Consider the following 57671-nt stretch of genomic DNA (forward strand, 5'->3'; position numbering starts at 1 on the left):
TCGGGCGTCGGCCTCGGCCAGCCGGGTGTCGAGTTCGGTGACCAGGTCGGTCAGGCCAGCAAGGCTGTCACTCGCCACGTGTCGTGTCCTCCTCCGTCGTCGGTGCCGTCTCTCGGGGGTCAGTGAGAGCCCGGGCACTAATTTCTATATGCGGATAATAACTTCTGCGATTCGGAAGAACAAGGGTGCCGAGGACCCTGCGGATCCGAACGCGAAGCTTCCGCACGCAACAGAGAGCGAAAACCTCCTTTCGTATTGCAGAATGAAGGGCGAGACCGCAGCGGCCCTCAGCATGGGAGCACGACCCTTGTCAGCCTCACAGATCCCCCGAACGGACCAGCCACGCCCTCCAGAGGAGACGGCCCGGCGCTCCGGTGGCGTGCAGTCACTCGACCGCGCCTTCGCCCTGCTGGAGATCATGGCCGAGGCGGGCGGCGAGGCCTCCCTGAGTCAGCTCGCCGACTCCTCGGGCCTGCCCCTGCCCACCATCCACCGCATCATCCGCACCCTGGTCGGCAACGGCTACGTGCGCCAACTCCCGTCCCGCCGGTACGCCCTGGGCCCCCGTCTGATCGGGCTCGGTGACAAGGCGGCCCGCATGCTCGGCACCTGGGCCCGCCCCCACCTCGCCCAACTCGTGGAGGACCTCGGCGAGACCGCGAACCTCGCGATGCTCGACGGCGACAAGGTCATCTACGTCGCCCAGGTCCCCTCACCCCACGCCATGCGCATGTTCACCGAGGTCGGCCGCCGCGTCCTGCCCCACTCCGCCGGGGTCGGCAAGGCCCTGCTGTCCCAGCTCAGCGACGAGGAGGCCCTGGCCGCCGTCCGCCGCACCGGGATGCCCGCCGCCACCGAACGCACCATCACCGACCCCGACGCCTTCCTCGCCGAACTGCGGCGCATCCGCGAGACCGGGTACGCGATCGACGACGGCGAACAGGAGGTGGGCGTGCGATGCGTGGCCGTCCCCGTCAAGGACGCCCCCTCCGGCATGGCCGTGTCGGTGTCCGGACCCGAAGCCCGCGTGGGCTGGGACTTCGTGGACCACGCCGCACCCATCGTGCAGCGGTGCGCCCGGGTCCTGGCCACCGACCTCAACAACCAGAGCTGACTCACACCACGACGAGGGGGCGTGACCACATGTGGTCACGCCCCCTCGTCCGCTTCGAGACCGCCGAACTACGTCTGCTGGTCGAAGCCCAGCTTGCGCAGCTGCTTGGGGTCGCGCTGCCAGTCCTTGGCCACCCGCACCCGCAGGTCCAGGAAGACCCGCTGCCCGAGCAGCCCCTCGATCTGCTTGCGGGCCCGCGAGCCCACGTCACGCAGACGCGAACCCTTGGAGCCGATCACGATCGCCTTCTGGCTGGGGCGCTCCACGTACAGCGACGCGTAGATGTCCACCAGCTCCTTGCCGGGCTTGGTGTTCTCCCGCTCGTACATCTCGTCCACGACCACCGCGATCGAGTGCGGGAGCTCGTCCCGGACACCCTCCAGGGCGGCCTCGCGGACCAGCTCCGCCACGAGCATCTCGTCCGGTTCGTCCGTGAGGTCGCCGTCCGGGTACAGCGGCGGCCCCTTCGGCAGGTGCGAGCACAGCACGTCCGTGACCGTGTCCAGCTGGAACTCCCCGCGCGCGGACACCGGCACGATGTCGGCCCAGTCGCCCAGTTCGTTCACGGCCATCAGGTGCTCCCCGACCGCCGCCCGGTCCACCAGGTCGGTCTTGGTCACCAGCGCGACCACCGGGGTGTTGGTCTGCTCGGCCAGCTCCTTGGCGATGTAGGTGTCACCGCGCCCGATCGGCTCGTTGGCCGGCAGACAGAACGCGATCACGTCCACCTCGACCAACGTGGACCGCACCAGCGAGTCCAACCGCTCCCCCAGCAGGGTGCGGGGCTTGTGCAGACCGGGCGTGTCCACGATGATCAGCTGCGCGTCCGGCCGGTGCACGATGCCGCGCACCGTCCGCCGGGTGGTCTGCGGCCGGTTGCTGGTGATCGCCACCTTCTGCCCGACCAGCGCGTTCATCAGGGTGGACTTGCCCACGTTCGGGCGGCCCACGAAGCAGGCGAAACCGCTCCGGAAGCCCTCCGGGAAGGAGAGCGGTTCCAGCGGCACGCGGAGCTTCTCAAGGTCGAGGTCGTTCATCGGTCCTTCTCAACGCCGGGCGATGTTCGCGGGCACCCCGTCGGGGGCCGCGATCACCACCAGCTGGGTCTTCAGGTCGTCCGCCACCGCGCGGTCGGCCTCGGTCAGCTCCTTGGCCTGGGTGACGACCACCGCGGCCTCCAGGGCGGAGGCCTCGCTGGAGGCCGCCGCGGCCACGGCGGCCTGGAGCGCGCTCAGCTGGAGCGAGGGCAGCGACACCGTGGTGGCCACGTACGTGCGCCCGGTCTCGTCGCGTACCGCGGCGCCCTCGGCTGCCGCGTTCCGTGCCCGGGAGGCCCGCGCGAGGGTGATCAGCTTGGCGTCCTCGGGGCCGAGTCCCGTCGTGTCCGTCACTGGTCCGTGCTCCTTACGTCGTGGTCGTGGCCCTGGTCCCCTTCGGGGGCGAGCCGCTCCACCAGCACCGTCGTCATCCGGTTGCGGCGGCTGCTCTTGCCCTCCAGGGTGAGCCGGAGTCCAGCGTATTCTGCCTGGGCGCCGCCCGCCGGGACGCGACCCAGCACGAACGCCACCAGGCCGCCCACGGTCTCCACGTCGGAGACCTCCAGGTCGCGCTCGGGGAAGAGTTCGGCCAGCTCACCCAGGGGCAGTCGCGCGGTGACCCGCACACGGTCGTCGTCCAGCCAGTCCACCGGGGCGATCTCGTGGTCGTACTCGTCGGTGATCTCGCCGACGATCTCCTCCACGATGTCCTCCAGCGTGACGAGCCCGGCGGTGCCGCCGTACTCGTCGATCGCCACCGCCACGTGGTTGCGGCGCTTCTGCATCTCCCGCAGGAGTTCGTCGATGGGCTTGGTGTCGGGCACGAACGTGGCGTCACGCATCACGTCCCCGGCGGTCAGGGGCACGTCGTCCGCGCCCCCGGCGGCCGCAGCCCAGCGGTCGCGCAGGCGCTCCACCAGGTCCTTGAGGTAGATGATGCCGACCACGTCGTCCTCGTCCTCACCGGTGACCGGGATACGCGAGTACCCGCTGGCCATGGCGAGCGAGAGGACCGCGTCGGCGTCCGCGTCACGGCCCGTGAAGACGATGTCGGGCCGGGGCACCATCACCTCGCGCACGGAGGTGTCGTCCAGCTTGAACACCGAGTGGATCATCTGGCGCTCCTCGGGGTCGATCACCTCCCCCTGCTCGGCCAGATCGACGAGCTGACGCAGCTCCACCTCGGTGCTGAACGGGCCGTCCCGGTCGCCCTTGCCGCGCGGGGTGAGCGCGCGGCCCGCCCCCACCAGCAGACGGGCCAGCGGACCCAGCACCACCTGGAGCGGGTACACGACCGTCGCGCTGGCCCGGGCCAGAGGACCGGCGAACTGGCGGCCGAGGATGCGCGGCGTGACCGCGATCAGGACGCACTCCACCACGACCATCGCCACGGCGGTGAGCACCAGGGCGGGCCAGTCAGCTCCCAGCAGGAAGACCATGCCCACCACGGCGGCGAGCACGGCGCAGACCTCGCACACCACACGCAGGAAGAGCAGCATGTTCAGGTGCTCGGTGGGATTGACCCGCACCCGCTCCCACGCGGCGCGCACCCGTGCGGGGCGCTCGGCGTGGGCGTCCTCCATGCCCATGGAGATCACTCGGGTGACGGCGACCTCGGCCGCCACCAGGAAACCGGCCACCGCGGTCAGGAGGAGGGCGGCCGCCAGGGACACCGACCACACCACGGGGTCACCCGTGGCCAGCGACGCGCTCATCGGGCGCTCTCGTCCCCTTCGGTCGTCCCCTCGGCGGCGGCCTCGCGCTCATTCCAGGCGGCGAGGATCTCACCCTGGAGGCCGAACATCTCCTTGTGCTCCTCGGGCTCGGCGTGGTCGTAGCCGAGCAGGTGGAGGATGCCGTGCGTGCACAGCAGGTCGATCTCGGCCCGGGTTCCGTGACCGGCCTTCTCGCCCTGGCGCTCGGCCACCTGCGGGCAGATGATCACGTCACCGAGCACACCGGGCTCGCTGGTGCGTCCGGGACCGCCGGGGCGCAGTTCGTCCATGGGGAACGAGAGCACGTCGGTGGGGCCGGGCTCGTCCATCCAGCGCACGTGGAGGTCGGTCATGGGTCCTTCGTCCACCAGCACGACCGACAGCTCGGCCAACGGGTGCACCCGCATGGCGTCGAGCACGTGCCGGGCCAGACGGGAGAGTCGCTCCTCGTCCACGGTGGTGACGCCGGACTCGTTGGCGACGTCGATACTCATCGGTTGCGGCTGCCTCACTTGGATTCGGTGTGGGTCGGCGGGGTCGCTCCGCCTGGCGCCCGGGGAGGGGCGCCCACCGACACCGGTGGGCCCGCACGGGGCGGGCCCACCGGCCGGTGTCACTACGTACTTCTTCTCAGTCTGCCCGGTGTTCGGGGCCCTCGGCGCCGTCGCCCCGGTCCTTCGGGGTGTCACCGCCCCTGCGCCGTCCGCCGCGCGGCCCCGGCCGGCCCCGGTCTGCGTCGCTCCGGCCGCCCTGATCGGCGTCGTAGCGCCCGTAGGCGTCGACGATCTGCCCCACCAGGCGGTGTCGCACGACGTCCTCACTGGTCAGTCGGCAGAAGGCGATGTCGTCGATATCACGCAGGATGTTCTCGATGGTCCGGAGCCCGCTCGTCTGCCCGCCGGGCAGGTCCACCTGGGTGACGTCACCGGTGACCACGATCTTCGACCCGAAGCCGAGCCGCGTGAGGAACATCTTCATCTGCTCGGGCGAGGTGTTCTGCGCCTCGTCCAGGATGATGAAGGAATCGTTGAGTGTGTTGTGCGTGAGCAGGAAGTCCTCGGTGACGTAGAGGGAGTCCTCCGCCGCCACCTGGATGCACACGCACTCCTCGCTTCCGGCCGGTTCGACGGAGTCGACGAAGCGCATCGGGCGTCCCCCACCGGTCGCGTCGTACTTCTCCCTCTTGCGTCGGAGCCGGAAGGGCTGAACTCCCTCGGGCAGACGCAGGTCGAGGCCATGGGTGTCCTTGCGGTAGAAGACCTCCCGTCCCCGGGCGAGGCCCGGCGCACGCCCCTCGGCTGGGCGGGAACGCTCGTAGACCACGCCTCCGAGAGACCGGACCAGGAAGGTCACCGCGTCACGCAGGTGCGGGGACGTCGTTCCGTACTGCACGCGGCAGGTGCGCCCCGCTTGTGTGACCGGTCCCCCGTCGGAGTCGAGCAGGCCCTGGAGCAGGGCCAACCTCACCTCGGCCGTGTTGTAAAGGTAGTCGTCCGGTACGAACTTCGTGTCGGACCTGGTCCCGCACAGTCCCAGGTCGCGCATGATCGCCGTCACCGGGTTGGCGATGGTGATCACGTCACCCGGCGCGCTCTCGCGGTTGAGAACGTAGTCCACACCGGACTTGTGCCTGACGCGAACTCCGGGAAGAAGCGTGTCGAGTGCCTCGGCCAGCTCGGGGTCCTTGGTCGCGAAACTCGGTGTGGTCGAACCAGTGAGGCAACCGTCCCCGAGGAGCAGGCCCAAGGCGTAGGCGTCCATGGGTACCTCCCGTTCCGGGAAGGCCACGGGCTCGCTGAGCAGAGGGAGCTCGTACCGGCGGTAGTGCGAGCTGCGCAGCCCGCTCTCGACGATCTCCTTGGCGGTGAGCACCCTGGGCGGCTTGCCTCTGCGTGCGTCGTCCCTGGTCCGGACGGTCCACAGATGGTCCTCTGAGCACAGCGTGGAGGCACCGTCCTGTGAGGAGAAACGGTAGGTCGCCTTCTCCCCCTGCGGGTACACCCCGATCACCGGGGTCGGTCGCCCGTCAGAGCCCGTCACCAGGTCACCGACCCGGAGGTCACCGATGGGCCGGAACCCCTCCGGGGTCAGCACCTTGGTGTGCAGTGGCTGCGCCCGACCCCGCATGTACGCCAGGGGGGCGACCTCGATGGTTCCGGCCGCCATCAGCTTGGGGATGGAGTCCGGGTCGAGCATGTCGTGCAGGGCGTCGTACAGCGGACGCAGGTACGGGTCGATCTTGTCGTACAGGGTGCCGGGCAGGAACCCCAGGCGCTCCCCGGCCTCGACGGCGGGCCGGGTGAGGATGATCCGGTTGACCTCCTTGTCCTGGAGGGCCTTCACCGCCTTGGCCATGGCCAGGTAGGTCTTTCCGGTGCCCGCCGGGCCGATGCCGAACACCACGGTGCGCTCGTCGATGATGTCGACGTACCGCTTCTGGTTCAGCGTCTTGGGGCGGATGGTCTTGCCCCGGTTGGACAGGATGTTGGTGGTCAGCACGTCCGCGGGGCGTTCCTTGCCCGGCGAGCGCAGCATGTGGATCATGCGCTCGATGGTGTCGGGGGTGACGTGGGTGCCGCTCTTGGCGAGCTCGATCAGCTCCTCCACGAGGCGGACCACCACGGCCGTCTCCTCGGGGGTGCCGCTGATCGTGAACTCGTTGCCACGGACGTGGATGTCGCTCTTGAAGGACCGCTCCAGCGCCCGGAGGAGCTCGTCCCCCGAACCCAGCAGGCTGATCATCGTGTGTTCGTCCGGAACCACGACCTTGACCTGGGTCTCCGGGTCCTGGTTCGTGTGAGTTGACTCGGCCATGGTGTGGCCTTGCGGCCGCTGTCCCTACCCTTCGGTCACGGCCCCGGGGTCGGTCGCCCGGGGTTCCTCGCGGACGGGCCGCACACCGTGTTCGACGGTGTCGAACACGGTCACCACGGGTGTGTGGGACAACCGAAGTGGCCGGTGGGGCCCGTCCGCGAGTCTACCAACCAGGGCCCGGGGGGCTCGATGGATTATCGCTCCGCCTACCCGGGGGGCCAGTTCAGCCCGCGACCGCCGAGCACGTGGGCGTGCAGGTGGAACACGGTCTGCCCGGCGCCGGCCCCGGTGTTGAACACCATCCGGTACCCGGACTCCACCACACCCTCGTTCCTGGCCACCTCGTGGGCCTCCCTCACCAGGGCGTCGAGCAGCCCCGTGTCGGTGGCCGCGGCAGCGGCGGCGTCGGCGTGGTGCTCGCGGGGGACGACCAGGACGTGGGTGGGCGCCTGGGGGTTGATGTCGCGGAACGCCACCGTGCGCTCCCCCTCACGGACGATCTCCGCTGGAACCTCGCCCTTCACGATCTTGCAGAAAAGGCAGTCGGGGTCGACCATCGCTCACCTTCCGTCACGCGGCCGCGCGCTCCGTGGCGGCACCGCTCTCTCGGTTCTCGGATTGTCCGCTGACCATGATGCCGCAGGTGCCCGGAACGCCGCAGGTACGCGACCCACGAGGAGATGAACCCTCAACCTTTCCGCAACCGTTCCGATCCGCGTTCCCCTCCAGCCACCGATCGGGGCGCGATAGTCTTTGTCTCCGTGCGCGTCAGGCTGTGGGCAACGCCCCGCTGTTCGGCCACGTCCGACGTGTTCGGATCGGAACGCACGTCTACTGGAAATGATGAGGTATGCCCTTTCGTAAACCCCGCGACAAGGGTGTGCGTCGAACTGATGTGACGACAGAAACCTTGGTGGCCAACGCCACCACGGCGCCACTCTCGGTCGAGTGGGACGCCGACCACGCAGTGACGGAGCTCTACCGGGAGCACTACCGTCCGCTCGTTCGGCTCGCCGCCCTGCTCGTGAGGGACCACGCGACCGCCGAGGAGGTCGTCCAGGACGCCTTCGTCGCCATGCACGGCGCCTGGCGCCGCCTCAGGGACCCGAACAAGGCCCTCTCCTACCTCCGCCAGGCGGTGGTGAACAAGGCCCGGTCGGTGCTTCGCCACAGGGCAGTCGTCGAGAAGCACGCCCCCAAGGCCCTGCCCGACGCGCCCAGTGCCGAGCACGGGGCCATGAACCTGCTCGAGCGCGAGGCGGTCATCACCGCCCTGCGCAAGCTACCCACCCGTCAGCGAGAGGCCATCGTGCTCCGGTACTACGGTGATCTGTCCGAGGCACAGATCGCGGACGCCATGGGCATCAGCAGAGGCGCGGTCAAGAGCCACACCTCGCGCGGCATCTCCTCCCTTCGCTCTGTACTGGAGCAGACGTCATGAGTAGCCCCAACGATAGGAACGAACCGGAGTTCGAGGACCAACTCCGCCAGATACTGCGCGCCGAGGCCGACGAGGTCACACCTTCGGCCGAAGGCCTCAACCTCATCCGTGAGCGCACCGAGCGCCAACGCGGTTCGTCGTGGTTCGGGCTGCCGTGGCTCCGTCCCGTGACGGCCGTGGCCGCTGCCGTGCTCATCGTCGCCTCGGTGATCATGTCGAGCCCACAGGTCCGCGAACAGGTCCTGGAGATCGTCCCGGCCGGGGCCGACCGCGAGGGCACCCCGCCCGAGACCCAGTCCGACGGGGGCGACGGCGTGGCGGCTCCCGACCCGTCGACGGACTCCACCTCCGGCACCAGCAAGCTGGAGGAGGAGACCGGGGACGACCCCGAGGGCACCCCCAGCCCCGACAGCTCGCCCTCCTCCTCGGAGGACGACGGTTTCGAGGCCACGTCCCCGTGCCCGCCCGGTGAGGAGCTCGTCCCGCCCGCGACCGACGGCGCCCGTGACGAGGACAAGAGGAACAAGGACGACGACCGCGACGACAGGGGCTCCGACAAGGAGACCTGCGCCCCGACCGACGAGCCGAAGGAAGAGCCCACCGACGAGCCCACCAGCCCCGGGGGCGGCAGCGACCCGGACCCCGGTGACGGCGCCGAGGACCCCGGCAGCGGTTCCGGTGGCGGCGGTGAGGAGGACGGGGCCAGCGCGAGCTGACCCCCGACGGCGTCGCCGAACAGACATGACGAAGGGCCCGTGGAGGATTCCACGGGCCCTTCGTCGTACCTCTGTGCGTGTGTCCGGCCACCGGGTCACGGTCGCCGGGGACGGACCCCCGGCTCGCGTCCGCTCACCAGCGTCCCGTACGGGCCTGGAGCACGGACAGGGCCGCGACCCCGGCGGTGGAGGTGCGCAGGACCGAGGGGCCCAGCAGGGCCCGGACCGCTCCGGCCGCGTCGAAGGCGGCCAGTTCGGTCTCGGAGATCCCGCCCTCGGGGCCGACCACCAGGACGAGCCCCGCACCGTGGGGTTCCTCCGGCAGTGGGAGCTCCGAGAGCCGAAGCGCCCCCTCCTCGTGCAGGACCACGGCCAGCTCCGCCTCGGCGAGCAGGGCGGACACGCCCTTGCGGTCCAGCGGCTCGGTGACCTCGGGCGTCCGGGCCCGGCGGGCCTGTTTGGCCGCCTCCCTGGCGCTCGCCCGCCACTTGGCCAGGGCCTTGGCGCCCCGATCACCCTTCCACTGTGTGACACAGCGCTCGGCTGACCAGGGCACGACGGCGTCGACCCCGGCCTCGGTCATCATCTCCACCGCGAGCTCGCCCCGGTCCCGTTTGGGCAGGGCCTGCACCACGGTGATGCGGGGTCGCGGCTCGGGTTCGCTCCTGCGTTCCAGCACACGGCAGACGAGCGTGTCCTTGCCGAGGACCTCGTCGACCTCACAGCGCGCACGAAGGCCGAGACCGTCGGAAAGGTCGACGGTCTCTCCCTCGCCGATACGTCGGACCGCCACGGCGTGACGTCCCTCCGGGCCGTCCAGTCGGATCCGGTCGCCCGCCAGAGCGGCGGTCCCGACCAGGAAGACCGGCGGGGTCACTTGGCTCCGAAGGCGTCGCGGATCTTGGAGAAGAACCCACCGTGCCCGGGGCTGAAGCGGCCCGGATTCTGGTCCTCCCCACGCAGCTCCGCGAACTTGCGCAGCAGGGCTTCCTGCTCCTCGTCCAGCTTGCCCGGGGTCTCCACGTCCACACGGATGCGCAGGTCTCCCCGGCCGCCGCCGTCGAGGTGGGTGACGCCCTTGCCTGGCAGGGTGATGACGTGGCCCGAGTTGGTCCCCGGACGCAGGTCGATGTTCTCGGTTCCGTCGAGGGTGTCGAACGCGCACGAGGCACCCAGCGCGGCCGCCGTCATGGGGACGGTGATGGTGCAGTGCAGGTCGTCGCCGCGACGCTCGAAGGTCGGGTGCGGCTTCTGGACGATCTCCAGGATGATGTCGCCGCGCGGTCCGCCGTTGGGGCCGACCTCGCCCTCGCCCGCGAGCTGGATGCGGGTGCCGTCGTCGACACCGGCGGGGATCTTCACGGTGCGGGTGACCTTCTCCCGAACCCGGCCCTCGCCCGCGCAGTCGCCGCAGGGGTTGGTGATGACCGAGCCCTGGCCCGAGCACTGCGGGCAGGGGCGCGAGGTCATGACCTGACCGAGGAAGGAGCGCGTGACCTGGGAGACCTCGCCCTGGCCGTGGCACATGTCGCAGGTGGTCCGGTGCGAACCGGCCGCCGTGCCCTCGCCCTGGCAGGTCTCACACAGGATCGCGGTCGGGAAGGTGATCTCCCGGCTGACCCCGAAGGCGGTCTCGACGAGGTCGAGCTCGATGCGGATCTTGATGCTGCGTCCGCGCCGGACCCGTTCCCGGGGGCCGCGGCCGCCGGGCTGTCCTCCGCCGAAGAAGGCGTTCATGATGTCGTCGAAGGCGAACCCGCCCGCGTTGCCGAAACCTCCGGCACCGCCACCGCCGCCGGGGGCGAAGGGGTCCTGACCCATGTCGAACATCCGACGCTTGTTCTCGTCGGAGAGGACCTCGTAGGCCTGGGTCACTTCCTTGAAGCGCTCCTGGGTCGCGGGGTCCGGGTTGATGTCCGGGTGGAGCTCGCGCGCGAGCCGCCGGTACGCCTTCTTGATCTCGTCCTTGGACGCGTCGCGACGCACCCCGAGAACCTGGTAATAGTCTCTGGCCACTGAGTTACTGTCCTGCCAAAATCTGTCCGACATACCGGGCCACCGCACGGACGGCGCCCATCGTCCCTGGGTAGTCCATACGGGTCGGGCCCACCACTCCGATCTTGGCCAGCGACTGGTTTCCCACGCCGTAGTCAGCCGACACGATGGAAGTGGATCGAAGGCCCTCGTGGAAGTTCTCCGCGCCGATGCGCACTGTGAGCATGGAGGGGTCCTTGGCCTCACCGAGCAGTCGGATGAGGACCATGTTCTCTTCCAGTGCTTCGAGCACCTCGCGCAGGCTGGCCGCGAAGTCGACCGCGGCCAGGTTGGCGGTTCCCGCCAGAACGATCTTCTCCTCGTGTCTTTCCACGAGGCTCTCCAGCAGGATGGAGAGGACCGCGACCGCGACGGGCCGGTCCTCCGGGGCGACCTGGGCGGGCAGGTCCTCCACCGCGTCCGGCACGTCACCGAGGTGTCTGCCCGCGATGGCGCGGTTGAGCATGTTGCGCAGGTCGTCCACCACGGTCTCGCTGACCGATCCCAGCCCGTCGATGACGCGCTGTTCGACCCGGCCGGTGTTGGTGATGACGACCATCATGATGCGCTGGCCGCCGAGCGGCACCAGTTCCACGTGCTGGACCGACGAGCGGGTCAGCGACGGGTACTGGACGATCGCGACCTGCCGGGTGAGCTGCGCGAGCAGCCGCACCGTGCGGGCGACGATCTCGTCGAGGTCCACGGCACCGCCGAGGAAGGACTCGATGGCACGCCGTTCGGCCGCCGAGAGCGGCTTGACGGAGGAGAGCCGGTCCACGAAGAGCCGGTACCCCTTGTCGGTGGGCACCCGTCCCGCACTGGTGTGGGGTTGGGTGATGTAGCCGTCCTCCTCGAGGGCGACCATGTCGTTGCGAATGGTCGCCGAGGAGACACCAAGGGGGTGACGGTCCGCCAACGCCCGGGAACCCACGGGTTCGTTGGTGTTGACGAAGTCCTCGACGACCGCACGCAGGACCGCGAGCTTGCGCTCATCCAGCAACTCGCCACCTCCTGGCACTCCAAGGTCCTCAGTGCTAATTCTATGCCCGGCCGCAAACCCGCACGGCTACCCGCACGCAGTAACACGTGGACGGGGGTCGCTTCTTCCTTCTCGGATCCGCGACGTGCGCCACCCGCCAACGGGCGTCCGGGGTCCGTCACCAGTAGACTGCACCACCGTGGTTACCAAGGGAACCGGCCGTTACGGCCGCGACGTTCTGGCGGGAGACTGGCGGCGACCGAAGAAGGGCGCGGTTCGCGAGATACCCCTCAGCCGTGACCTGGTCGTGGAGGACGCCGACGAGACCTTCTGCGGGGCCGTGGTGTCCTGGGACAAGGCCGCGGTGACCCTGGAGGACCGGGACGGGCGCCGCAGGGTGTTCGAGCTGGGCCAGGCCGCCTTCCTCGTGGACGGTGAACCGGTGACACTGGTGCGTCCGACGGAGGCCCCCAAGGGTCCTCTGCGCAGCGCCTCGGGGTCGATCGCGGTGACCGACGCGCGGGCCCGCACGGCCCGCGAGAGCCGGATCTACGTCGAGGGCGCCCACGACGCCGAGCTGGTCGAGAAGGTCTGGGGCCACGACCTCCGCGTGGAGGGGGTGGCCGTCGAGTTCCTGGAGGGGGTCGACGACCTTCCCGCAGTGGTGGCGGAGTTCGAGCCGGGTCCGGGGCGCCGTCTGGGGGTCCTGGTGGACCACCTGGTGCCGGGGTCCAAGGAGAGCCGGATCGCCGAGCGCGCCCGTGGCGCGGACGTGCTCGTGGTCGGCCATCCCTACGTGGACGTGTGGCAGGCGGTGCGTCCGAGCGCGGTGGGGATCGGGGCCTGGCCCGAGATCCCTCGGGGGCTGCCCTGGAAGGAGGGCGTCGTGGACGCTCTCGGCTGGCGGATGGAGACGGGTGAGGCCTGGCGCCGCATCCTGGGCTCGGTCCGTGGCTACGGGGACCTCGAACCCTCCCTGCTGGGGCGGGTGGAGGAGCTCATCGACTTCGTCACGGGACCGCACACCGCGGAACACTAGGATTGTCACGATCACGTGGTCTGATGGATCCCCCGGGAGACCGCTCCCCCGTTTCCGTCGGGCGACACGGCCTCCGGCCCTCCGCGGTCGTCGGTACGGCCCGAGTCCTTCGGGCAGACAGCAAGCGCCCCCAACAGCGGAGTCAAGGAAGAGCATGAGCGAGACCCCGTCCAGTCATCCGTCACCGGACGACCCGCAGGGACAGCGGCAACCGCCGCAGGAGCCCGCACAGCAGAGCGGCGCGCAGCCCGGTTGGGGCCAGCCCGACGCGCAGGCCCACGGTCAGCAGCAGAGCGGGGCTCAGCCCGCCTGGGGGCAGCCCGCCGGAGGTCAGCCGCAGGGGCCTGAGCAGCCCGGCCACCCCCCGCAGGCGCAGGCCTACGGCCAGCCCCAACCGTCTCAGGCGCAGCCGAGCGGTGCGCAGCCTGGATGGGGTCACGGCACGGGCGGTCAGCCGCAGGCGCCCCAGCAGACCAGCGGCGCACAGCCCGGCTGGGGAGTACCCGGCGGCGACCCGCAACAGGCCCAGCCCGGATGGGGCCAGCCCGGGGCACAGGCCCCGCAGCCCCAGGCCTACAGCCAGCCCCAGCCAGCACAGCCACCCCAGGCACAGCCCGGCTGGGGACCCGACACCGGCGGCCAGCCCCAGGCACCCCAGCAGACCAGCGGCGCACAGCCCGCATGGGGACAGCCGCAGGAACAGGCGCAGGCGTACGGCCCACCGCAGACCGGTGCTCAGCCCGGTGGCAACCAGCCTGGGGCGCAGGCCCCGCAGCCCCAGAGCTACGGCCAGCCCCAACAGGCCCAGCCCGGTTGGGAGCAGTCGACGGCCAGCGAGCCGCAGCAGCCGCACTGGGGCCAGCCCGCGGGACAGGCGTACGGCCAGCCGCAGCAGAGCGGCGCGCAGCCGACCTGGGTCCAGCCTGCCGGTGGCCAGCCGCAGCCGCAGCAGCCGGCCTGGGGCCAGCCGGAGGCGCAGGCCCAGCAGAGCGGCGCACAGCCCGCCTGGGGTCAGCCAGCCGCTGACCAGGCTCAGGCCGGCTACGCCCCCCAGGGGTACGGCCAGCCGCAGTTCCAGCAGGCCCAGCCCGGGCAGGCGCAGCCCCAGGCCGGTTACGGGGAGCAGTTCCAGCAGCCCCAGCAGGTCTACGGTCAGCAGCCGGTCCAGCAGCCCGCCGGTGGCGGCAACGACGTACTCGTCGCCATGCTCGCGCACCTGTCCGGATTCGTGATCGCCTTCCTCGGCTGGATCCCGCCGCTGGCCATCTACTTCGCCAAGCGCAACCAGTCACCGTTCATCCGGCACCACGCGTCCGAAGCGGCGAACTTCCAGATCACTATGCTGATCCCGTACATCTTCGCTGGCGTGGCATTCTTCGGCTTGGGTATCTTTTTCCCCAGCCTGTCCTGGATCGGCTACCTTCTCATCGCCCTCGTGTGGATCATCTCCATCGTCTTCGGCGTTCTGGGAGCCTCCGGAGCCAACAGGGGAGCCTGGTCCCGTTACCCCGTGAGCATCCGGCTCCTGAAGTAGTCACCCGCGCCCACACACCAAGGAACCACCATGTCCTATCCGAACAACCCGAACCCCCACGACCCCTACGGTCAGGGTGAGTCCGGGGGCTACCCGCCCCCTCCCGGCTACCCGCAGCAGGGTGGTGTCCCCGGTGGTCCTCCCGTTCCGTACAACGGTCCGCAGAGCGGCGGTTACCCGCCGCCCCAGGGCGGCTACCAGCAGCCCGGCGGCTACCCCCAGGGCGGCTACCAGCAGCCCGGTGGTTACCCGCCTCCCCACGGCGGTCAGTACGGCGGCTACCAGCAGCCCGGTGCCCAGGGCTACGGTGCCTACGTGCCGACCCCGGAGGAGCGCAGCTCGGCGAAGCTCGCCCACATCGGCGGCGGCTTCCTCGGCTGGCTGCTGCCGCTCATCGTGTACATCACGAAGAAGGACGAGTCGCCGTACGTCCGCGACCAGGCCGCCCGGGCGCTCAGCTTCCAGCTGGTGATGCTGATCGGCTACACGATCTCGTGGATCCTCACGATCATCCTGCTCGGCTTCCTCGGGCTGATCGGCCTGGTGATCTTCTCGATCGTCTCCGGTTTCCGCGCGGCGTCGGCGGTGGACCGGGGCGAGTGGGCGCGCTACCCGATGGACGTCACCTGGGTGAAGTAACCCGACGTTCCACGCGTGAAGGAGGGGCCCGGCACGAAGCCGGGCCCCTCCTTCGTGCGTGCCTCAGGTGAGGTCACGGACGACGGCGTCCGCGAGCAGGCGGCCCCGCCTGGTCAGCGCGGCGCGTCCCCCGGAGTGGGCCACGGGGTCCAGGAGCCCTTCCTTGACCAGGCGTTCGGCGGCGGCCAGGCCCGGGGCATCCAGGAGTTCCAGCGGGCAGCCGCCGTCCACACGCAGTTCCAGCAGGACCCGCTCGAACCTGCGCTCGGCCTCGGTGAGCACCTCTCGGGCGTGGGCCGGGCTGTCCCCGGCAGCCAGGCGGGCCGCGTAGGCGGCGGGGTGCTTGACGTTCCACCAGCGGGTCCCGCCCACGTGGCTGTGCGCACCCGGGCCGATCCCCCACCAGTGTCCGCCGGTCCAGTAGAGCATGTTGTGTGCGCTGCGCCCCTCGGTGCTGCGGGCCCAGTTGGACACCTCGTAGGGGGTGTACCCGGCCCTGGCCAGGGCCTCGTCCGCCATGAGGTAGCGATCGGCCATGGCGTCGTCGTCGGGTTCGGTGAGTTCTCCCCTGCGGACGCGGGCGGCCAGACGGGTGCCGTCCTCCACGATCAGGGAGTAGGCGGAGACGTGGTCGGGCCCGGCACCGATGGCGGCGTCCAGGGAGGCCGCCCAGTCCTCGTCGCTCTCCCCCGGTGTGCCGTAGATGAGGTCCAGGTTGACGTGCTCGAACCCGGCCTGGCGGGCCCAGGTCACGCACTGTTCGGGGCGGCCCGGGGTGTGGCCGCGCTCCAGGACGCGCAGGACGTGGGGGCGGGCGCTCTGCATGCCGAAGGACACCCGGGTGAACCCGGCCTCCCTGAGGCGGGCGAGGTAGTCCGGGTCGACCGTCTCCGGGTTGGCCTCGGTGGTGATCTCCGCGTCGGGGGTGAGTCCGAAGCGGTCGCGGATCTCACCGAGGACGAGTCCGAGGTCCTCGGGTGAGAGCAGGGTGGGTGTGCCGCCGCCCACGAACACGGTGCTGACCGGCGGGCGTTCGCCGGTCAGCACCTGGTCGGCCAGGGCGACCTCGCCCGCCGCCTGCCCGGCGTAGGTCTCCCGGGAGGCCGTGGCGGTTCCGTCCCGTGAGACGAGTTCGTCGGCGGTGTAGGTGTTGAAGTCGCAGTAGCCGCAGCGGGGGACGCAGAAGGGCACGTGGACGTAGAACCCGAGCGGGCGCTCGCCGAGTTCGGCGAGGGAGGTCTCGGGGAGTTCCCCGGTCCGGGGCACGGGTTCGCCGTCGAGGGCTACGGATGGCATGTCTCCAGTGTCACCGACCCGACGACGTGCCCTGACACTCACCGTGCGCCGGGTGGCCCGTCCGGGGAGGCCCGGGATCAGACTCCTTGGGTGGCGTCCTGGGGGTCCCTGCGCAGTGAGGAGGGGACGTCCAGGTGGCTCTGCGCGGACGGGCCGGGCAGGGACTCCGCGGGGGCGGCCGCCGTGGAGCCGCGCACGACCAGCTCGGGGTCGAAGACGTACTCGGCGTGTGAGACGGGGTGACCGGCGATCTCGTCGCACAGGGCCCGCACGGCGGCCATGGCCATCGCGTTGACGGGCTGGCGGACGGTGGTCAGCGGCGGGTCCGTGAAGGCGATGAGCTGGGAGTCGTCGTAGCCGACCACGGAGAAGTCCTGGGGTACGCGCAGTCCGTGCTGGCGGGCGGCGCGGATGGCGCCCAGGGCCATGATGTCGGAGCCGCAGACCATGGCGGTGACGCCGCGTTCGATGAGTCTGCCCGCGGCGGCGTGCCCGCCCTCCACACCGAAGAGGGAGAGCTGGACGAGGTCGTCGCCGTCCAGGCCGTGCTCGGCGAGGGCCTGGTGGTAGCCCTCCAGTTTGCGGCGGACCGGGACGTAGCGCTCGGGTCCGCTGGTGAAGCCGATGCGGGTGTGGCCGAGGGCGACGAGGTGGTTGACGGCCAGGCGTCCGGCCTCGCGGTCGTCGGCGGAGATGAAGGCCGCCGGGACGGACTCCGTGTAGCCGTTGACCAGCACGATCGGCAGCCGCCGGGAGACCAGGGCCTGGTAGCGCTCGTGCGAGGCGGTGGTGTCGGCGTGCTTTCCGGAGACGAAGAGGATGCCGGAGACGTTGCGCTCCAGGAGGAGTTCCACGTACTCGTCCTCTGATATCCCGCCGGGGGTCTGGGTGCACAGCACGGGCGTGTACCCGCGCTGCGCCAGGGCGCCTTCGGCCGCCTGGGCGAACATCGGGAAGACCGGGTTCTCCAACTCGGGGATGACCATGCCGACCAGTCCGGCGGAGCGCTGGCGCAGCCGGGCGGGGCGTTCGTATCCGAGCACGTCGAGCGCGGTGAGAACGGCCTTGCGCGTGTCGCTGCCGACGCCGGGCTTGTCGTTGAGCACCCGCGAGACGGTGGCCTCGCTGACGCCTGCGTGCCGTGCGATGTCGGCAAGTCGTGGACCCATGCTGGCAACTCTAGTCGAGAATCCTGACACAGGGACGAAAGTTGGCGGTAATCTTGCGCAAGAACTTGCAGCCATGATCCGGAAGGACCCCCACAGATGAAGGACCAGTCTCACTGGTGGCGCGAGGCGGCCATCTACCAGATCTACGTGCGCAGCTTCGCCGATTCCAACGGGGACGGCGAGGGCGACCTCACCGGCATCCGCGAGCGCCTCCCCCAGCTGGCCGAGCTCGGCGTGGACGCGATCTGGCTGACCCCCTTCTACGTCTCGCCGCTGGCCGACGGCGGCTACGACGTCGCCGACTACCGCGACGTCGACCCCCGGTTCGGCACCCTGGAGGACTTCGACGCCCTCCTGTCCACCGCCCACGAACTGGGCATCCGCATGATCATCGACGTGGTCCCCAACCACTCCTCCTCCGCGCACCGCTGGTTCCGCGAGGCCGTGGCCGCCGAACCGGGCAGCGCCGCGCGTTCGCGGTACGTCTTCCGTGACGGCCGGGGGCCGGACGGCGAGGAGCCGCCCAACAACTGGAAGTCGATCTTCGGCGGTCCGGCCTGGACCCGCCTCAAGACCGCCGACGGCACCCCCGAGCAGTGGTACCTGCACCTGTTCGACCCCGAGCAGCCGGACTTCGACTGGAGCAACCAGGAGGTCCACGACGAGTTCGACGACGTCCTGCGCTTCTGGCTGGACCGCGGGGTGGACGGGTTCCGGATCGACGTGGCGCACGGCATGGTCAAGGACCCGGCGCTGCCCGACATCGACCCCGACGCCAAGGCGGACCTGCTCGACGGCAGCACCTCGCTGCCCTACTTCGACCAGGACGGCGTCCACGACATCTACCGCCGCTGGTCGCGTATCGCCGCCGGGTACCCGGGCGACCGGACGCTTGTGGCCGAGGCCTGGGTGGAGGACGCCGAGCGGGTGGCGCGCTACCTGCGCCCGGACGAGCTGCACCAGGCGTTCAACTTCGAGTACCTCACCGCGCCGTGGGACGCCGGGCGCCTGCGCGAGGTGATCGACGGTTCCCTGGCCGCCAACGGCGCCGTCGGGGCGACGACCACGTGGGTGCTGTCCAACCACGACGTCACCCGGCACGTGACCCGCTTCGGTGGTGGCGACCAGGGGCTGCGGCGTGCGCGCGCGGCCACCCTGCTGATGCTGGGCCTGCCCGGTTCGGTCTACCTGTACCAGGGCGAGGAGCTGGGCCTGCCGGAGGTCACCGACCTCCCGGAGGAGTCGCTCCAGGACCCCACCTGGGAGCGTTCGGGCCGCACCGAGCGGGGCCGCGACGGATGCCGCGTGCCGCTGCCGTGGGAGGGCGACGCCGCCCCGTACGGGTTCGGCCCCGACGGCAGCACGCCGTGGCTGCCGGTCCCCGAGGTGTGGGCGGAGCTGGCCCGCGCCTGTCAGCGCGGTGTGGAGGGTTCGACCCTGGAGCTGTACACCGCCGCCCTCGGTCTGCGCCGTGAGCTGGAGGCCCTGGGCGACGGCTCGATGAGCTGGCTGGACTCCCCCGAGGGCGTCCTGTACTTCGGGCGCGAGCCCGGTGTGCGGGTGGCGGTCAACCTGAGCGGTGACGCCGTCGAGCTGCCTGCCTCCGGTGAGGTCCTGGTGGCCAGCGGCCCCGGCGCCGAACTGGCCGACGGCGCGCTGTCCCTGCCCGCCGAGACCTCGGCGTGGCTGCGCGTCTGACCGGGCCGTGAGCCCATGGGTGCCGGACGGTGCGAGCGCCGTCCGGCACCCGCCTCCACCCGGTCCGCCTTCACATCACCTTCCACGGGGCCCGCCCGCTCGCCGGGGTCCCGCCGGAGGCGGGGTCTGTCGTCCCGTCGGGCCCGTCCGCCGACGACGCCGACCTGTTCTCCGCGGGCGCCCTGGACGCCCTGATGGCCGCGCGTACGGGTGCCCCAACCGACCGAGAAGCCGGCGCCGTCCCGCAACACCCGCCTGCTCGGGAGCCCCGGTTCGTCGGAGGCGATGGCGGAGACCGGCACGGACGTGGTGGGCTCGGGTGCGGTGGCCCGGGTACTGAGGGTCCGGTGGGGCGATGAGGGCGACGCCCAGCACATCCACCCGTTCTTCTCCTCGGTCGGCGGTTACCTGTCCGGGGAGGACGCCTCGGGTGACCCCGACCCCGCGAACCTGGGCGTGGCCGCGCGTTCCCGCGCCGGACGCGGCGCTGGAGACGGTGGCCGCCCAGGACTCGGCGGCCTTCCATCGCGCGGGCGAGGGTGCCCTTCCGACGCCCGCCATTCCCGGGGCGGAGGCGGCGTGGAGCCCGTTCTCGCAGGCCAGCGCGGACCACTTCGGCGGAGGGGACCCGGCCGAGGCACTGGCCGAGGCCGAACGGCTGATCCTGGAGGCCCCCGCAGAGCGCAACACCGACCCGGAGTGAGCGGGGAGCCACTCCCCGCACCGGTCGCCCCCTTCGTTTCCGGGGTGTTTCCACATCTTTATCCCGGGCGCCTGCAAAGACTTTCAAAGCCTGCAAGTTATTGCTAACGTCACATCACCACGCATGCCCGCAACGGACCCGGTCCCCCCGGTGACCCGCATGCGCCCCACCTCCGCAGTCCTCCCGGAAGGAAGACACCATGAGATCCCGCAGCGCTTCAGCGGCCGCCGGTATCGCCGCGATCGCCCTGGTGGCGACCGCATGCAGCAGCGACGGTCCGGACGGTGGCGACGAGGGAGCCGCCGAGGGCACCCTCGTCATCTGGTCCGACCCCGAACGCGCCGACGCCATCCAGAGCGCGGCCACCGAGTTCGCCGAGGCCAACGGTATCGAGGTGGACGTCCAGGGACTGGCCTTCGACGACATCCAGGGCGACCTCCTCAACGCCCACCAGGCGGGCAACGCCCCCGACGTCTTCATCGGGGCGCACGACTGGACCGGCAACCTGGTCCGCAACGGCGCGGTCTCCCCGGTCGAGCTCACCGGCGACCAGGCCGGGGCCGTGGACGAGACCGCCGTCGAGGCGCTCTCCTACGACGGGCAGCTCTTCGGCGTCCCGTACTCCCAGGAGAACATCTTCCTGATGCGCAACACGGCGCTGGTCCCCGACGCCCCGGAGACCTTCGAGGAGCTCGTCGAGGTCGGCGGTGAACTCAAGGACGCGGGTGAGACCAGCGAGGTCCTCGCGATGGCGATCGGTCAGGAGGGCGAGCCCTTCCGGATGAACGCCCTGTTCACCTCGGCGGGCGGCTACCTCTTCGGGCAGGACGAGACCGGCACCTGGGACCCCGCCGACCTCGGCGTGGGGTCGGACGAGTCCGTCGCCGCCATGGAGAGGATCGCCGAGTACGGGGAGGACGGGGAGGGCGTGCTGCGCCGCTCCATCGACACCGAGAACGACGCCAACCTCTTCTACGAGGAGGAGGCACCCTTCTTCATCGCCGGGCCGTGGAACATCGGTGACGCCAACGACGCGGGCATCGACTTCGGGATCAGCCCCATCCCCGGCTTCGAGGGCGAGGCCCCGGCCAGCCCCTACATCGGCTACCACGCCTTCTTCGTCACCGAAGGCAGCGCCAACAGTGCCCTGGCCCAGGAGTTCGTGACCAACTACGTCACCTCCACCGACTTCATTCTCAGCCTCTACGACGCCGACCCGCGCACCCCCGTGCAGAGCGAGGCGCTGGAGGCCGTCTCCGCGGACGACGCCAACATCGCCGCGATCGCCGAGGCCGGCGCCGAGGGCATGCCGATGCCCTCGATCCCCGAGATGGGCGAGACCTGGGACCCGCTGGGCCAGGCTCAGGCCCAGGCCATCGCGGGCGGGGACGTCCGCGAGGCCATGGAGGCCGCCCACGACACCATCGCCGAGCAGATCGGCCAGTAGAGGTGGCAGCTTCCAGCCGCGACGGCGCGGGCCCGCCCTCCCCCGGGACGCCCGCCCGTCCACCGCTGCCCGGGGGCCGGTTCGCCGCCAACGGGTCGATCGTCGGCCAGCTCGTCAGGATCGCCCTGCTCGGCGTGTTCACCGCCTTCGGCGTGTGGGCGGTCCTGCCGTTGTACGTGGCGGGCAACTGGTGGGGCATCGGCCTGGTCGCCTTGGTGGTCGGCCTGGTCTACTACGTCTACCTGTCCAAGCGCACCGTCCCGGCGAAGTACCTGGTCCCGGGTGTGGTGTTCCTCCTGGCGTTCCAGATCCTGCCGGTGCTCTACACGATGAGCACCTCGGTGACCAACCTCAGCGACGGCCACCGGGGCGACAAGGACCGGGCGATCGCGGCCATCGAGGCGTTCTCGGTCACCCGCGACCCCGACTCCCCCGAGTACGTGCTCACCGTCGCCACCACGGGAGACCCCGACACCGGTGATCTGGCCTTCCTGCTCACCGACGCCGAGGGCCACGCCCACGTGGGCACCGCGGACGGTCTGAGCGACCTCGGCGGCGCCGACGTCGACGCGGCCGGGAAGGTCACCGGCGCGTTCGGGTACACGATCCTGACGCCCGCCGAGGTGAACGCGCGCAGCGACGAACTCCAGGAGTTCGCGGTCCCCACCGACGACGGATCGGGCATCCGCTCCAGCGGGCTGTCCAGCGCGTTCGAGGGCAGCGCCGTCCGGGTCTACGACCAGGGTTGCGACTGCGTCACCGACTCCGAGAGCGGTGAGGTCTACACGGCCGACAACGAACGCGGCGCGTTCTACAACGAGGACGGACAGCGGCTGGCCCAGGGCTGGCAGGTCAACGTCGGTCTCGACAACTTCGCGCGCTTCCTGCTCAACCCGACCTTCGCCAGCTCGTTCTTCGGCATCCTGCTGTGGAACCTGGTGTTCGCGGTGTCCGTCACCGGGCTGGTGTTCGTGGTGGGGCTGGGGATCGCCCTGACCCTGCACGTGCCGAGGATGCGCGGCAAGGTGCTCTACCGCGTCCTGGTGATCCTGCCCTACGCCATGAGTTCGCTGGCCATGTTCCTGCTGTGGCGGGACATGTTCAACACCGACTTCGGCCTCTTCAACCGGATGCTCGGGCTCCAGGTCGACTGGCTGGGCGATGTGTGGACCGCCCGGGCCGCCGTCATCCTCGCCAACGTGTGGCTGGGGTACCCGTACATGTTCCTGGTGGCCACCGGGGCGCTGCAGGCGATCCCGCGCGAGCTGGGGCAGGCGGCGCAGATCGACGGAGCGGGACCGTGGCAGGCCTTCCGGCACGTCACTCTGCCGCTGCTGATGGTCGCCATGACCCCGATCCTCATCGCCACGTTCGCGTTCAACTTCAACAACTTCAACGCGGTGTGGCTGATCACCAGGGGCGGGCCGTTCTCGCCGGACAACCCGACGGCGGGCGGCACGGACCTGCTCATCACCTACACCTACCGGCTGGCCTTCAACGAGGCCACGGCGCAGTACGGGTACGCGGCGGCGCTTTCGGTGATGATCTTCCTCATCGTCTCCGTGATCTCCGTGGTCAGCCTGAGTCGGAGCAAGGCCCTCAAGGAGGTGGACCGATGACGGTCGGCGTTCCCGATGCGGTACGCGCGCCCCACACGCGCAGCGGAGCCACCCGGTTCGCGCTGTGGGCCCGACGTCTGGGGTGGCGGCACGCGGTCATGGTGGTGGTCGTGGCCTTCGCGACCTTCCCCGTGCTGTTCGTGGTCTCGGCCGCCCTCAACCCCGTCGGCACCCTGAGCAGCGCGCAGCTGTGGCCGACCGGGGCGAGCCTGGACAACGCCCGGGACCTGTTCCGGAACACGCCGTTCACCACCTGGTACGCGAACTCGCTGTTCTTCGCGACCACCAACGCGGCGGTGACGGTGCTGCTCTCCGCGCTGGCGGCCTACGCCTTCAGCCGGATGCGGTTCAAGGGGCGCAGGGTGGGACTGATCGGCCTCCTCATCATCCAGATGTTCCCGCAGTTCCTGGCGATCGTCGCCATCTACCTGATGTTCTCCAACATCGGTGAGCTGTACCCGGCGATCGGCTTCGACACCCGGTGGGGTCTGCTGCTGGTGTACCTGGGAGGCGCGCTGAGCATCAACACGTGGCTGATGAAGGGCTTCTTCGACACGGTGCCGAAGGAACTGGACGAGTCGGCTCAGATCGACGGCGCCACCCACGCGCAGGTGTTCTTCCGGATCATGCTCCCGCTGGTGACCCCGGTGCTGGCGATCGTGGCGCTGCTGGTGTTCATCTCCACCATCAACGAGTTCCTGATGGCCAGCGTGTTCCTGAGGGACACGGACGCCAAGACGCTGGGCCTGGGGCTGTACCAACTGGTCGCCTCGCAGCGCAACGCCAACTTCGGGATGTTCGCGGTGGGCGCGCTGATGCTGTCCCTGCCCACGCTGATCGTGTTCTGGTTCCTCCAGCGCTACATCAGCGACGGGCTCACCGCCGGGGCGGTGAAGGGATAGCTGGTTCCGGTCCGCCAGGGCCCGGGGCACACTCCGTGCGCTCGCACGGCACACGAGGCGAGGGGCGCTCCCTGGCGGGGGCGCCCCTCTCTCGTCGGTACCGGCCCCCGGGCGGCGGTGCGCCGACCGGGGCCCTCCCCTACTTCTTCTTCTTGTCCTCGGCACCGCTGGTGTCGGTGGACAGCGCGGAGATGAAGGCCTCCTGGGGCACCTCGACCCGGCCGACCATCTTCATCCGCTTCTTGCCCTCCTTCTGCTTCTCCAGCAGCTTGCGCTTACGGCTGATGTCGCCGCCGTAGCACTTGGAGAGCACGTCCTTGCGGATGGCGCGGATGTTCTCACGAGCGATGACCCGGGCGCCGATGGCGGCCTGGACCGGGACCTCGAACTGCTGCCGCGGGATGAGCTCGCGCAGCTTCTTGGTCATCTCCACACCGTAGGCATAGGACTTCTCCTTGTGGACGATCGCGGAGAACGCGTCGACCGGCTCGCCCTGGAGGAGGATGTCCACCTTGACGAGGTCGGCCTTCTGCTCGCCGATGGGCTCGTAGTCCAGGGAGGCGTACCCCTTGGTCCGGGACTTGAGGGCGTCGAAGAAGTCGAAGACGATCTCCGCCATGGGCAGCGTGTACCGCATCTCGACGCGGTCCTCGGACAGGTAGTCCATGCCCTGGAGCTCACCGCGGCGGTCCTGGCACAGCTCCATGATCTGACCGATGTAGTCGGAGGGGCTCAGGACCGTGGCCTTGACCATCGGCTCGTAGATGCCCTCGATCTTGCCGGTGGGGAACTCGCTGGGGTTGGTCACCACGTGCTCGGCGCCGTCCTCCATGTCCACGCGGTAGATCACGTTGGGCGCGGTGGAGATGAGGTCGAGGTTGAACTCGCGCTCGAGGCGGGCGCGGGTGATCTCCAGGTGGAGCAGGCCCAGGAAGCCGCAGCGGAAGCCGAAGCCGAGGGCCGCGGAGGTCTCCGGCTCGAAGGCCAGCGCGGCGTCGTTCAGCTGGAGCTTCTCCAGGGCGTCGCGCAGCACCGGGTAGTCGGTGCCCTCGATCGGGTACAGGCCCGAGAACACCATCGGCTTGGGTTCCTGGTAGCCGCCGAGCATGTCGGTGGCGGGCTTGGCCAGGGAGGTGATGGTGTCACCCACCTTGGACTGGCGCACGTCCTTCACGCCGGTGATGATGTAGCCGACCTCGCCCACGCCCAGTCCCTGGCACTTGGTCGGCTCGGGCGAGCTGACGCCGATCTCCAGGATCTCGTGGGAGGCCTTGGTGGACATCATCTGGATGCGCTCACGCGGGCTGAGGTGACCGTCCACGACCCGAACGTAGGTGACCACGCCGCGGTAGGTGTCGTAGACCGAGTCGAAGATCATCGCGCGGGCCGGGGCGTCGGCCTGGCCGACGGGCGGCGGGATCTGGTTGACGATCTCGTTGAGCAGGTCCTCGACGCCCTCGCCGGTCTTCGCGCTCACCTTGAGGACGTCGGAGGCCTCGCAGCCGATGATCCCGGCGAGCTCCTCGGCGTACTTCTCGGGCTGCGCGGCGGGCAGGTCGATCTTGTTCAGGACCGGGATGATGGTGAGGTCGTTCTCCAGCGCCATGTAGAGGTTGGCGAGGGTCTGGGCCTCGATGCCCTGCGCGGCGTCGACCAGCAGGATCGCGCCCTCACACGCGGCCAGGGAGCGCGACACCTCGTAGGTGAAGTCGACGTGGCCGGGGGTGTCGATGAGGTCGAGCGTGTAGGTCCGGTCGTCCACGGCCGTGAACGGGATGCGCACGGCCTGCGACTTGATCGTGATGCCGCGCTCGCGCTCGATGTCCATGCGGTCCAGGTACTGGGCGCGCATCTGACGGTCCTCGACGACGCCCGTGATCTGGAGCATCCGGTCGGCCAGCGTCGACTTGCCATGGTCGATGTGCGCGATGATGCAGAAGTTGCGGATCAGCGCGGGATCGGTCCAGTTCGGCTGTGCCACCGTGCTCCGTTCACAGGGTTGGGTGTGGGTCGTCGCGCGCCTGGGGTGGCGCCGCCCCGCCGGGCTCTCGGTGATGGGAAGACCATCCGGCCACGGCGTCGTCCATCATCCCACGGCGCCGAGACCGTCCTCACCGGAAGCGGCCGGTGAGGATACGGCAGTATGGGCGCGAGCGCGGGACCTGAGTCCAGATTATGCGACCTGGGACCGGAAACGGGCGATGCGGGTGCCCAGCGGACGAGGGCGCCGGACGAGAGCGGGTGGCGTACGGGTGAAGTGGCTACTGAAACGGTTGCTGGCCGGAGTGGCGGCGGTCCTGGTCGTGGTGGTGGGCGCCGGCGCGCTGCTGGCCTACCAGTACTCGGGGTCGCCCGAGGACTGGGCCGCCTCCCAGGGCGCGGACGCGGCGTGGGTGGGTTCTTGGGCGGACACGGGGGCCCTGGAGGGCCTGCTGGACACGGGCTCGGTGAGCACGCTGTACGTGTACGCGGGTGAGGTGGACGCGGACGGCGGTGTGGAGCGGGTGCCGGACACCGGGGCCCTGCTGTCGTGGCTGGACGCGAACTTCCCCGACGTCGAGGCGCTGGCGTGGCTGCGGCACGTGGAGTCGGGTTCGTCGCTCATCCGGGACCGGTTCGACGCCCCGGCCCGGGAGGCCCTGGCCCCGGTCGTCGCCGAGGTGGGCGCGGACGGGTTCGACGGGGTGCACCTGGAGATCCGTCCGGTGACGGTGAACGACCCGTCCCTGCCCTCCCTCATGGAACTGGTGCGGGAGGAGCTGGACGAGGACGCGCTGCTGTCGGTCCAGGCCCATCACGTGGAGCTGGTGCCCGGTGGGCGGGTCGCGTCGTTCGTCGCGGGCGGCGAGGAGAAGTACTGGTCGAAGGGATATCTGGACCGGGTGACCGAGCACGCGGACCAGGTGGTGCTGCCGGGGGTGGGGGCGAACATGCCCTCGGCGGGGTTGTACGGCGGGTTCATGGTGCGGCAGGTGACCGAGGCGGTGACGGCGCTGCGCACCCGCGAGGACGTCACCGTGAGGTTCGGGGTTCCGACCTACGAGAGCGAACAGTGGGGGCCGGTCACGGAGAACGAGACGGCGCTGACCGCGATCGCCGCCGTCCGGTTGGGGATGTCGAGGGTCGAGGAGGTCCCGGAGACGATGACCCTGGGCGTGTCCCTGTACCTGGTGGACGAGGCCGCGGAGGGTGATCTGACCGCCTACCGGACGGCCTGGCTGTCCCCGGTGGAAGAGCGGTGACGGTTCCGGGAGCGCGCGGTGGCCCACCCCGAGGGGGCGAACGGGCGGTGCGCACCCCCGGGGTCCCGAGTGGTCCGCGTGGTGCGGCATACTGAGAAGTCCGTGTCTCGGACTTCCACGTTCGAATTTGAGCCCTGTGGACTCACACACACCCTGCGTCGGCGCCCACGCAGGCCTCTCATGGAACGGCTGCCCATGGGATGAGCCGCCTGTTCGACCGACGCGAAGATCACAGTAACTGGAGCACGTTTTCGCATGGCGAACATCAAGTCGCAGAAGAAGCGCATTCGGCAGAACGAGAAGGCTCGTGTCCGCAACCAGGCGGTGCGCTCTTCCCTGAAGACGGCCGTTCGGAAGTTCCGCGAAGCTGCCGAGGCCGGGAACGTCGAGCAGGCCACCGTCGCGCAGCGTGACGCCGCTCGCGCCCTGGACAAGGCCAGCAGCAAGGGCGTCATCCACAAGAACCAGGCCGCGAACCGCAAGAGCGCGATCGCCAAGCGCCTGGACGCCCTTCAGTCCGCCTAGGGACTCAGGGCAAGAAGGCTTCGCGAGGGCCCGGTCCGCCAGGACCGGGCCCTTCGTCATGCCCAGCGCCTCCCGCGCGGGCCCGTCCGATCGCCCCGGCTGGTCCTGACCTGACGCGGCGGGCCGCCCAGCGCGGGTCCTCGAAACCGGTGTGGGACCGGGGGCGCACACGGGCCCAGCCTCTGGGCCCGGGAACTCCCTCGTGTGGGAGTTGTCCACAGGTCGCACCGGCCCCCTGGATCGTCGGCGCCGATCCTGGTTTGCTCGATATCGGGGGAGCCTCGGTCTCCGCCCGCGCGAGCCTGCCCGAAACCGGGTGCCCCGCGCCCCGGCGAGTTATCCACAGATCGAAACTGGCCGATGACAGGGGGTTCCGGCCTACCTAGCGTTGGATCCATGACCGCTTCGCGCCGGTCGCGGCGCACATCTCCCCTGTCAGACCCCGAGGAACGGCTCCGCACCCTCGGCCTGGGCTCCTCCCCCACCGCCGAACCGCCGCGCGTCCTCGCCCCCAGCCCCCTTCCCGATCCCACGTCCGTGGTGACCCTCCCCCGGCCTCCCTACGCGGTCGGCGGGGCGGATACCCCCTACCTCCCCGACGGCCACGAGCCGGGGCGGAGCCCGCACTGGACCTCTCCCTCCCCACCGGGACCGCTGTGGAACGGAACGGCCGCGGCCACGGATCAGACGGAGTGGCCGCCGGAGGACTCCCTGGACCCGGAGTCCTCGCCCACCGTCCGAATCACACCGAACCCCGGCGGCCTCCCCAGCGCCTCCTCCCAACTCGACCCCCGGGAGGAACCACCACCGGGTGAGGTGTCTCCCGTCTCGGGCGGCGCAGCACCCCCGGCCTCCTGGGTGGGCACACCCGCGAAACCGCACGAGGGGGTTTCCTCGGACGGCTGGTCCGGGACGTCGGTACGGCCCTTCGAAGACCCCGAACTCGACGGCCACGACACCGCGCTGACGGACTCCGCAGCCCGGCGGCCACCCGAGTCCTGGAACGATGCGGCGCGGCGGCTCCACGGGACGGCCCCCGAGGACTGGGACGACGGCGCCGCAGACGCGCGGCAGGGAGGGCACCCGGGGCCCCGACTCCGGACCGGCCACACCGCGCGACGGCACCACGAGGTCGCTCCCGAGCCCGAGCCCGGCCAGGAACCCTGGACGTACGACGGCGACTCAGTCGGCGATCAGGCCGGGCGGCCCTCGGAACTCCGGTCCGGCCCCACCGTGCGACAGCACCACGAGGTGGTGTCCGAGTTCGCCCCGGAGGCCCTGGCCAACGACTCCGCAGGCACTGGCGAACGGGAGCGGCCAACGTGGGAGCAGCCGGTCGTCGTGGCACCCGAGGGCGGACCCGAGTCCGGGCCCGGGGCCCGGCACGCGCCTGGGCCGGGGCGACCTCCGGGCGGGCGAGAGGGCCTGAGCCAGGCTGCGGCCCGGCCACCGTCCGGGTACACGGAACTGTCTCCTGAGGGTCCTGGTTCGGTCCTGGAACGGGTGGCCGAGCGTTGGGGCTCCCACTCCGCGCTGTCCCGGCGGGCGGTGGTGGCCCTGTTGGTCGTGGGGCTGCTCGCCGTGGCGGGTGCCTTCCTGGCCCTGCGTGACCGCCCCGAAGAGGTGACCGTGTCCGACCTGGCGGACCAGGCCTCCCCGGTCGGCCATGACACGGACCAAGAGACCGCGCCCGGGGACGGGGGCGGAACGGGTGAGGAGTCCGCGGAACCGGGCGGGGACGTGGTGGTGCACGTGGGCGGTGAGGTCGCCGAGCCCGGGCTGTACACCATGCCCGCCGGATCGCGCGTGGCCGACGCGGTGGAGGAGGCGGGCGGTCCGTTGCCCGAAGCCGACCTGGACCTGGTCAACCTCGCCCGGCCGTTGACTGACGGCGAACGCGTCCTCGTGGGAGTCCCCCAACCGGACGGTGGGTCGGGTGACGGACCCGAGGGCAGCGGCCCCCCGGTCAACCTCAACCTGGCCGGGCAGGCCGAACTCGAGACGCTTCCGGGGATCGGGCAGAAGAAGGCCCAGCAGATCCTCGCCCACCGTGAGTCGCTCGGCGGGGCGTTCAGCGGCGTCGAGGACCTGCTGGGTGTGGACGGCATCGCGGAGAAGACGTTCAGGAACCTCGAACCCCACGTGACGGTGGGGTGAGGGTGGTCAGCTGGCTGGGTACCGACGCGCACGGTCTGGACCGACCGCCGGACCTCAAACTGTTTCTCCCCGCCGTCGCCGCCTGGCTGGCCGCGCTCGGCGCACTGGCCGTCCCACCATGGCTCGCGTGGTCGTTCGCGGGAGTGCTGGGTTTCGCAGCGCTGGCGGCACTCATGGTGCACCACCACGTACTGGAGGCTCCGGCGTTGGCCCTGGTCGCCACGTTGGCCTGTGGCGCGACGGTGGCGGCGGTGGCGGGCGTCCACGTGCATCGGACCGCCTCCAGTGCCGCCACGGAGGCCACGGAACAGGGCGGTGAGGCGGCCTTCCGCGCGGTGGTCACCACCGATCCGCGTTCCAGGGCCGGCCTGCCGCGTCCGGGCCGAGCCGAGTGGGTGGTGCCCGCGCACACCGAGTGGGTTCGGGTGGACGGTGCGGAGCGGGTGTCGCGAGCCCCGGTGGTGGTACTGGCCTCCGGACCGGGCTGGGAGGGGCTGCTGCCGGGCCAGAGCTTCGAGGCGCGCGGTTCCTTCCTGGCCTCGGACGACGACCAGCTCACCGCCGCCCTGGTACTCGTGCGGGGTCCTCCGGAGGCGGTGGGCGAACCCGGGAGGTTTCAGGCGTTCGCGGGTGAGGTCCGGTCGGGCCTGCGCGAGGCCTCCGCAGGTCTGTCCCAGCCCGAGCGGGGGCTCCTCCCGGCACTGATCGTCGGTGACGTGTCCGCGTTGCCGGAACGCACGGCCGAGGACTTCCGAGCCACCGGGATGACGCACCTGCTCACCGTCAGCGGCGCCAACCTCGCGATCCTCACCGGGTTCGTTCTGGGGGTGGCCAGGTGGACACGCGCGCCCACCTGGTGCGCGGTGCTGGGCGGCGCCCTGATGATCTGGGTGTTCGTCCTGGTGTGCCGTCCCGAGCCGAGCGTGGTGCGGGCGGCGTTCATGGGGTCCCTGGGTCTGTTGGCGTTGGCCACCGGCAGAGCGCAGGCGGGGATGCGGGCTCTGTGCGCCACCGTGGTGGGGGTGCTGTTCGTCGCGCCCGGCCTGGCCGCGTCCTACGGGTTCGCGCTGTCTGTGCTGGCCACGGCGGGAATTCTGGTGCTCGTTCCCGGTTGGGCCCGGGCCTGGTCGGAACGCTGGCCCCGGCCGGTGGCCGAGGGCTTCGCGGTCGCGGTGGCCGCGCAGGTGGCGGTCGCGCCCGTGCTGGTGCTGCTGTCCGGCGAGGTGTCCTGGGTGGCGATCCCGGCCAACGTGCTGGCCGCGCCCGTGGTGGCGGTGGTGACCGTGTCCGGATCGGCGCTGACCGCTCTGGCGTCGGTGTGGCCGGGCGGCGCCGCCTTCCTGGTGCCCCTGCCCGGGCTGGGTGTGTCCTGGATCGCCCTCGTGGCCGAGACCGGGGCGCGGGTCCCCTACGGCGCGCTGCCCTGGCGGTCGGACGTGGTGGGCGGCCTGTTGTTGGCCGTGGTGCTGCTGGTGTTCCTGCTGACCCGTGGCCTGACCCGGCGGGTGCTCGCCGCCGTGGCGGTGGCCGTGCTGGTCCTGGGGTTGGCCGCCCGCTGCGTGCCGGGAGGGTGGCCGCCTCCTGGATGGGCCCTGGTCGCCTGCGACGTGGGCCAGGGGGACGCGTTCGTGCTGTCCGCGGGGGGAGGGGAGGCTGTGGTCTTCGACACCGGGGACGACCCGGACCTGGTGGACGGCTGTCTGGACCGCCTGGGGATACGCGTGGTGCCGCTGCTGGTCCTCAGCCACGACCACGCCGATCACGTGGACGGCGCACCCGGCGTGCTGCGGCACCGGAGGGTTCCGGTGGCGCTGGCCCCGCCGGGGTTCGGTGAGGGCCCGGCGGGCCGTCTGTTGGCAGAGGAGGGGGTGGAACTGCACGAGGCGCAGCGGGGGCAGCGGTTCCGGGTGGGTCCGTGGCTGCTGCGGGTGCTCTGGCCCAGGAGCGGGTTCGTGGGGTCGGTGAACGACACCTCGGTGGTCGTGCGGGCCGACGGCCCGCAGATGTCCGTGCTGCTCACCGGGGACATCGAGATGGAGGCCCAGAGCGCACTGCTGCGCGAGCCCGAAGCCGAGCTGTTGTCGGTGACGGTGCTGACCACGCCCCACCACGGCTCGAACACCCAGGTCCCCGCCTTCCTCACAGCCACGGAGGCGACGGTGGCGGTCACCTCCGCTGGCCGGGAGAACTCCTACGGCCACCCCACCCCGTTCACGGTGGGAGTGCTGGAGGGGATGGCGCAGGCGCACGCGCGCACCGACCTCGACGGTGACGTCGCCGTCCTGGGCGGACCGGTACGGGTGGCCACCCGTGGCCCGAGACCCGACCCGTAGGTAGCGCCGCCGCGAGGTGGGCGTCCGACTCGGCAAGGCACTGTCGCGGACACACGCCCCGGGAGCGAAGGCACGAACAGGGCCTGGGGGCGAGGAGGCAAGCAGCTATGGGCCATCGGGCACCGGTTGGTCGGTGGAGCGTGGCATCCTCGTTGTATGCCTGCACCCGCCCTCATCACGCTCATCGTCGGCGACGAGGAGCTCCTCGTCGACCGGGCCGTGGCCGCTGTCGTCGCCTCGGCCCGCGCGGAAGACCCCGAGGTGGACGTCCACGACCTCGTGCCCGCCCAGGTGGGCCTGTCCACCCTGGTGGAGGTCACGTCGCCCTCGCTCTTCGGCGACCGCCGGGTGGTGGTGATCCGCTCCTCCCAGGACCTGGTCAAGGATCTGGCGGCGACCGTCACCGACTACCTCAAGGCGCCCGCCGACGACGTGTTCATGGTGCTCACCCACGCGGGTGGCGCCAAGGGCAAGGCACTGCTCCAGGCCGCGGTGAAGGCCGGAGCCCAGCGGGTGGACTGCAAGGGTCCCACCAAGGGGCCCGAGCGGGTCGCCTTCGTCAAGAGCGAGTTCTCCTCCGCCGGACGGCAGATCACTCAGGACGCCGCGCAGGCGCTGGTGGACGCGGTCGGCACCGAGCTGCGTGAGATCGCCGCGGCCTGCACCCAGCTGATCGCGGACACCGAGGGCAGGGTGGACGCGGCGGCGGTGGCCAGGTACCACTCCGGCAAGGCGGAGGCCTCGGGATTCACCGTCGCCGACCGTGCCGTGGAGGGTCGCCTGCCCGAGGCCCTGGAACAGCTGCGCTGGTCCCTCGCGGTGGGTACCGCCCCGGTGCTCATCAACAGCGCCCTGGCCGGTGCCGTGCGCGGGATCGCGGTGGCCGCCCAGCCTCCGCGCGGCATGAACGAGGCGGAGCTGGCCAAGCGGGCCAAGGTACCGCCGTGGAAGCTGCGTACCCTGCGTCAGCAGGCTCGTGGGTGGAACGCGGCCGGGGTGACCCGGGCGATGGCGGTGATCGCCGAGACCGACGCGCTCATCAAGGGTGCCGGACGCGATCCCGAGTACGCGCTGGAGCGCGCGGTGATCGAGATCGCCCGCGCCCGAGGCACCCGCTGAACGGAACCGCAAGCCTCGGCAGCGATCACTGAACCCTGACCAGGGACGCGGGGGGCGCCCACGAACCCGGCACCGGTGTCCGATGCTCGACGCGCTCCCCGGGTGACCTCAGTGGATGGGGCGGCCGGCCCCCCCCCNTGCAGGCCCATGGACCACGCGAAGGCTCCCTCGTGGTCGGCGTCCCACTGCACCAGGTCGGCCAGCATCCCCGGAGCGATCATGCCCCGGTCGTTCAGACCCAGCGCGTGCGCGCTGCCCGCCGTGGCGGCGTTGAGCGCCTCCTGGACGGTCATCTCGAACATGGACACCGCGAGGGAGATGACCAGCGGCATGGACGTGGTTCCCGACTGGCCCGGGTTGTGGTCGGTGCCCAGACCCACGGGGACGCCGTGGTCGAGCAGGGCGCGCACCGGCGGGGTGCGGCGCTCGTGCAGGGCAGTGGTGGGGCAGGCCACGACGGGGGTGCGGGTGGACGCCAGGGCGAGCAGGTCCTCGTCGTCGGCCTCGTGGACGAGGTCCACCGAGGAGCAGCCCAGCTCGGCCGCCATCCGCACGGCCCCGTGCCGGGGCCGCGAGCAGGCGTGCAGGGTGGTGCGCAGACCCACGGACTGGCCCACGCCCAGGAGCATGTGGGCGTCCTCGGTGGTGAACTGCTGGTTGTCGCAGTACACGTCCACGCCGTCCGCCCCGGCCATGGCGGCGTCGCTGAGCCAGGAGGCCGCGGTGGCCACGTACTCCTTGGGGCGGCCGAAGAACTCCGGTGGGACCCCGTGCGCGGGGAAGAACGTGACGTGCAGGCGGGGCATGCCGGGTTCCTCCTCCAGGGAGCGCAGCAGACGCACGTCGGCGAGTTCGCCGTCCCGGGTGAGGTGGTAGCCGGTCTTGGCCTCCACCGTGGTGCTGCCGGACAGCACCCAGTGCCGGAGTCGTTCCCGGACCGCGTTGCACAGCGTCCAGGGGTCGGTCCCCCGGGTGATGGTGACGGTCGTCGAGACCCCGCCGCCGGCCGCGAAGATGTCCGCGCGGGTGGCGCCCTTGGCCCACATGTTGACCTCGGCGTACCGGTCGCCCGCGTAGACGGGGTGGCAGTGGGCGTCGACCAGGCCGGGGGTGATGAGTCCGCCGCCGATGTTGACGACCTCGTCGACCTCGGTGAGGTCCTCCATCACTCCGGGGATGCGTTGGGGGAGCTCGGCCGCGTGGCCGACCCAGGCGATCCGGTCGTTGTCCATCAGGATGGCGGCTTTGGTGAGCAGCTCGTTCCCGGTCCACAGCCGACCGATGTTGGTGAGGAGTACTACCGTCATGGGGTGGTCCGCCCTCGCCGGTCAGATCCGCCGCGGGACGCGCGGAGCAGGGGCGTGGGGTGCGCGGGCGGGCATGGCGACCTCGTATCTGGATGCGATTCCGACAGGGCCGTGGGCGACCCGGAGTCGCCTCGCGGTGCCTTGACAGTGGGGGTTCGCATCGGCCCGGGGGGACAGCGATCACTGCCGGCCAGTGCTCCGAAACCGTAGTCCATCCTCGGAGCCCGTGTACACCTCCCCGAGGGGACGAATGCGAGCGTTAACGAGCGAAACTCGCAAGCAAGCAGAGTGATGAAGACCACCTGGACCCCCGTTGAGCTGGCCTTCCACGCCCGGATTCTTCGCTGCCGCCTTTCACGCGGAACGTGAGGGCTCAGGGCTCCACTCTCCCGGGGGGGGCGTTCCCGACACAACGCGGCCGGGACGTCACGGGGACGTCCCGGCCGTGTGTTCTCCGACCCGCCCGGGTTCAGACGTTGCTGGGCGTGTACTCGTCGAGCTTGGCGGCGAGCAGTTCGGGGACGAAGGCGTGCAGCGCCGTGCCGTCTCCGGTGTGCTCCTCGCTGATGATGCGGCCCTCCTCGTGCACCCTGGCGATGAGGTCGCCCCGCGAGTACGGGACCAGGGCCCGCACTTCCTTGGCGAGCTCGGGCAGCGCCTCGGCCAGCGCGGTGACCAGTGCGGCGACGCCCTCGCCGGTGCGCGCCGACACCTCGACCAGGTCGGGGTAGCGCGTGCGCAGCGTCTTGAGCGTGTCCGGGTCGGCGGCGTCGACCTTGTTCACCACGATGAGCTCGGGCACGTCCACGGCCTCGATCTCGGCGAACACCTCACGGACCGCGCTGATCTGCTGTTCGGGGTCGGGGTGGGAACCGTCGACCACGTGCAGGATCAGGTCGGAGTCGGCGACCTCCTCCAGGGTGGAGCGGAACGCCTCCACCAGCTGGTGCGGCAGGTGCCGGACGAAGCCGACGGTGTCGCTCAGCGTGAAGCCGCGGCCGTCGGGCGTGCGGGCCTGACGGACGGTCGGGTCCAGGGTGGCGAACAGCGCGTTCTCCACCAGCACCCCGGCTCCGGTGAGCCGGTTGAGCAGGCTCGACTTGCCCGCGTTGGTGTACCCGGCGATCGCCACCGAGGGCACCTCGCGGGTACGGCGGACGTCCTTCTTGACCTCGCGCGCGGTACGCATGTGGGCGAGCTGACGGCGCAGCTTGGCCATCTTGTCGTTGATGCGCCGGCGGTCGGTCTCGATCTTGGTCTCACCGGGACCGCGCAGTCCCACGCCACCGCCCGCGCCGCCTCCGCCGGAGCCGCCCGCCTGTCGGGACAGGGAGTCACCCCAGCCGCGCAGTCGCGGGAGCAGGTAGTTGAGCTGGGCGAGTTCGACCTGGGCCTTGCCCTCGCTGCTGCTGGCGTGCTGGGCGAAGATGTCGAGGATCAGGGCGGTCCTGTCGACCACCTTGACCTTCACGACGTCCTCCAGCTGGCGCAGCTGGCCGGGGGTGAGTTCACCGTCGCAGATGACGGTGTCGGCGCCGGTGGCCTCGACGATGTCGCGCAGTTCCGCCGCCTTGCCCTTGCCGACATAGGTCGCGGGGTCGGGCTTGGAGCGGCGCTGGGTGAGTCCTTCGAGGACGAGGGCGCCAGCCGTCTCGGCGAGTGCGGCGAGTTCGGTCAGTGAGTTGTCGGCCTCGGCCTGGTTCCCCCTGGTCCAGACGCCGATGAGCACGACTCGTTCCAGCCGCAGCTTCCGGTACTCGACCTCGGTGACGTCGGTGAGCTCGGTGGACAGCCCCTGGACGCGGCGGAGCGCGTGCCGTTCGGCCAGCTCCATCTCGCCCTGGTCGGGTGCGTGACCCTGGTCCTCGTGGTGGGCACCGCCGGTGGCCTCGCCGCCGATGGTGCTCCCCTCACGGAAGTCGTCCTCGCCGTGGCCCTCGTGGCCCGCGTGGTCGCTTCCGTGGGTGTCAGCTGTATTCATATCCCTCCAGGTGGGTCAACGCATGTGCCGCCATGGTTCTTCCCGGAGCGGAGTCGGCGGCCCGTGATCACGATGCTCGCACCTCCGCTCGGGCAGGGCATCCGAATTATCGCAGGGAACGTGACACAGGCCATGCCGCCGCGTGGGCGCGTGAGACCCTTGGAGTAGATCGGACTCTCAAGAAGCGCAGATCTTCCGCCGGAACTTTGGACATACTTCCGCCTTCATGAAGATCTCCACTGATCAAGCGTGTGAGTGACGTTGACCGCTCGACATCAAGATAGTAGCTTCATTTCCACATACCAGAAGCTTATTTCGTATTGCGGAAGGTTATCCATGGGCGCCACGCACGGGGTCGAGATCACCGGCCCCCTCAACGATCGGTTCGACGAGATCCTCACCGAGGAGGCCCTCGCCCTCGTCGCCGAGCTGCACCGCACCTTCGAGTCGCGACGCCGGGAGCTGCTGGCCGCGCGTCGGACCCGCGAGGAGCGGATCGCCGCCGGAGAGGACCTCGACTTCCTCCCCGAGACCAGGCACATCCGCGAGGACGACAGCTGGAAGGTGGCACCGGCCGCCCCTGGCATCACCGACCGCCGCGTCGAGATCACCGGTCCCACGGACCGCAAGATGACGATCAACGCGCTCAACTCCGGCGCCAAGGTCTGGCTGGCCGACTTCGAGGACGCCAACACCCCGCTGTGGGAGAACATGATCCAGGGGCAGCTCAACCTGCGTGACGCCCTGGACCGCGAGATCGACTTCACCTCCCCCCAGGGCAAGACCTACGCCCTCAAGGACGACTCCGAGCTGGCCACGATCGTGGTCCGCCCGCGCGGCTGGCACCTGGACGAGAAGCACGTCCTCGTCGACGGCCAGCGCGCCAGCGGCGGCATCGTCGACTTCGCGCTGTACTTCTTCCACAGCGCCAAGCGCCAGATCGCCAAGGGCAAGGGCCCCTACTTCTACCTGCCGAAGATGCAGAGCCACCTCGAGGCCCGTCTCTGGAACGACATCTTCGTGCTGGCCCAGGAGCGCCTGGAGATCCCCCGCGGGACCATCCGCGCCACCTGCCTGATCGAGACCATCCCGGCCGCGTTCGAGATGGAGGAGATCCTCTACGAGCTGCGCGAGCACTCCGCCGGTCTCAACGCCGGTCGCTGGGACTACCTCTTCAGCATCATCAAGACCCACCGCACCCGGGGCCGCAGGTTCCTGCTGCCCGAGCGCAACGCCGTCACCATGACCGCGCCCATGATGCGCGCCTACACCGAACTGCTGGTCAAGACCTGCCACAAGCGCGGCGCCCACGCCATCGGCGGCATGGCCGCCTTCATCCCCTCCCGCAGGGACGAGGAGGTCAACCGGAACGCCTTCGCCAAGGTCCGCGACGACAAGTCCCGCGAGTCCGGCGACGGCTTCGACGGCTCCTGGGTCGCCCACCCCGACCTGGTCCCGATCGCCCGCGAGATCTTCGACGGCGTCCTGGGCGACCGCCCCAACCAGATCGACAAGCAGCGCCCCGAGGTCGAGGTGACCGCCGCCGACCTGCTCTCCGTGGACCAGACCCCGGGCGGCGTGACGCTCGCCGGTCTGCGCGGCAACGTCAACGTCGCCCTCCAGTACCTGGCGGCGTGGATGGGCGGCAACGGCGCGGTGGCGATCCACAACCTCATGGAGGACGCCGCCACCGCCGAGATCTCGCGGTCCCAGATCTGGCAGTGGCTGCACAACGACGTCACCCTGGACGGCGGTGAGAAGGTCACCGCCGAGCTGGTCAGGCAGATCATCGGCGAGGAGCTGGCCGCCATCCGCGAGTCCCTCGGCGCCAACTTCAACGAGGACCTGTACAAGCAGGCCAGCGAGCTCTTCACCGAGGTCGCCCTGGACGACGACTACGTCGACTTCCTGACCCTGCCCGCCTACGAGCGCATGCCGTAGCGAACCGGGACCCGTCCAGCGCGGCCAACCTGGACGGATCGGGCCGATCCGCGGAGTTCGCCCCACGGGCCCGTCGGACCCCCATCGGTTTCACACAACGAAATGCCGTTTCCACCGTGCCCCTTGCTTCGGCAGGGGGCACGGTCGTACGGTCCCCTTGCGAGGCCGAAGTCGGAGAACGCCACCCCCAGCCGTGTTCTCCGTACGGAACCGGGAGGCGCCCATGACCACGTCCGCACCCGACACGCCCACGGTGCTGACCGCCCTGGTTCCCCGGCTGCGCGAGATCTGCGGCGAGGACGGGGTCCTGACCGACCCCTCCCAACGACGCGTCTACGAGAGCGACGGCCTCACCTACCACCGCGCGACCCCCGGTGTCGTGGTCATGCCGACCACCACCGAGCAGGTCGCCGCCGTGATCCGGCTCTGCGCCAGGCACCGCGTCCCCTACGTCCCGCGCGGAGCGGGCACCGGCCTGTCTGCGGGGGCGCTCCCCCACGCCGAGGGCGTACTCCTGGTCACCTCACGCATGCGCCGCATCGTCGAGATCGACGTCGAGAACGAGTGCGCCGTGGTCGAACCGGGCGTGGCCAACCTCGACATCACCCGGGCCGCCAGCCCCCACGGCTACTACTACGCGCCCGACCCCTCCAGCCAGCAGGTGTGCTCGGTCGGCGGCAACGTCGCGGAGAACTCCGGCGGAGCCCACTGTCTCAAGTACGGGTTCACCGTCAACCACGTGCGCGGACTCCAGATCGTCACCCCGGCGGGCGAGATCGTGGAACTCGGCGGCAAGGCTCCGGGCGCGCACGGATACGACCTCATCGGGGCCTTCGTCGGCTCGGAGGGCACCCTGGGCGTGGCCACGCGCGTCACCGTGTCCCTGACCCGCTCCCCCGAGAAGACCGTCACCCTGCTGTCGGCGTTCACCTCGCTGGACGCGGGCGGGCAGGCCGTGAGCGCCATCATCTCCGCCGGGGTGCTGCCGTCCGCCATCGAGATGATGGACGCCCTGGCCATCGAGGCCGCCGAGCTGGCCGTGGCCTGCGACTACCCCGAGGGCGCCGCCGCCGTGCTGGTGGTGGAGCTGGACGGCCCCGCTGAGGAGGTCGACGCCCAGCTCGAGCGGGTCACCGCCCTGTGCGCGGACGCCGGTTCCTTCGAGACCCGCGCGGCCAGCGGTGCCGAGGAGCGCGCCCTCATCTGGAAGGGGCGTAAGTCGGCCTTCGCGGCCGTGGGCCGGATCAGCCCGTCCTACATCGTCCAGGACGGGGTGGTGCCGCGCACCGCCCTGGGCGAGGTGCTGGGCCGGATCGCCGCACTGTCGGAGGAGTCCGGCATCCGGGTGGCCAACGTGTTCCACGCCGGAGACGGCAACCTGCACCCGCTCGTGCTGTTCGACGACGCCGAGCCCGGCGCGGGCGAGCGCGCCGAGCGGGTGTCCGGGGCGATCCTGGACCTGTGCATCGAGCACGGCGGCTCCATCACCGGCGAACACGGTGTGGGCGTGGACAAGGCGTGCAAGATGCCCCGCATGTTCGACGACGCCGCGTTGGAGACCTTCGACCTGTTCCGGCGGGCCTTCGACCCGGACGGGATCGCCAACCCGGAGAAGCTGTTGCCCACGCCGCGGCTGTGCGGTGAGCGGCCGGGGGTGCGCACCGGGGTCCATCCGCTGGTCGCGTCCGGGGAGGCCGAGCAGTTCTGATCCGTCCGGGCCGTGGACGGTATGGGAGTGACGAGTGGGCCGGGAGGGCCGAGGGTGAACCTGGATGTCGAGGGCTGCGACCTGCGGGAGGCGACCGCTGAGGACTCCGTGTGCGGGGTGGAGCCCCGGTACGTGGCGACGCCGGACGACACCGACGCCCTCGCGGGGGTGATGGCGGCGGCTCACCGGAACGCGCTGTCGGTGACTGTTCGCGGTGGCGGCACCGCCCTGGACTGGGGCTGGCCGCCCCGTTCCCTGGACCTGCTGGTGGACGTCTCCGCGCTCTCCTGGACCGACCACAACGCCGGTGACCTGGTGGTGGAGGTCGGCGCGGGCACCCCGATCGCCGACCTGTACGCGGCGCTGGCCTCGGCCGGGCAGCGGCTGTCCTACGATCCGGTCAGGACCGGCGGCACGGTGGGCGGGGCGGTGGCCACGGGGGTGAGCGGGCCGCGCCGTCTGCTCTCCGGCGCCCTGCGCGACCTCGTGATCGGGATGACGGTGGTGCGCGCGGACGGTGTGGTGGCCCGCAGCGGCGGCCGGGTGGTGAAGAACGTGGCCGGGTACGACCTGGCCAAGCTGCACACCGGCGGGTACGGCACGCTCGGCGTGATCGCCTCGGTCGCCTTCCGTCTGCACCCCCTTCCGGAGTCACTGCGGGTGGTGAGCGCCCGCGTGTCCTCCCGACCACTCGCCGAGCGGGCCCTGGCCGCGCTCAGGGCGACCTCCGTGGTTCCCTCGGCCGTGGAACTCGACTGGCCCGCCGAGGGACCCGGGCGGCTGGACGTGGTGCTGGAGGGCACCCCGGCCGGACTGGAGGCGCGCGCGGAGAGGACGGCGCTGGCCCTGACCGAGGGGTCGGAGGGATCCCCCACCTTCGCCGAGACCCTGCCCGAGGGCTGGGGCCTGCTGCCCGGCGAGGGCACGCTCGCCCTGGTCACCGCCCCACCAGCGGAGAGCGTCGCGGCCGCCGCTTGGGTGTCGGAGGTCTCCGGAGCGGTCGACGCGGGCGCGCACACCCGCGGTTCGGCGTCCACCGGTTCCCTCGTCGTGTCCTTCCCGCCGGGAACCGACCCGGAGCGGATCGGGCTGGTGGTGGACGGTGTGCGGTCGGCCGCCGAACATCCGCTGGTCCTGCTGCGCGCGGGACCGGACGTGCGGGCCTCCGGGATCAGTCCGTGGGGCGACGTCCCCGGGCTGGGCCTGATGCGCGCGGTCAAGGACTCCCTCGACCCCGGGCACCGCCTGTCCCCCGGCCGGTTCGCCGGGGGGATCTGAGCCAACCGACCCGCCACCCGTTCGCCTCGATCCAGGGAGCCCGCGTGACCGACCTACCGACCGAACCGGCCAGCGGTGGTCCCGGCGAGCGAGAGCGGCTCTTCGGTGACCTGCTGAGCGACTGCGTGCACTGCGGGTTCTGTCTGCCCACGTGTCCCACCAACGTGCTGTGGGGGCAGGAGATGGACTCCCCGCGCGGGCGCATCCACCTCATGGGCCAGATGCATGAGGAGGACGTGCTCACCGAGACCGCCGTGGGGCACTTCGACAACTGTCTGGGGTGCCTGGCGTGCGTGTCCTCGTGCCCCTCCGGGGTGGCCTACGACGCCCTCATCGAGCACACCCGGTTCCGGGTCGAGGAGGAGCACCGGCGCACCCCGGGCGAACGCGCCCTGCGCGCCGCCGTGTTCTCGCTCTTCCCCCACCGCCGACGCCTCAGGGCGCTGCGCGGGCCGCTGCGCGCCTACCAGGCGAGCGGGGTCTCCGCACTGGTCCGCAGGTCAGGGGTCCTGGACCGGATCTCACCGACCCTGGCCACCGTGGAGCGGATCGCGCCGCCCCTGTCGGCTCCCCCTCCCCCGCTGCCCGAACTCGTCCCCGCCGTCGGTGGGCGTCGTGCCCGGGTGGGCATGCTGGTGGGCTGTGTACAGGGAGCGTTCTTCCCCGAGGTCAACACGGCCACCGCCCGCGTGCTCGCCCTGGAGGGCTGTGAGGTGGTGATCCCGCGCGCCCAGGGGTGCTGCGGCGCGCTGTCGGGCCACTCGGGTCGGCTCACCGAGGCTGCCGAGTTCGCCAAGGGGCTGGTGGAGGTGTTCGAGGCATGCCAGGTGGAGCGGATCGTGGTGAACTCGGCCGGGTGCGGGTCCAGCATGAAGCACTTCGATCGGACCCTGGAGGAGGCCGAAGCGGGACCGGCGTGGGTGGAGCGGGCCAGGGCCGTCTCGTCGAAGGTGGTGGACCTGACGGAGTACCTGGTGGCCCTGGGGCCGCGGGCCGAGCGGCACCCGATCCCCCTCCGTGTGGCGTACCACGACGCGTGCCACCTGTCCCACGGCCAGGGCGTCACCAGCCAACCGCGCGAGCTGCTCCGGCAGATCCCCGGCCTGGAAGTGGTGGACCTGCCCAACAAGGAGATCTGCTGCGGTTCGGCGGGCGTGTACAACCTGTTCAAGCCGGAGGCCGCGGGCGAGCTGGGTGATCGCAAGGGCGCCGACGTGGCCTCCACCGGGGCCGGGATCCTGGTGTCCGGCAACCCGGGGTGCTCGCTCCAGATCGCCTCGGCCATGGAGCGCGCGGGTTCGTCGGTGGCCGTGACCCACACCGCCCAGCTCCTGGACGCCTCCCTGCGCGGTCTGGACGCGCGACGGCTGCGGGGAGCGCGCGAACGACGGTGAACCGGAGGAGGAACGAGCGGCGATAACGGTGTCGAGCGCACCGGTCGCCGCTTTCTCTTTTCCCGACGGGAATCCCGCACGGCGAGCAGCCACGACGCGAGTACCCGACAGGGTTTTCCTCTGAGTTCCCCAAAACGCGATCCCGAATGTTTTCACCTCCATCCTCACAATGGGACCTCGTGCGCGGGAAAAAGGACCCACCGCCCACTCGAACACCCCTTTCCCTTGGGACAGCATCGACCAGAACCCTCACCGCAACCCCAACCGCACCAACCATCTGACCGAATCCGGCCACCGGACCACCGACGACACGAACCCAGCCCGAATCCGCACCAGAAAGACCTTCCGACCAGGAAGAACACCGGAATCGAACAGCACCCGCAGAGGACTCCACAAATCAACACACAACATGTGAAAATAGCAGATAAAAGCAGGTCAACCACATCAACCAGAGAGACCTCCGCAAAACCCACCACCCACCCCGAAAGAACCCGGGTGACCTGCAAAAATCTCACCCAACACCACTGACGACCGCAACCATGATCATCTTGGACATCCACCAAGAAGTGTTCTAGCTTCTTTTCAGCAACGGGAATAGACGTTGTCGAAACTCCGCCGGGAAGGAAGCATGAACAGGACGAAGAAAGCTCTCGTGACCGTTCTGGTCGCGGCTGGCATCAGCGCTGGAGCGGCGGGCACCGCATCCGCTGCCGTATCGAACGTGGGCGGCGGAATCTGGGACCGCGGCATCGTCTCGGACCGCGTCTACTCGAACTACCTCCACAACTCCCGGTGCCACGGCTCCACCGCTGTGGGAGTCAGCACCGTACGTTCCCCGAACACTGCGGCTGGCTCCTGGGCACGCGCGAGTGTCAGGCAGGCGTGGACCAACAACCAGATGTACTGGCGCAACAGTTGCAGCTGACGAATCAGGAGCGATCCCCCATGAGTCCCACCAAGCGCCTCCTCGTGACGGCGGCCCTGATCGCCGGCCTCGCCGCCGGATCCGCCGGAGCCGCCCACGCGTCGGCCTCCCTCAAGGAAACCTGGAACCGCGGCGTGACCGGGGTCCCCGGCAACGGGACGAGCTACTCGCACTACTACCACCCCACCAAGTGCCACGGTGCCACTGCGGTGGGCAAGCACACCGTGCGCACCCCCAACATCGCCGCCGGTCAGTGGGCGCGAGCCAACGCTCCGCGTGCCATCGGAAACAACCAGGCGTACCGACGGACCTGCTGACCGCCCCCGACGAGCAGGCCCGCCGGTGCGACCGCACCGGCGGGGCCCCNCAGGAACACCCCCGTGCCCAACAGAACCCTGTCCTTCTCCTACGTTGCCTGCGCCGTGTTCGCGGTGGTCATCGCCTTCCTCCTGGCCGTGACCGCTGAGCGCACCCTGTACGTGCTCGAGGACTCCCGAGCGGTGTGGATCTCCCAGAACGACGGGGAATACGACACTGACGAGATCGCGGCCTCCGTCCTCCGTGTCGCGGAGGAACACCGAAGCACAGTCGGCTACGCGATCCTCGACGTCAACGAACCGTCCTCGGTGGTGCACCTCTACCTGGCCGTGGCGGACACCGGATCCCACCACCAGCGGTGGCTGGAGGACGGATACCCGACCTTCGGCCGGGATTTCACCGTCACCACCCACCCCCTCGCCGACTTCGGTGACGTGGGACCCAACGGCCACTATCTGGTCTTCGGGCCCCCTGAAGCCGAGTCCGCGCTACGAGAGGCGCTCGCCGAGCACGGTCTCCACGAGGCGCCCGGCACCCAGACCACCCGGATGTGGGACTTCTTCACCGGCGGCCACCTGTTCCACCTCCTGGCCGTCGCTCTCCTGGGATCGGCCACCGCCACGGGCGCCGGTGTCCTGCTGGCCGCACGTGACTACGGGGTCATGCGGCTCCAAGGCCGTTCCTATCCCAACATCCTCGGCCGGGACCTGCTAAAGGTCGCCCGGTTGTTCGCGATCACCCTGCCGGTGGTGGCGGCAGGTACCGTGGCGTTCCTCGGGGTCTACAACGGGTGGAACCAGCTCGGCGTCCACGCCCTCATGGCGCTGGTGTTCCTGGCCCTGCTCGCGGTGCCGTGCCTCCTCGTGCACGCGGCGGTCCTGGGACTCGTACACACCACTGGCATCCTGCCCGCCCTCAAGGGACGCCTGCCCGTGCGCTCCACCACGGCCGCCGTGTACCTCGTCCGGGTCCCCGCCCTGGTGCTCGCCCTGTTCATCCTGGCCGGGATCGTCAGCTCGACCCAGGAGGTACGGGACCAGCGTGCCGGTCTGGGCGTTCTGGAGGACTACGGCGAGGCCTCCTTCCCCTCTCTCAGCGCCAACTACGGATGGGCGGACGCCGAGGCCGTCGACGACCGGCTCGGCCCTTGGCTGCGCGAGTCCGACGTCTCCGGCGACATCGTCTTCACCCACCACGCCCTCTCCGAGGAGTTTCTCCTCCTTGACCCGGACGACCCCCGACCGCCGCCCCCGGTTCTCCTGGTGAACGACACCTACCTCGTGCGGGAGGAGGTGCGGTCACCGTCCGGTGACCGCTTCGCCCCGGCGGAGACCGTTCGAGTCCTGGTTCCAGAGACCTTCCAGGAACACACTGAGGAGCTCACGGCCGCCGTGGCCGAACGGTTCGAACCGGGCGCCGCTGTGGAGGCGGGCGTCGCGGCGGACGGCCAGACGCTGTTCACCTACGCGGCCAAGGGTTGGAGCGACCCCCGCCACTTCCTGCCCCTGGTTCACGAACCCGTCGTCATCGTGCTGCCCAACGGCGCCGTCCTGTCTGACAGCGAGTACGTCAGTTACATGACCAACCGCTCCCTGGTCTTTCCGGACCCGGAGGTTGTGGAAGCCTTCCGGGACCACGACCGGGAGGCCTCCCAGTACCTCGCCATGGTGGAGACCCTCACCGTAAGTGCTCTCCAGGACCACCACCGCTCAGTGAACGTCCTACGCGCCGAACTGTTCAACCTGGTCGGTGCGGGCGCCGTACTGGTACTCACCGCGATGGCGGCCTGTGTCGTCCACGTGCGCACCCGGGCACAGGAGATCTTCGCCCGACACATCAGCGGGTGGACCTTCGCCGCCACTCACCGGCGGCTCCNGGTCGAGGGCGGGCTGGCCCTGGGCTTCCTGGGGTGGGTGACCGCGGACACTCTCCGAAGGACGGCGATGTTCGCGGACCCCCTGTACGGCGGCCCACCGGACCTCGCTCCCAGCGGCGCCGAGCCACTCTACGCACTGGGGATCGTCCTGGTCTGCCTGGTCATCACCATCGCCGCGTTGTCCCTGTTCCACCGCCGCATCGTCCGCGAAGGCGCTTCCCAGGCCTGAGGCACGAAGAACCGAGGAAACCATGATCACCCTGCGAAACCTCAGCAAGTCCTTCGGCCACCGCGTCCTGTGGGAGGGCCTCGACCTGACCGTGGAGTCGGGTCGCATGCTCGCCCTGGTCGGCGCCAGCGGCTCGGGCAAGACCACGCTGCTCAACTGCTTGGGACTGTTGGAGAGGCCCACCTCCGGGCGGATCCTCTTCGAGGGAACCGACGTCACCCGACTGGGCCCGGGACGCCAGCGCCGGTTCCGACGCGACCACCTGGGTTATCTGTTCCAGAACTACGCCCTGATCGAGAACGCCTCGGTCAGGGCCAACCTGGACGTGGCCAGGCGGCGTGGCGCCCGCCCCGGCCACGCGAGCGCACTGGCGCGGGTGGGTCTGGCCGGAAGGGAGAAGGAGAGGGTCCACCACCTGTCCGGTGGTGAGCAGCAGCGCGTGGCCCTGGCCCGGCTCATGGTGAAGAAGCCGTCCCTGGTTCTGGCGGACGAACCCACCGGGGCTCTGGACGGAGACAACGGCGCGATGGTCGTCGACGTCCTGCGCCGGATGAGCCGGGAAGGCTGCGCGGTGGTCATCGCCACGCACAACGACACCGTCCGCGACGCCTGTGACGCCGCCTTCGACGTCTCCGAACAGAGGGAGTCGGCTCCGCGGTAACCGTCGAGCGGTCCCGTCAGAGCAGGATGGTCTCGCCCTCGGCGACGATCGCGGCGGGGCCGCTCAGGCGGGCGCCGGAGGCGTCGAGGTAGACCGTGCACTCCCCGCCGGGGACGCGCACCCGCCACGTGGCGCCCTCGCCCGCCGGGGTGGCCGCCGCGGCCGTGGCGACGATGCCGGTGCCGCAGGAACGGGTCTCACCGGAACCCCGCTCGTACACGCGCATCTCCAGCACACCGGGGCCGACCTCGGAGTACACCTCGACGTTGGCCCCTTCGGGGAAGGCCTCGTCGTCGAGAGCGGGCAGTTCGGTGAGGTCGATCCCGGCGACGGGGGCGTCGACCTCGCAGGCCAGGTGCGGGTTGCCCACGGAGATGCGGGCGCCGTGCACGACCTGCCGGGCGAGCTTGGCCGAGGAGGTGCCCAGCCGCTCGACCCGGCCCATGTCCACGGTGACGTCGCCGTCGGCCTCGATCACGACGGCCTTGGCGCCGTCCCGGGTACCGACCTCGAAGCGGTCGTCCGTGACGAGACCGGCGTGCCGCAGGTAGTGGGCGAAGACCCGCACCCCGTTGCCGCACATCTCGGCGACGCTGCCGTCCGAGTTGCGGTAGTCCATGAACCACTCGGTCCGCTCGGCGGTGCGGGCGGCCGGGGCGAGCGCCTCACCGAGGGCGGGCGTGCGCACCACCCGGAGGACACCGTCACCCCCGATACCGGCCCGTCGGTCGCACAGCGACCGGACGGTCTCCTCCGTGAGCTGAAGCTCCCCGTCGGGGTCGGGGAGGATCACGAAGTCGTTCTCAGTTCCGTGGCCCTTGGCGAATCGCATGCTGGCCATCCTAGACGCGCACGTCCAGGTCATCGAACGGAGCGCTCTCCCACCGATCTCTCACCCGCTCTGGCCACGGGACCGGCCGGACGTGGCTAGGCTGGAGGGATGATCAAGGTGATCGCGGTCGTGGGCCCGACCGCTGTGGGCAAGTCGGACCTGGCCGTCGATCTGGCGGAGTGGTTGGAGGAACGCACCGGCCGCCGGGGCGAGGTGATCAACGCCGACTCCATGCAGCTGTACCGGGGCATGGACATCGGCACCGCGAAGCTCCCCTTCGAGGAGCGCCGGGGCGTGCCGCACCACCTGCTGGACATCTGGGACGTGCACGAACCCGCCGACGTCGCCACCTACCAGACCCTCGCCCGCGAGCGGGTGGACGACTGCGCGGACCGCGACGTCATCCCCGTCCTCGTGGGCGGTTCCGGTCTGTACGTGCGCGCGGTCCTGGACCACATGGAGTTCCCGGGCACCAACCCGCGTGTGCGGGCGCGGCTGGAGAACGAGCTGGCCGACGTGGGACCGGGGCTGATGCACGCCAGGCTGGCCGAGGCCGACCCCGAGGCCGCCCGCACCATCCTGCCCGGCAACGGTCGGCGGATCGTCCGCGCGCTGGAGGTCATCGAGCTGACCGGGCGGCCGTTCACCGCCAACCTGCCCGACCACACCTCCTTCTACCCGTGTGTGCAGCTGGGGCTGAGCGCCCCGCGCCCCGAGCTCGACGAGCGCATCGACCTGCGGGTCGAGCGCATGTGGGGCCAGGGGCTGTTGGAGGAGGTCCGCCGCCTGGACAAGCAGGGACTGCGCGAGGGGCGCACCGCGTCCAAGGCGCTGGGCTACGCGCAGGCCCTCGCCCAGTTGGACGGGGAGCTCACCGAGACCGAGGCCAAGGAGCAGACCGCCCAGGCCACCCGCCGGTTCGCCCGGCGCCAGGAGTCATGGTTCCGCCGCGACCACCGGGTGCACTGGCTGCCCTACGACGCCCCGAACCTGCTGGAGCGGGCGATGGCCCAGGTGGAGTCGGCGTTGTCCGGCCGGACCGAGGAGCCGGGCGAGGCCCTGGTGGACGTCGCCACGATGCTGCCCAACTCCCAGCGCTGATCCGAGGTCCGGGCCTTCGGCTCAGGACCAGGCGGCCACGAAGTACCCCACGCCGTAGGGTGCTTCGTAGGCCAACAGGTCGCCGGTGAGGGCCGCCTCCCCGGCGGCCCCGGCCAAGACCTGCCAGGCGGGGCGCCCGGCCACCATGAGTTCGAGGGCCAGCTCGGGGTCGAGCCCGGCCAGGTGGGCGGTGTCCGCCTTGCCCAGGGCCTCGGCGACGGCGTCGTCGTGGGGCACGGCGCGCTCGTCCACGTACCCCGGTGAGTGTTCGGTCCTGCGAGCGCTTCCGTCGCCCATGACCAGCAACGCCACCCGGTCCGCGGATCCGGCGAGCTCGGCGCCGAGCTCCGCCGCCCGCTCCGCTGTGACGCTGGAGGGCACCTCCAGGTAGCCGTCCGGCTCCAGCCCATTGCGCTCCGCCAGCCAGCGGCCGGTCGTGGCCGCCAGGTCGAGGACGGCCGGGGCCGGCCCCACCCGCACGGCGACCCCGAAGTCGGCGAGGTCCCCTCCGGTGTCGGGACCGAACCGCCGCTCGGTCGGCCCCCGGCCCACGACGAGGAGTCGGTCGGCCCCGCCGAGCCCGGCGACGGCGCGGTCGCAGGCGGCGCGCAGGCCGTCCAGGTCCGGCGCCGCTCCCCGAGCGATCTCGGGGAACAGGACGGGCGGATGCGGGCACACGGCGGCGGCGATCAACACAAGGGCGAGGCTATCGTTCCCGTCCCCTCCGGTTCCCCGTCCCCGCGTGCTCGCTCCGCCGGTTTCTCCGCGGGTCTTGTCTCGGGCCGCGATCTGACCTAGCTTTGACTGTGTGACCAGATTTGAAATCTGGTCACAGAGTCAGAGTGATGCGGCCCGGGAACGGAGGTCTGGATATGGTCTTCGCGTCAAGGCTGGTGAGCGCCCTCACCGGCGGCCCCCGTACCGAAGGAGCCGTACGTGTCCCCGTCCCCCGACCACCACTCCCAGGACCGGCCCGCGTCGGAACGCGACACCCGGGCCGAACGCATCCTCGACGCCGCCGAGGAGCTCATGGTGGCCTGGGGGCACCGCAAGACCACCATCGACGACGTGGCGCGCCGCGCGGGGGTCGGCAAGGGCACCGTCTACCTGCACTTCCCCACCAAGGAACGGCTCTTCCTCACGGTCCTGCTGCGCGCCCAGCACGACATGGTCGGCCGCCTCCTGGCCCTCATCAGGCAGGACCCCCGGTCCGCCCGGCCGAGCGAGATCGCGCGCCACATCTACCTCCTCCAGTTCGACTCCCCCGTCGTCCACGCGCTCTACAACAACGGCAGCGACGAACTCAGCTCCTTCTCCCGCACCCTTCCCCACCTGGTCAAGGACCTGACCGAGGCCCGGCAGAAGGCCCTGCGTGACTACTGGGACCTCCTGGAGGAGCACGGGGTCCTGGGGCCCCAGCTCCCCGCCGACCAGCGGTTCTACGCCTACTGCTCCACCGTCATCGGACACCTGCTCTCCGAACCCCTGCTCGCCCAGCAGGGATTTCCCGTGCCCGACCGCACCACCAGGGCAGATCTGGCCGCGCACAGCCTCCGCCTGCTCCTGGAGCAGGACGTGCCCGACTCGGCCATGCGGGCCACGCAGGCGGGGGCCGTCGCGATCTTCACCGGGCTCGAGCAGCTCCTGACCGGCGAGATCGAGGAACAGAAACGCGTCAAGCGCAGCACGTAGACCCCATGAGGAGGGGCACATGCACACCGCCACACCCACCACGGACCAGTCCGGCGATCCCGAGCCCGTCAACATGCGCGCCGAGGAGTTCACCGCGCGACCACTGGAGGTCATCGAGCGGATTCGGGCCGCGGGCGGTTCCGCGCCGGTCGTGTTCGTCGACGGCCAGGCGGCGCGGGCCTTCGTCGACGACGCCGACGTGCGCGCCATCCTCAGTGACCGGCGGTTCGTCGTCGACCCCGAGAACGTGCCCGACGGGCCGACCGGGGCCCGGCGATCCGACGCCATGGCCGCTCTGGGCCTGCGCCCCGACCTCATCACCTACCTCACCGAGTCACTGCTGGACAAGGACGGCTCCGACCACGCCCGCCTGCGCAAACTCGTCTCCCGCACCTTCACCGTGCGACGCGTCAACGAGATGCGTCCGAGCGTCGAGCGGATCACCACCGACCTGCTGGCGGCGCTCCCAGAACACGCGGACGAGGACGGTGTGGTCGACCTGATCGAACACTTCGCCTACCCGCTGCCCATCACGGTCATCTGCGACCTCGTGGGGGTCCCCGTGGCGGACCGCGGGCAGTGGCACGCCTGGAGCCACCAACTGGCGCGGTTCGACCCCGCCCGGCCCGAGGTGATGAACCGCGTGCTCGGCGAGATGATCGACCACATCGAGGCGATGATCGTCGAGCGCCGCGAACACCCGCGGGAGGACCTCCTCGACGCGCTCGTGCGCGCACGGGACGAGGTCGGCGGCCGCCTCTCCCAGAGCGAACTGGTCACCCTGGTGTTCACGCTGGTGATCGCCGGCCACGAGACCACCGCCCACTTGCTGGGCAACGGCACCCGCGCACTCCTGGAGCACCCCGACCAGTTGGCTCTGCTCCGGTCCGACCCCGGTCTGCTGCCCGCCGCCGTCCACGAGATGCTCCGCGTCGGCGGTACCGCCGTCACGGCCAAGGCCCGGTACGCCACGGAGGACGTCCGGCTCTCCCGTGGCGCGGTGGCCGCCGGGGAGCGGGCGGTGGCGCTGGTCGCCGGGGCCAACCACGACCCGGGTGTCCACCCCGACCCGTACCGGTTCGACGTCACCCGCCACCAGGACAGGCCGGGCGAGGCGCACGTGGCCTTCGGACACGGCGCGCACTACTGCCTGGGCGCGGCCCTGGCACGCCAGGAGGGGGAGGTCGCCGTCGGCGCCCTGTTCGCGACCTACCCGGAGCTGTCCCTGGTGCCGGGCCGACCGCCGGTGCGCGACACCGTACCGGGGACGCTGAGGCTGAGGGAGCTCCCGGTCCGACTCCGACCCGCGTAGACGTGGGGCAGCTCGCCCGAACAGCGCGAGGCCCCCGGCGCGTGTGCGTCGGGGGCCTCGGAAACCGGGTGCGGCTCAGGCGTCGCAGCAGCCGCCAGCGGAGGCGGGCTCCTCCGGCGGGACACCGATCCTCGGCATGCCCAGGAGCACGTCCGGCTTGGTGACCTGCACCGGCCTGCCCTGACGGGCGTCCCAGGCGTCACCGGCGCGGGTGCGGCGCAGGTGCCTGACACCGGAATCGGCGACAAGGTGGTGCGGGGCGGCGTAGGTGACCTCGACGGTGACCATGTCGCCCGGGCGCGGCTCCTCGGCGTCGCCCACGGCGAAGTGCACGAGGCGGTTGTCGGGGGCGCGGCCGGACAGGCGGCGGTGTTCGCCGTCCTTCTTTCCCTCGCCCTCGGAGACCATCAGCTCGACCTCGCGGCCGACCAGCTTCTGGTTCTCCTCCCAGGAGATCTGGTCCTGGAGCTCGACCAGCCGCTGGTAGCGCTCCTTGACGACCTCCGGCGGGATCTGGCCGTCCATGGTGGCGGCCGGGGTGCCGGGGCGCTTGGAGTACTGGAAGGTGAACGCCATCGCGAACCGGGACTCACGGACCACGTGCAGGGTCTGCTCGAAGTCCTCCTCGGTCTCACCGGGGAAGCCCACGATGATGTCCGTGGTGATGGCGGCCCGCGGCATCGCCGCGCGCACCTTCTCGACGATGCCGAGGAAGCGCTCCTGGCGGTAGGAGCGGCGCATGTCCTTGAGGACCTTGCTGGACCCGGACTGCAACGGCATGTGCAGCTGCGGCATCACGTTGGGCGTCTCGGCCATGGCCTCGATGACGTCGTCGGTGAAGTCCCGCGGGTGCGGGGAGGTGAAGCGGACCCGCTCCAGCCCCTCGATCTCACCGCAGGCGCGCAGCAGCTTGGAGAAGGCCTGGCGGTCGCCGAACTCGCTGCCGTAGGCGTTGACGTTCTGACCGAGCAGCGTCACCTCGGTGACGCCCTCGTCGACGAGGGCGCGTACCTCGGCGAGCACGTCGCCGGGGCGCCGGTCCTTCTCCTTGCCCCGCAGCGCGGGCACGATGCAGAAGGTGCAGGTGTTGTTGCAGCCGACCGAGATCGACACCCAGGCGGCGTAGGCGGACTCGCGGCGGCTCGGCAGCGTGGACGGGAAGTGCTCCAGCGCCTCGGCGATCTCGACCTGCGCCTCGCGCTGGACGCGGGCGCGCTCCAGCAGGGTGGGCAGGGAGCCGATGTTGTGGGTGCCGAACACCACGTCCACCCAGGGGGCGCGGCGCACGATCTCCCCGCGGTCCTTCTGCGCGAGGCAGCCACCCACGGCGATCTGCATCCCGGGGTTGGCGTCCTTGACCGGGCGCAGGTGTCCGAGGTTGCCGTAGAGGCGGTTGTCCGCGTTCTCACGGACCGCACAGGTGTTGAAGACGACGATGTCTGCGGTGGTGTCCTCAGCTGCGCGATCGTACCCAGCGTCCTCCAGCAGACCGGAGAGGCGCTCGGAGTCGTGGACGTTCATCTGGCAGCCGTAGGTCCGCACTTGGTAGGTACGACTCTGGCTCACCGTCCCAGGCTATCCGCTTCGCGGCGGCGCCCAGGACGCTCGTGCGGCGGCCGTTCCGAGCTCCGCCTCCCCCCTCGCGCCGCAGGCCCCCGGGGCCCGCCAGCGGAGCGGATCAGGCCCCCGGGGCCCGCCAGCGGAGCGGATTCGGTCACCGGAGGTTGTTATGGACAGGAAGACGGTCCGGTTTACGGGAACGCGGCTTCCCGGTGATTTCCGTGGTGACAGCCCTGCCTTCACGGGACTCCGGAGGTCGAAAGTCGGTTTCTGGAAATAGGGACGCTCCGTAACTCCCCCCGGCTCAGCGATCCAACCGACCGCGCCGGACTGCCAGCCTGACCTGGAGGGACGATGTGTCCAGCAAGTTAATCGGGAGTCCCGACCTCGTCACTGAGAGCGACCGATGGAAACTCTGGAGAGTGGCGCCGCCACTCCGCGCGACAGCGGCCTTCTTACACAACGAAATCGATAACGGTTTTGCGGATCACGCCGTAACAAGTCAGCTACTCCTGACTCAAGCAGCGTTTTCGTGATGACACGGCAACTTGGACCCATTAGGTTCCGATGCATGACTTCAACTCCTCTCGTCGTGCTGGAGAACGTCAACAAGCACTTCGGCGACCTGCACGTGCTCCGCGACATCGATCTGACGGTTAACTCCGGCGAGGTGGTAGTCGTCATCGGCCCGTCCGGGTCCGGCAAGTCGACGCTCTGCCGCACCATGAACCGGCTCGAGACGATCGACTCCGGTGTCATCTCCCTGGACGGCCAGCCCCTGCCCGCGGAGGGCCGTGGCCTGGCCAAGCTGCGCAGCGACGTGGGAATGGTGTTCCAGTCCTTCAACCTGTTCGCGCACAAGACCGTGCTCCAGAACGTGACGCTGGGCCCGATGAAGGTGCTCCGCAAGTCCAAGGCCGACGCCGAGGCCCGGGGTATGGAACTCCTCGACCGGGTCCGGATCGGCAACCAGGCGCACAAGTACCCCGCCCAGCTCTCCGGTGGTCAGCAGCAGCGCGTGGCCATCGCCCGTGCACTGGCCATGAACCCGAAGGTGCTCCTCTTCGACGAGCCGACCTCCGCTCTGGACCCCGAGATGGTCCAGGAGGTCCTCGACGTCATGACCGACCTCGCCAGCGAGGGCATGACCATGGTCGTGGTCACGCACGAGATGGGCTTCGCCCGCCGTGCCGCCAACCGGGTCGTCTTCATGGCCGACGGCCAGATCGTCGAGGAGAACACCCCCGACGAGTTCTTCACCAATCCCCGGTCGGAGCGGGCCCAGGACTTCCTGTCGAAGATCCTGACCCACTAGAGCCCACCGGGCTCCCCGAGATCTTCGCGTTCTTCGCACGCAGCACTAGGAAGAGGTACCCCACATGCGAGCACGTCGTTTCAACAGCCTCCTGGGCGGCGTCGCCGTCCTTGCCCTCGCTCTGACCGCCTGTGGCACCGCCGATGTCGGCGGCGAGGGTGACGGTGGCAGCGGTTCCGGCGACGGCAACGGCGGCGGCGACACCATCACCATCGGTGTCAAGTACGACCAGCCCGGTCTGGGTCTGAGCGAGGGCGGCACCCCCGCCGGGTTCGACGTCGACGTCGCCACCTACATCGCGGGTGAGCTCGGCTACTCCCCCGACCAGATCGAGTGGACCGAGGCGGCCTCCGCCAACCGTGAGTCCTTCCTCCAGCAGGGCACGGTCGACATGATCCTCGCGACCTACTCGATCACCGACGAGCGTCGCCAGGTCGTCGACTTCGGCGGTCCGTACTACGTCGCCAAGCAGGACATCCTCACCCAGGCCGACAACTCGGACATCAACGGTCCCGAGGACCTCAGCGGCAAGGTGCTGTGCTCGGCCTCCGGCTCCCGCTCGGCGCACAACATCACCGAGGAGATGGAGGTCGACGCCGAGCTGCGCGAGGCGGGCAACTACTCCGAGTGCCTGGAGCTGCTCAGCAACGGCACCGTCGACGCCGTCACCACCGACAACACCATCCTCGCGGGCTTCGCCGCCCAGAACCCGGACAGCTTCCGGATGGTGAACAACCCGTTCGGCGAGGAGAAGTACGGCGTGGGTCTGCCTGCCGGCTCCACCGAGCGCTGCGAGGAGATCAACGAGGCCATCACCAAGATGTGGGACGACGGCTCGGCCACCGAGTACCTGGAGGAGGCCTTCGGCGCGACCGACTTCGCCTACGAGGAGTCCGTCCCCGAGCTTGAGGCCTGCGCCTAAAACCGTCATCTGACCTTGTTCGGAAGGTGGGGCCGGGACAGCCCGGCCCCACCTTCCGAGCCTTGACCGGCTGGGACCTATGGAAGCCTTTCTCAGCAACATCGACAGGGTCGTCGACGGTTTCTCATGGACCGTCCGGCTCACCCTCTTCAGTGCCGTCTTCTCATTCATCCTCGGCATCCTGCTCACCGCGATGCGGGTCTCCCCCGTCCCGCTGCTGCGCGGCCTGTCGACCGCCTACGTCGAGGGCATCCGGAACTCGCCCCTGACCCTGGTCCTGCTCTTCTGCGGCCTGGGCCTCAACAGCGCCCTCGGGCTGAGCCTGGCCGACAGCGTGGCCTGGGACGTGTTCTGGTGGGCGGTCATCGGCCTGTCCGCCTACACCGCGTGCTTCGTGTCCGAATCGCTGCGCGCGGGCATCAACACCATCCCTCTGGGCCAGGTCGAGGCTGCCCGTTCCCTGGGCCTGACCTTCACCCAGAACCTGCGCCTGATCGTCATCCCGCAGGCGCTGCGCACCGTCGTCGGTCCGCTGGGCAGCGTGCTCATCGCGCTGACCAAGAACACCACCGTCGCCTCCGTCGCGGGGCTGGGCGTCCAGGAGGCGTCCCGGGAGATGAAGCTCATGTTCGACCAGGGCATCGCCCCGGTCCTGCCGACCTTCGTCGGATTCGCGATCGGGTTCCTGATCCTGACCCTGCCGATGGGGTACTTCTTCGGCTGGCTCGCCAAGCGAGTGGCGGTGGTCCGATGAGCGCGCAGGCCGTTCTCTTCGACGCTCCGGGGCCCAAGGCCCGGGCGCGCAACCTCGTCTACACCATCATCACCGTCGCCCTCGGGCTGGTCGGTCTGGCCGTGCTGTACCTGGGGTTCAACCGGACCCTGAGCGAGCGCGAGTCACCCCTGTTCTCGGCGCAGACCTGGGCGGTCAACCCGTCGGGGCAGTGGGCCGCCGACAAGTGGGAGCCGTTCCTTCGTCCCGAGACGTGGACCGGTTACGTCCTCCCCGGTCTCCAGAACACGCTGACCGCGGCGCTGACCGCCTCGGTGCTGGCGGTGCTGTTCGGCCTGGTCTTCGGTATCGGTCGTCTCTCGGACCGCTGGTGGATCCGTATCCCGGCCGGGGCCGTCGTGGAGTTCTTCCGCGGCATCCCGCTGCTGATGCTGATCTTCTTCACGATGGCGCTGCCAATCGTGGCCTGGCAGCTCTTCAACATCCCGACCGGCACCTTCCAGGTGACCGCGCTGGTCGCGGTGGTCACGGGCCTGACCCTGTACAACGGTTCGGTGCTCGCGGAGGTGTTCCGCGCGGGCATCCTCGCCGTGCCCAAGGGGCAGGCCGAGGCCGCGCAGTCCATCGGCATGAGCAAGACCCAGACGATGTGGACGATCCTCATCCCGCAGGCCATCACCTCGATGATGCCCGCGATCGTGGCGCAGCTGGTGGTCCTGCTCAAGGACTCCGCGCTGGGTTACATCATCGCCTTCCCGGAGCTGCTGCGCAGTTTCACGCTGGTGGCCACCCGGGAGAGCAACGTGATCCCCGCGGCGATCATCTGCGCGTTGATCTACATCATCATCAACCTGTCGCTGAGCCGGTTCGCGATCTGGTTGGAGCGCCGCAACGCCCGTCGGGGCAGGCCCTCCGCGAAGGCCACGGCGGCGGGCGGCGCGCCCACCGACGTGGCGGGCGCGACCGCCGGNCCGTGACCGGCGGAGCGACGGCCCAGCCCCGGGCGGACTTCGTGGTGCTCGAGACCGAGGAGGACTCCGAACAGGACGAGCGCGATCCGCGTCCCGAGTCCGAGCCGCGCCCCGAGCCCGGTGACGACGGTTCCGGGTCCAACGGGGACTCCGGCTCCGGTGGCGGCTCCGGTGGCGACTCCGGTTCCGGCGGTGGCTCCGGTGGCGACGGGGGTTCGAGCTCGTAACCGAGCCCCTGGGCACACCCCCTCGACGGCCCCGTGGACGCACCCCGAGTGTGCTCCGCGGGGCCGTCGTCGTGGGTACCACCTGCGGTCCCGCCCACTTTCGCGCTTGCCGCACC

Annotated in this window: 48 protein-coding genes and 4 pseudogenes; 32 read left to right on the top strand and 20 right to left on the bottom strand. The window is 70.4% G+C overall.

What is annotated here, in order from left to right:
• Nucleotides 1–379 precede the first annotated feature (379 nt).
• Nucleotides 380–1114, top strand: a complete 735-nt coding sequence (locus D452_RS0121965) for an IclR family transcriptional regulator (protein ID WP_017546293.1) — start codon at nucleotides 380–382, stop codon at nucleotides 1112–1114.
• 68 nt (nucleotides 1115–1182) lie between these two features.
• Here D452_RS0121965 and era read toward each other — a convergent pair whose 3' ends face one another.
• The 8 genes and pseudogenes from era to D452_RS0122005 all read right to left on the bottom strand — a co-directional run bounded on the left by era (nucleotide 1183) and on the right by D452_RS0122005 (nucleotide 7237).
• Nucleotides 1183–2151, bottom strand: a complete 969-nt coding sequence (gene era / locus D452_RS0121970) for a GTPase Era (protein ID WP_017546294.1) — start codon at nucleotides 2149–2151, stop codon at nucleotides 1183–1185.
• A 9-nt stretch (nucleotides 2152–2160) separates the two neighbouring features.
• On the bottom strand, nucleotides 2161–2505 hold the full coding sequence (locus tag D452_RS0121975) for a hypothetical protein (RefSeq protein ID WP_017546295.1): 345 nt from the start codon (nucleotides 2503–2505) through the stop codon (nucleotides 2161–2163).
• A complete protein-coding gene (locus tag D452_RS0121980; protein ID WP_017546296.1) occupies nucleotides 2502–3866 on the bottom strand; it encodes a hemolysin family protein in 1365 nt (454 codons plus the stop codon). The genes D452_RS0121975 and D452_RS0121980 overlap by 4 nt, the downstream gene beginning before the upstream one ends.
• The gene (gene ybeY, locus D452_RS0121985) at nucleotides 3863–4360 is read right to left on the bottom strand and encodes an rRNA maturation RNase YbeY (RefSeq protein ID WP_017546297.1); all 498 of its coding nucleotides are present in this window, start codon (nucleotides 4358–4360) and stop codon (nucleotides 3863–3865) included. The genes D452_RS0121980 and ybeY overlap by 4 nt, the downstream gene beginning before the upstream one ends.
• Nucleotides 4361–4496: 136 nt before the next feature.
• Nucleotides 4497–4901 (bottom strand): annotated as a pseudogene (locus tag D452_RS31870) (PhoH family protein); the annotation flags it as partial.
• A gap of 273 nt (nucleotides 4902–5174) precedes the next feature.
• A pseudogene (locus D452_RS31875) lies at nucleotides 5175–5993 on the bottom strand (LAGLIDADG family homing endonuclease); the annotation flags it as partial.
• Nucleotides 5982–6680: pseudogene (locus D452_RS31880) on the bottom strand (PhoH family protein); the annotation flags it as partial. The pseudogenes D452_RS31875 and D452_RS31880, both read right to left, overlap by 12 nt.
• Nucleotides 6681–6886: 206 nt before the next feature.
• On the bottom strand, nucleotides 6887–7237 hold the full coding sequence (locus D452_RS0122005; RefSeq protein WP_017546300.1) for a histidine triad nucleotide-binding protein: 351 nt from the start codon (nucleotides 7235–7237) through the stop codon (nucleotides 6887–6889).
• Between the two features lie 353 nt (nucleotides 7238–7590).
• Here D452_RS0122005 and D452_RS0122010 point away from each other — a divergent pair, with 353 nt between their 5' ends.
• Nucleotides 7591–8121, top strand: a complete 531-nt coding sequence (locus D452_RS0122010; protein WP_017546301.1) for a SigE family RNA polymerase sigma factor — start codon at nucleotides 7591–7593, stop codon at nucleotides 8119–8121.
• Nucleotides 8118–8837, top strand: a complete 720-nt coding sequence (locus tag D452_RS0122015; protein ID WP_017546302.1) for a hypothetical protein — start codon at nucleotides 8118–8120, stop codon at nucleotides 8835–8837. The genes D452_RS0122010 and D452_RS0122015 overlap by 4 nt, the downstream gene beginning before the upstream one ends.
• Nucleotides 8838–8970: 133 nt before the next feature.
• Here the strand turns inward: D452_RS0122015 and D452_RS0122020 are convergent, their stop codons facing one another.
• The 3 genes from D452_RS0122020 to hrcA are packed head-to-tail and all read right to left on the bottom strand — an operon-like array spanning nucleotide 8971 to nucleotide 11871.
• Complete coding sequence (locus D452_RS0122020; RefSeq protein ID WP_017546303.1) at nucleotides 8971–9714, bottom strand: 16S rRNA (uracil(1498)-N(3))-methyltransferase; 744 nt, start codon at nucleotides 9712–9714, stop codon at nucleotides 8971–8973.
• A complete protein-coding gene (gene dnaJ, locus D452_RS0122025; protein ID WP_017546304.1) occupies nucleotides 9711–10853 on the bottom strand; it encodes a molecular chaperone DnaJ in 1143 nt (380 codons plus the stop codon). The genes D452_RS0122020 and dnaJ overlap by 4 nt, the downstream gene beginning before the upstream one ends.
• Nucleotides 10854–10857: 4 nt before the next feature.
• Nucleotides 10858–11871, bottom strand: coding sequence for a heat-inducible transcriptional repressor HrcA (hrcA, locus tag D452_RS0122030; RefSeq protein WP_017546305.1), 1014 nt, complete (start codon nucleotides 11869–11871; stop codon nucleotides 10858–10860).
• A 178-nt stretch (nucleotides 11872–12049) separates the two neighbouring features.
• On the opposite strand from hrcA, the gene D452_RS0122035 reads away from it, so the two are divergent.
• A complete protein-coding gene (locus tag D452_RS0122035; protein WP_017546306.1) occupies nucleotides 12050–12889 on the top strand; it encodes a DUF3097 domain-containing protein in 840 nt (279 codons plus the stop codon).
• Nucleotides 12890–13070: 181 nt separating this feature from the next.
• On the opposite strand, the gene D452_RS30495 is transcribed toward D452_RS0122035, so the two are convergent.
• Complete coding sequence (locus D452_RS30495; protein ID WP_017546307.1) at nucleotides 13071–14105, bottom strand: hypothetical protein; 1035 nt, start codon at nucleotides 14103–14105, stop codon at nucleotides 13071–13073.
• Here D452_RS30495 and D452_RS0122040 point away from each other — a divergent pair.
• Nucleotides 14094–14423, top strand: coding sequence for a DUF4870 domain-containing protein (locus D452_RS0122040; protein ID WP_026129564.1), 330 nt, complete (start codon nucleotides 14094–14096; stop codon nucleotides 14421–14423). The two genes, D452_RS30495 and D452_RS0122040, sit on opposite strands and share 12 nt — an antisense overlap.
• Before the next feature lie 30 nt (nucleotides 14424–14453).
• Nucleotides 14454–15062 carry a DUF4870 domain-containing protein gene (locus D452_RS0122045; protein WP_017546309.1) on the top strand — a complete coding sequence of 203 codons (609 nt, stop codon included), beginning with the start codon at nucleotides 14454–14456 and terminating at the stop codon, nucleotides 15060–15062.
• A 63-nt stretch (nucleotides 15063–15125) separates the two neighbouring features.
• On the opposite strand, the gene hemW is transcribed toward D452_RS0122045, so the two are convergent.
• Both hemW and D452_RS0122055 read right to left on the bottom strand, forming a co-directional pair.
• Nucleotides 15126–16358 (bottom strand): radical SAM family heme chaperone HemW, encoded by a 1233-nt coding sequence (gene hemW / locus D452_RS0122050; protein WP_026129565.1) that lies wholly within the window; start codon nucleotides 16356–16358, stop codon nucleotides 15126–15128.
• Nucleotides 16359–16435: 77 nt separating this feature from the next.
• Nucleotides 16436–17527, bottom strand: a complete 1092-nt coding sequence (locus D452_RS0122055; protein ID WP_017546311.1) for a LacI family DNA-binding transcriptional regulator — start codon at nucleotides 17525–17527, stop codon at nucleotides 16436–16438.
• A 96-nt stretch (nucleotides 17528–17623) separates the two neighbouring features.
• Between D452_RS0122055 and D452_RS0122060 the strand changes: the two genes are divergently transcribed.
• The 5 genes from D452_RS0122060 (at nucleotide 17624) to D452_RS0122080 (ending at nucleotide 23896) form a co-directional block, all read left to right on the top strand.
• Nucleotides 17624–19225, top strand: coding sequence for a glycoside hydrolase family 13 protein (locus D452_RS0122060; protein ID WP_017546312.1), 1602 nt, complete (start codon nucleotides 17624–17626; stop codon nucleotides 19223–19225).
• 430 nt (nucleotides 19226–19655) lie between these two features.
• Nucleotides 19656–19928 carry a hypothetical protein gene (locus D452_RS0122065; protein ID WP_017546313.1) on the top strand — a complete coding sequence of 91 codons (273 nt, stop codon included), beginning with the start codon at nucleotides 19656–19658 and terminating at the stop codon, nucleotides 19926–19928.
• 199 nt (nucleotides 19929–20127) lie between these two features.
• Nucleotides 20128–21375 (top strand): sugar ABC transporter substrate-binding protein, encoded by a 1248-nt coding sequence (locus D452_RS0122070; RefSeq protein WP_017546314.1) that lies wholly within the window; start codon nucleotides 20128–20130, stop codon nucleotides 21373–21375.
• 2 nt (nucleotides 21376–21377) lie between these two features.
• Entirely contained in the window at nucleotides 21378–22994 is a 1617-nt protein-coding gene (locus D452_RS0122075; protein ID WP_017546315.1) for an ABC transporter permease subunit, read from the top strand.
• Nucleotides 22991–23896, top strand: a complete 906-nt coding sequence (locus D452_RS0122080) for a sugar ABC transporter permease (protein WP_017546316.1) — start codon at nucleotides 22991–22993, stop codon at nucleotides 23894–23896. The genes D452_RS0122075 and D452_RS0122080 overlap by 4 nt, the downstream gene beginning before the upstream one ends.
• A gap of 139 nt (nucleotides 23897–24035) precedes the next feature.
• Here D452_RS0122080 and lepA read toward each other — a convergent pair whose 3' ends face one another.
• A complete protein-coding gene (lepA, locus tag D452_RS0122085) occupies nucleotides 24036–25877 on the bottom strand; it encodes a translation elongation factor 4 (RefSeq protein ID WP_017546317.1) in 1842 nt (613 codons plus the stop codon).
• Nucleotides 25878–26148: 271 nt separating this feature from the next.
• On the opposite strand from lepA, the gene D452_RS0122090 reads away from it, so the two are divergent.
• The 5 genes from D452_RS0122090 to holA all read left to right on the top strand — a co-directional run bounded on the left by D452_RS0122090 (nucleotide 26149) and on the right by holA (nucleotide 33272).
• Nucleotides 26149–27138 carry a hypothetical protein gene (locus tag D452_RS0122090; RefSeq protein ID WP_026129566.1) on the top strand — a complete coding sequence of 330 codons (990 nt, stop codon included), beginning with the start codon at nucleotides 26149–26151 and terminating at the stop codon, nucleotides 27136–27138.
• 255 nt (nucleotides 27139–27393) lie between these two features.
• Nucleotides 27394–27663 (top strand): 30S ribosomal protein S20, encoded by a 270-nt coding sequence (gene rpsT / locus D452_RS0122095; protein ID WP_017546319.1) that lies wholly within the window; start codon nucleotides 27394–27396, stop codon nucleotides 27661–27663.
• A gap of 396 nt (nucleotides 27664–28059) precedes the next feature.
• Nucleotides 28060–29820, top strand: coding sequence for a helix-hairpin-helix domain-containing protein (locus D452_RS31115; protein WP_017546320.1), 1761 nt, complete (start codon nucleotides 28060–28062; stop codon nucleotides 29818–29820).
• Between the two features lie 2 nt (nucleotides 29821–29822).
• Nucleotides 29823–32153 (top strand): ComEC/Rec2 family competence protein, encoded by a 2331-nt coding sequence (locus D452_RS0122105; RefSeq protein WP_026129568.1) that lies wholly within the window; start codon nucleotides 29823–29825, stop codon nucleotides 32151–32153.
• Nucleotides 32154–32309: 156 nt separating this feature from the next.
• A complete protein-coding gene (holA, locus tag D452_RS31040) occupies nucleotides 32310–33272 on the top strand; it encodes a DNA polymerase III subunit delta (RefSeq protein WP_026129569.1) in 963 nt (320 codons plus the stop codon).
• A gap of 140 nt (nucleotides 33273–33412) precedes the next feature.
• Here the strand turns inward: holA and D452_RS0122115 are convergent.
• Nucleotides 33413–34579 (bottom strand): annotated as a pseudogene (locus tag D452_RS0122115) (amidohydrolase family protein); the annotation flags it as partial.
• A 469-nt stretch (nucleotides 34580–35048) separates the two neighbouring features.
• Entirely contained in the window at nucleotides 35049–36560 is a 1512-nt protein-coding gene (gene hflX, locus D452_RS0122120; protein ID WP_017546325.1) for a GTPase HflX, read from the bottom strand.
• Nucleotides 36561–36896: 336 nt separating this feature from the next.
• On the opposite strand from hflX, the gene aceB reads away from it, so the two are divergent.
• The 8 genes from aceB (at nucleotide 36897) to D452_RS0122155 (ending at nucleotide 46890) form a co-directional block, all read left to right on the top strand.
• Entirely contained in the window at nucleotides 36897–38501 is a 1605-nt protein-coding gene (aceB, locus tag D452_RS0122125) for a malate synthase A (RefSeq protein ID WP_017546326.1), read from the top strand.
• A gap of 223 nt (nucleotides 38502–38724) precedes the next feature.
• Nucleotides 38725–40209 carry an FAD-linked oxidase C-terminal domain-containing protein gene (locus D452_RS0122130; RefSeq protein ID WP_017546327.1) on the top strand — a complete coding sequence of 495 codons (1485 nt, stop codon included), beginning with the start codon at nucleotides 38725–38727 and terminating at the stop codon, nucleotides 40207–40209.
• Between the two features lie 21 nt (nucleotides 40210–40230).
• On the top strand, nucleotides 40231–41487 hold the full coding sequence (locus D452_RS0122135; RefSeq protein WP_051061348.1) for an FAD-binding oxidoreductase: 1257 nt from the start codon (nucleotides 40231–40233) through the stop codon (nucleotides 41485–41487).
• Nucleotides 41488–41531: 44 nt separating this feature from the next.
• Entirely contained in the window at nucleotides 41532–42881 is a 1350-nt protein-coding gene (locus tag D452_RS0122140; protein WP_017546329.1) for a (Fe-S)-binding protein, read from the top strand.
• A 628-nt stretch (nucleotides 42882–43509) separates the two neighbouring features.
• The gene (locus tag D452_RS29885; RefSeq protein ID WP_083927589.1) at nucleotides 43510–43806 is read left to right on the top strand and encodes a lactococcin 972 family bacteriocin; all 297 of its coding nucleotides are present in this window, start codon (nucleotides 43510–43512) and stop codon (nucleotides 43804–43806) included.
• Nucleotides 43807–43826: 20 nt separating this feature from the next.
• Nucleotides 43827–44123 carry a lactococcin 972 family bacteriocin gene (locus D452_RS0122145; protein ID WP_017546330.1) on the top strand — a complete coding sequence of 99 codons (297 nt, stop codon included), beginning with the start codon at nucleotides 43827–43829 and terminating at the stop codon, nucleotides 44121–44123.
• Between the two features lie 63 nt (nucleotides 44124–44186).
• Nucleotides 44187–46229 (top strand): bacteriocin-associated integral membrane family protein, encoded by a 2043-nt coding sequence (locus D452_RS0122150; RefSeq protein WP_017546331.1) that lies wholly within the window; start codon nucleotides 44187–44189, stop codon nucleotides 46227–46229.
• A gap of 22 nt (nucleotides 46230–46251) precedes the next feature.
• On the top strand, nucleotides 46252–46890 hold the full coding sequence (locus D452_RS0122155) for an ABC transporter ATP-binding protein (RefSeq protein ID WP_017546332.1): 639 nt from the start codon (nucleotides 46252–46254) through the stop codon (nucleotides 46888–46890).
• Between the two features lie 16 nt (nucleotides 46891–46906).
• On the opposite strand, the gene dapF is transcribed toward D452_RS0122155, so the two are convergent.
• Complete coding sequence (dapF, locus tag D452_RS0122160) at nucleotides 46907–47731, bottom strand: diaminopimelate epimerase (RefSeq protein WP_017546333.1); 825 nt, start codon at nucleotides 47729–47731, stop codon at nucleotides 46907–46909.
• Between the two features lie 99 nt (nucleotides 47732–47830).
• Here dapF and miaA point away from each other — a divergent pair, with 99 nt between their 5' ends.
• Complete coding sequence (miaA, locus tag D452_RS0122165; protein WP_017546334.1) at nucleotides 47831–48823, top strand: tRNA (adenosine(37)-N6)-dimethylallyltransferase MiaA; 993 nt, start codon at nucleotides 47831–47833, stop codon at nucleotides 48821–48823.
• A 21-nt stretch (nucleotides 48824–48844) separates the two neighbouring features.
• On the opposite strand, the gene D452_RS0122170 is transcribed toward miaA, so the two are convergent.
• Nucleotides 48845–49519, bottom strand: a complete 675-nt coding sequence (locus D452_RS0122170; protein WP_017546335.1) for a class III extradiol dioxygenase subunit B-like domain-containing protein — start codon at nucleotides 49517–49519, stop codon at nucleotides 48845–48847.
• Nucleotides 49520–49759: 240 nt separating this feature from the next.
• Between D452_RS0122170 and D452_RS0122175 the strand changes: the two genes are divergently transcribed.
• Together D452_RS0122175 and D452_RS0122180 are read left to right on the top strand one after the other, a co-directional pair.
• On the top strand, nucleotides 49760–50515 hold the full coding sequence (locus tag D452_RS0122175; protein WP_017546336.1) for a TetR/AcrR family transcriptional regulator: 756 nt from the start codon (nucleotides 49760–49762) through the stop codon (nucleotides 50513–50515).
• A gap of 19 nt (nucleotides 50516–50534) precedes the next feature.
• Nucleotides 50535–51827 carry a cytochrome P450 family protein gene (locus tag D452_RS0122180; RefSeq protein WP_017546337.1) on the top strand — a complete coding sequence of 431 codons (1293 nt, stop codon included), beginning with the start codon at nucleotides 50535–50537 and terminating at the stop codon, nucleotides 51825–51827.
• Between the two features lie 75 nt (nucleotides 51828–51902).
• Here the strand turns inward: D452_RS0122180 and miaB are convergent, their stop codons facing one another.
• A complete protein-coding gene (gene miaB, locus D452_RS0122185) occupies nucleotides 51903–53369 on the bottom strand; it encodes a tRNA (N6-isopentenyl adenosine(37)-C2)-methylthiotransferase MiaB (protein ID WP_026129571.1) in 1467 nt (488 codons plus the stop codon).
• A gap of 589 nt (nucleotides 53370–53958) precedes the next feature.
• On the opposite strand from miaB, the gene D452_RS0122190 reads away from it, so the two are divergent.
• The 5 genes from D452_RS0122190 (at nucleotide 53959) to D452_RS0122210 (ending at nucleotide 57555) form a co-directional block, all read left to right on the top strand.
• The gene (locus D452_RS0122190; protein WP_026129572.1) at nucleotides 53959–54702 is read left to right on the top strand and encodes an amino acid ABC transporter ATP-binding protein; all 744 of its coding nucleotides are present in this window, start codon (nucleotides 53959–53961) and stop codon (nucleotides 54700–54702) included.
• A 64-nt stretch (nucleotides 54703–54766) separates the two neighbouring features.
• Nucleotides 54767–55624 carry a glutamate ABC transporter substrate-binding protein gene (locus D452_RS0122195; protein ID WP_017546340.1) on the top strand — a complete coding sequence of 286 codons (858 nt, stop codon included), beginning with the start codon at nucleotides 54767–54769 and terminating at the stop codon, nucleotides 55622–55624.
• A 79-nt stretch (nucleotides 55625–55703) separates the two neighbouring features.
• On the top strand, nucleotides 55704–56378 hold the full coding sequence (locus tag D452_RS0122200) for an amino acid ABC transporter permease (protein WP_017546341.1): 675 nt from the start codon (nucleotides 55704–55706) through the stop codon (nucleotides 56376–56378).
• A 302-nt stretch (nucleotides 56379–56680) separates the two neighbouring features.
• Entirely contained in the window at nucleotides 56681–57334 is a 654-nt protein-coding gene (locus D452_RS0122205) for an amino acid ABC transporter permease (protein ID WP_449289525.1), read from the top strand.
• Nucleotides 57331–57555, top strand: a complete 225-nt coding sequence (locus D452_RS0122210; protein WP_017546343.1) for a hypothetical protein — start codon at nucleotides 57331–57333, stop codon at nucleotides 57553–57555. Before D452_RS0122205 ends, D452_RS0122210 begins: the two co-directional genes overlap by 4 nt.
• Nucleotides 57556–57671 lie beyond the last annotated feature (116 nt).

Source organism: Nocardiopsis prasina DSM 43845, from assembly GCF_000341265.1.
In the GTDB taxonomy this organism is placed as follows: Bacteria; Actinomycetota; Actinomycetes; order Streptosporangiales; family Streptosporangiaceae; genus Nocardiopsis; species Nocardiopsis prasina.

What these genes read in the sequence shown, in the direction of transcription:
- D452_RS0122130 (WP_017546327.1), top strand. Translation starts at nt 38,725, where the DNA reads ATGACCACGTCCGCACCCGACACGCCCACGGTGCTGACCGCCCTGGTT.
- D452_RS0122145 (WP_017546330.1), top strand. Translation starts at nt 43,827, where the DNA reads ATGAGTCCCACCAAGCGCCTCCTCGTGACGGCGGCCCTGATCGCCGGC.
- D452_RS0122180 (WP_017546337.1), top strand. Translation starts at nt 50,535, where the DNA reads ATGCACACCGCCACACCCACCACGGACCAGTCCGGCGATCCCGAGCCC.
- D452_RS0122040 (WP_026129564.1), top strand. Translation starts at nt 14,094, where the DNA reads ATGCTCGCGCACCTGTCCGGATTCGTGATCGCCTTCCTCGGCTGGATC.
- hemW (WP_026129565.1), bottom strand. Translation starts at nt 16,358, where the DNA reads ATGCCATCCGTAGCCCTCGACGGCGAACCCGTGCCCCGGACCGGGGAA.
- D452_RS0122080 (WP_017546316.1), top strand. Translation starts at nt 22,991, where the DNA reads ATGACGGTCGGCGTTCCCGATGCGGTACGCGCGCCCCACACGCGCAGC.
- hflX (WP_017546325.1), bottom strand. Translation starts at nt 36,560, where the DNA reads ATGAATACAGCTGACACCCACGGAAGCGACCACGCGGGCCACGAGGGC.
- D452_RS0122195 (WP_017546340.1), top strand. Translation starts at nt 54,767, where the DNA reads ATGCGAGCACGTCGTTTCAACAGCCTCCTGGGCGGCGTCGCCGTCCTT.
- dapF (WP_017546333.1), bottom strand. Translation starts at nt 47,731, where the DNA reads ATGGCCAGCATGCGATTCGCCAAGGGCCACGGAACTGAGAACGACTTC.
- D452_RS0122045 (WP_017546309.1), top strand. Translation starts at nt 14,454, where the DNA reads ATGTCCTATCCGAACAACCCGAACCCCCACGACCCCTACGGTCAGGGT.
- D452_RS0122015 (WP_017546302.1), top strand. Translation starts at nt 8,118, where the DNA reads ATGAGTAGCCCCAACGATAGGAACGAACCGGAGTTCGAGGACCAACTC.
- D452_RS0122200 (WP_017546341.1), top strand. Translation starts at nt 55,704, where the DNA reads ATGGAAGCCTTTCTCAGCAACATCGACAGGGTCGTCGACGGTTTCTCA.
- D452_RS0121980 (WP_017546296.1), bottom strand. Translation starts at nt 3,866, where the DNA reads ATGAGCGCGTCGCTGGCCACGGGTGACCCCGTGGTGTGGTCGGTGTCC.
- aceB (WP_017546326.1), top strand. Translation starts at nt 36,897, where the DNA reads ATGGGCGCCACGCACGGGGTCGAGATCACCGGCCCCCTCAACGATCGG.
- D452_RS0122190 (WP_026129572.1), top strand. Translation starts at nt 53,959, where the DNA reads ATGACTTCAACTCCTCTCGTCGTGCTGGAGAACGTCAACAAGCACTTC.
- D452_RS0122135 (WP_051061348.1), top strand. Translation starts at nt 40,231, where the DNA reads ATGGGAGTGACGAGTGGGCCGGGAGGGCCGAGGGTGAACCTGGATGTC.
- D452_RS0122070 (WP_017546314.1), top strand. Translation starts at nt 20,128, where the DNA reads ATGAGATCCCGCAGCGCTTCAGCGGCCGCCGGTATCGCCGCGATCGCC.
- era (WP_017546294.1), bottom strand. Translation starts at nt 2,151, where the DNA reads ATGAACGACCTCGACCTTGAGAAGCTCCGCGTGCCGCTGGAACCGCTC.
- D452_RS29885 (WP_083927589.1), top strand. Translation starts at nt 43,510, where the DNA reads ATGAACAGGACGAAGAAAGCTCTCGTGACCGTTCTGGTCGCGGCTGGC.
- rpsT (WP_017546319.1), top strand. Translation starts at nt 27,394, where the DNA reads ATGGCGAACATCAAGTCGCAGAAGAAGCGCATTCGGCAGAACGAGAAG.
- holA (WP_026129569.1), top strand. Translation starts at nt 32,310, where the DNA reads ATGCCTGCACCCGCCCTCATCACGCTCATCGTCGGCGACGAGGAGCTC.
- D452_RS0122060 (WP_017546312.1), top strand. Translation starts at nt 17,624, where the DNA reads ATGAAGGACCAGTCTCACTGGTGGCGCGAGGCGGCCATCTACCAGATC.
- D452_RS0122155 (WP_017546332.1), top strand. Translation starts at nt 46,252, where the DNA reads ATGATCACCCTGCGAAACCTCAGCAAGTCCTTCGGCCACCGCGTCCTG.
- D452_RS0122005 (WP_017546300.1), bottom strand. Translation starts at nt 7,237, where the DNA reads ATGGTCGACCCCGACTGCCTTTTCTGCAAGATCGTGAAGGGCGAGGTT.
- D452_RS31115 (WP_017546320.1), top strand. Translation starts at nt 28,060, where the DNA reads ATGACCGCTTCGCGCCGGTCGCGGCGCACATCTCCCCTGTCAGACCCC.
- ybeY (WP_017546297.1), bottom strand. Translation starts at nt 4,360, where the DNA reads ATGAGTATCGACGTCGCCAACGAGTCCGGCGTCACCACCGTGGACGAG.
- miaA (WP_017546334.1), top strand. Translation starts at nt 47,831, where the DNA reads ATGATCAAGGTGATCGCGGTCGTGGGCCCGACCGCTGTGGGCAAGTCG.
- D452_RS0122055 (WP_017546311.1), bottom strand. Translation starts at nt 17,527, where the DNA reads ATGGGTCCACGACTTGCCGACATCGCACGGCACGCAGGCGTCAGCGAG.